The sequence below is a fragment of the Pontibacter sp. MBLB2868 genome, assembly GCF_051904785.1.
In the GTDB taxonomy this organism is placed as follows: domain Bacteria; phylum Bacteroidota; class Bacteroidia; order Cytophagales; family Hymenobacteraceae; genus Pontibacter.
Genome location: NZ_CP196710.1, coordinates 288,358 through 346,028 on the forward strand (window position 1 = coordinate 288,358; position 57,671 = coordinate 346,028).

Consider the following 57,671-nt stretch of genomic DNA (forward strand, 5'->3'; position numbering starts at 1 on the left):
CGAACGCGGCCACCATGTTACGTTCTATGAACCTGATGCCTATGAGCGCCAGCAGAACCGTGACATGGAGGACCCGGACTGGGCAAAAGTGGTGGTGTATGAAGCAACAGAAGAAGCCGTTTACAAGTGTCTGGAGCAAGCCGCTGCAGCGGACATGGTAGTGAAAGCAAGTGGCGTAGGCGTGTTTGATGAACTACTGGAACGGGAAGTGTTGAAGCTGCAGACGGATGATCGGCTGGTGGTATTCTGGGATGTCGATGCCCCTGCAACGCTGGACAGAGTGCATCATGATCCGAATGACCAGTTCCTGAAACTGATCCCGCAGTATGATATGATCCTGACCTATGGCGGCGGCGACCCTGTTGTAAATGCCTATGAGGCGCTGGGAGCCAAGAAATGCGTGCCAATCTATAATGCCTTAGATACTGCTACACATTTCCCGGTTAAACCTGACCCACGCTTTGAAGCAGACCTTGCCTTTTTAGGCAATCGCCTGCCAGACCGGGAGGCCCGTGTAGAAGAGTTTTTCCTGAAACCGGCTGCACTGGAAATGAACAGGAAATTTATCATTGGCGGCAGTGGCTGGGGCGATAAACAGATTACTGACAACGTAACCTATGTAGGACACGTCTATACCAAAGACCACAATGCCTTTAACTGTACCCCGAAAGCTGTGCTGAATATCAGTCGTGAAAGTATGGCCCGGTATGGTTTCTCACCGGCTACACGGGTTTTTGAAGCTGCCGGAGCAGGTGCCTGTATCATTACAGATTTTTGGGAAGGAATTGATTTCTTTTTTGAGCCTGATAAAGAAATACTGGTAGCCAAAGATGGAGCTGAAGTAGCAGCCATACTTGCCGGACTTACAGAAGAAAACGCAAAAGCAATAGGAGAGGCAGCCTATAAAAAAGTGCTGTCGGCACACACGTACAGCCATCGTGCTGAGCAATTGGAGAAGTTACTGTACACTAAGATCGAAAGAAAAAACAAAGCATTGGCATGAACATCGTAATCCTTGGGCTATCTATCACCTCCAGTTGGGGCAACGGGCACGCCACCACTTTCCGGGGTTTAGTACGCGAACTGAATAACTTAGAACACCAGGTGCTATTCCTGGAACGGGATGTGCCCTGGTACGCCGGTAACCGCGATCTGCCAGATCCGGACTATTGCCAGACAGCGCTTTACACATCTCTGGATGACCTGAAGCAGCGCTTTACAGAGCAGGTACAGGAAGCAGACATGGTGATCGTGGGATCATATGTGCCGCAGGGGGTAGAAGTAGGCGATTGGGTTGTTAAAACAGCGCAGGGTATCAAAGCTTTCTATGATATCGATACGCCGGTAACATTGGCAAAACTGGAGCGCGAGGATTACGAATACCTGCATCCTGACCTGATCCCGAAGTATGATCTGTACTTGTCGTTTACAGGAGGGCCAACTTTAAGAGTGTTGGAGAAAGAGTATGGTTCACCTAAAGCCCGACCTCTTTACTGTTCTTTCGACCCGGGGTTATACTACCCGGAGCTCACAGAAATTAAGTGGGATCTTGGCTACCTCGGTACCTATTCCGATGATCGGCAGCCGCCCCTCGAAAAACTGATGCTGGATGCAGCGCGCCAATGGAAAGATGGGCGTTTTATAGTGGCTGGCCCACAGTACCCTGAAAGTATAGACTGGCCCCGGAATACGCAGCACATCCATCATTTACCACCTGCTGAGCATCGGCACTTTTATAACAGTCAGCGCTTTACACAGAATATCACCCGGGCTGATATGATAAAAACCGGGTATTCACCGAGTGTGCGCCTGTTTGAGGCTGCAGCCTGCTGTACGCCCATTATTTCAGATCATTGGGAGGGGCTGGAAAAGTTTTTCAAGATCGGTGAAGAAATACTGATCTCCTGCTCGGCAAAAGACACGCTGAAGTACCTGCGGGAGATCTGCAAATCAGAGCGTAAGATGATCGGGGAGCGTGCACGCAAAAAAGTGTTGGCAAACCACACGGCCGCCCACCGTGCGCAGGAACTGATCAGTTATGCCGAAGAATTGATGACGGTTAGTAATTAAACTCTAACTAACCAGTTGGTAGCTTCATATCATCCTGTACCCATTACCATTTAGCATTATGTCAGAAATAGAGCAGCTAGGGCCCTGGTTTCATAATTTACACCTGCCAAACGGAGAGCAAACCGCACCTGATCACAGGTTAGGCGACTTCCCGCGTTTCAAATGGCAGGACCTGGAACCACATATCCCAGCAGATCTAACAGGGTGGGAAGTGCTGGATATTGGCTGCAATGCAGGCTTTTATAGTATAGAGCTGGCAAAGCGAGGAGCAAATGTACTGGGCATAGATGTAGACCCGCATTACCTGCGCCAGGCGGAGTGGGCAGCAAAGCAGTTTGGCCTCGAAGATAAGATAGAACTAAAACAAATGCAGGTGTATGATGTGGCACGCCTTGACCGCCAGTTTGATTTGATCTGGTACATGGGTGTGCTGTATCACCTCCGCTACCCCTTACTGTCGCTTGATATTTTAGCGCAGAAGTGCCGGAAGCAAATGGTATTCCAGACTTTGTCTATGCCGGGTGATGAGGTGGCAGATACTCCTGATGATTTTGAGATAAATGACCGGAAACGGATGCTGGAAAGTGAGTGGCCTAAAATGGCTTTCATCGAAAAACGCATGGCCGGTGATCCTACTAACTGGTGGGCTCCAAACAGGGCCTGCATCGAAGCTATGATGCGCTCCTGTGGTTTCAGGGTAAAAGAGCGGCCCGGACACGAGCTGTATATACTTGAAGTGGATGAAAGCCTGAAGCAACAGCAGCAGTGGAATGAGTCGGAATACCTGTCTGCTACGGGTCAGGACTGGCAAAAAGCAGTAGACAGAAAAGTGGCTGATAAGAACCCATACATGGTAAGCCAGAACGGCAAAAAGTAAAATACAGTATTAACTATAGTAGCTGCCGCGTTTGCTGTTTTTGCAGGCGTGGCTTTTTTACGCTGATAAAATATAAATTGCAGCATGTCTGAAAATAAACACACGCCTACCCCAAAGCACTGGAGAGTGCTGAAATCTGAAATGGTATTCGATGAGAAGTGGTACAAGCTCCGCAGGGATGAAGTAGAATTACCGAATGGAATTGTGCTGGATGATTATTATGTAAGTGTGCGCCCTGATGTGGTGTTAACTTTCCCGCTTACAGAAGACAACGAAGTTATTTTTGTGCGTCAATACAAACATGCTGCAAGAGGCATTTTTACTGAATTGCCAGGCGGAGTGATTGATGACCATGAAAATGATCCGAAAGAAGCTGCCCGCCGCGAGATGCTGGAAGAAACCGGCTATGCTTCCGATGATATGGAACTGGTGCTGGAAGTCATTGACAATCCCACAAAAGACACGAACAAGATCTATTTCTTTATAGCCCGTAATGCACGAAAGGTAGCTGATCAGGACTTAGATGAAACAGAGAACATCGAAGTCCTGAAGGTGCCTTTAAAAGAGGTAGAGAACATGATCCTGAACCAGCAGGTGCATGTTTCCGGCTCTATTGCCTTATGCCTGCTTGCGCTGCGCAAACTGGGTGTTTAGTGAAGTATGTTAAGTCCAGAGTGTAGCTGCCACTACCGGTGTGTTTTTCCAGCACAACGTATAGCCCGCGCCATTTTCTTTCAGCGTAAAGTTCTCATGTAGGTCAAGTGCCTGTGCTAAATTTTCAGGGCTGATCTTTGAAACAGCCGGGGTAAATCCATTCCGGATCATGCGTTGTTGCCAGGCTTCATTCCGCTCGTGGCGCTCCACACGGTTTATACCCTCACAGGAAATTACGTTTATGATCTCTCTGCCAAAAAACTCCTGTTCAATTACCTGGCGTTCCGGTAACAGAGGAGGCAATAGCGTATCTAATACATCAAAAACTGTGTAGTAGTGGCGTAGCGATTCCCGTAGGCGAGGCAGAAAGTTTAGCCTGTTGTGCTCCGAGTCCGGTTCAGTAAGTGTAAGTAATGCAGGATTTAATGCTTTGATCTGCCGCAGTATCCTGTCCCGGTAGTCAATTTCGGTGGTAAGTTGGTCCGGCAGGTGGTGCAGCGTGAAAGCTGAATTTATAACCAGCGTTTCTGACGCGGAATAAGTAAGATCGAGCAGGTTTATTTCCTCCAGCTTCTGGGCTATACCTGTATAAGTGAAGCTTATACCTGATTTCCCGGCGGCTTCCTGCAGCATTTCGCCGGTCATGCGCAGCCGTATAGCAGGGTCGTCGCCTACCGCAGGTATATCCACACCCGTAATCTTTAGCGACACAGTGCCATTAGCGCGCGAGGCCAGCAACTCCATCAGGTGCAGCCATTGTAAGCCGCTGCCTATACCCAGGTCAAGTATATGTACTTCAGTGGTTCCCGCCACGCTATCAGCTATGGCCAGGTTAGCCAGGTGATGCCCGAAAGTGACCAGTGGCGTTGATTTCATCAGCACGTTGAAGGCAGAAATCATATCCGTTACGCCATAGGTACTGTTGTAAAGATTGCCTGTGTGGGCGTGGCCATGTTCAGACAAATGCGCTGAAAAAGCGCGTAGGTAAGCCAATGCTATCCGTTCAGCTGCATTGCCATCGCCATTTGCCAGCTGTGCCAGGGCTGCTACGGCAGGGGTAGGGGCTTCTTGTTCAGCTGCCGCTATCTGGTAACCAGTTCTAAGGATTTCGGCTAGTACATTGTCAGCCCAAATGTTCTCAGGAGCAAGTATGTTTTTGAGTTGTTCGTAGAGGTGTTGCTGATGTACTTTAGGTCCTACAGTTATGCGGGCTCCGAAGTTGCTGTCTGAATTGCTGCGTATCTGTATACCCTGTTCCTGTAGCTGCTCTGCCACGGGCAGGACTGGTATGCCTGCATCTGTATACAGGAAGTTCCCCTGCGAGGGCCACCACTGAACACCCAGCTTGTCCAGAATATCCTGTAAATGTAGCTTTCCTGCGGCGGTCTGGTCTAAGGTATACGTAAGATGAGCTGTATCATCAAGGGCGGCAAGAGCAGAAACCTGGGCTAAGTGGTTTACATTATACGGTTGCTTGACCTGCATAATGCGACCAAGAAGCGGTTGCTGTGCCACCATATAACCTACCCGCATAGAGGCAAGGCCATAGGCTTTGGAAAATGTGCGGAGCAATACCAGGTTTTCGCGCTGGTACAGATAAGGTAATCCTGATCCGTAATCCGGTGCATCTGCAAATTCTACATAAGCTTCATCCAGTGCCAGCACGACATGGGCAGGCGTCTCTTTTACTAACTGTTCAATCTGTGCCTGCGTTAGGTAAGTACCTGTCGGGTTATTAGGGTTTGAAATAAATAGCAGCCGGGTGGAGGCATCTACCTGCCTGAGTAGTGCTTCAATATCAAACTCGTAACCGCTATTCAGGGGGGCTGTATTATACTTTACACCCAGCGCTTCTGCCTCATGCTTGTAGAGTGGGTAAGTAGGTTCCGTAGAAAGTATAGCATTTGGCTGATTCGATTTGCATATAGCTCTGATCAGCAGAGATATCAGTTCAGCAGAACCGCTGCCTATCACCACTTCATCCTGACTTATGCTTAATTGTTGTGAAATAGCCAGACGTAGTGGGGCTGCGTGTGGATTTGGGTAGCTATTGATAAATTGTAAGGCTTCCTGTATTGCCTGTGTTACTTTCTCAGATATCCCAAAAAGATTTTCATTCGCGGCAGCACTATAAGTGGCCGTGCTGGTAGTTTTCATAATGCAGTACTAAAGCTGGTGTTGCTCAGATGAGCTTACGACAGTCAAATATAGACATATGTTAATTTATTACCCTTTGAACGATGTAAAAATTGTTAGTTATGTTATAAATGATAACGTTCAGATAATAAAAAAACGTAGATCGGAACAAAGTTGACTAGAGAGGTGTATAATTAATGTAGGTACATGTATTATTTATCTTTAAAGGATTTATACCTTGCAAAATAGTTGTCAGATAATCTTTTAAGGGTAGCAAAACAGGTACACTAAACGAAACGAGTTATACATGATTCAGCCCACACAGAGGGTTAATTTCGTTACACTTGATTTTAGGACATACACGATTAAAAAAAATAAAATGAGCAAGAAAGTAATTCACAAAGCAGATACGCGCGGCCATGCCAACCATGGCTGGCTAAATTCCTACCACAGTTTCAGTTTTGCCAGCTACTATAACCCCGAGCGCATGGGCTTTGGTTTGCTGCGTGTGCTGAACGACGATACGGTAGCACCGGGAATGGGCTTTGGCGCGCACCCACATGATAATATGGAGATCGTTTCCATTCCTTTGTCCGGGGAGTTGGCACATAAAGACAGCACCGGAAACGAGAAGACCATTCATACCAACGAAGTGCAGATCATGTCGGCTGGTACGGGTCTCACACATTCAGAGTATAATCACTCTAAAACAGAGCCTGTAAAGTTTTTGCAGATCTGGGTATTTCCGAAAGAGCGTGACATTAAGCCGCGCTATGAGCAGAAATCATTTAAGCCTGAGGACAGGCAGAACCAGTTACAGACAGTTGTGTCACCGGATAAGGATAGTGAGGCAATCTGGATAAACCAGGATGCCTGGTTTACGCTTGGTACTTTAAAACAAGGCTTTTCTGAAAACTACAAGCTGCACAACAAAGAGCACGGCGTCTATGCTTTTGTACTGGAAGGAGAAGTAGAGGTAGACGGCGAAAAGCTGAGTAAGCGCGATGCCGTGGGGATCTCAGAAGTAGATAGCATCCGTATCAAAGCGGATTCTGATGCAGAACTGCTGCTGATAGAAGTGCCGATGAAGTAACAATCTTTTTCTTAGCATAGGTTACGAGATGCATTTTCAGGAGGGGAGTAATACAAAAGTGGAAGAAAAACACCCCTTTTAGGAGGGGCTAGGGGTAGGTTACCGATAGCCATCTGTATGTTTTTTGTGCCACGTAACTTTAGCTAAAAAGTAAAACGAAAGCCCGGCAGTTTGACTACCGGGCTTTTATTTTACTATCAAATGCTATACTATCAAAGATAGGCTGGTGCTGTTTAACATTCGCTACTTTTTTGTAGATTGACCTGTAGATAACACATGCTATACCGATGCTAAAAAATACAGTTTTTGCTTTCCTGCTGGTCTTTGGTTTGGGCGCATGCCAGCAACAGGCTACGCAACCAACTTCTTCTGCACAAGCCTCCACGTCAGCAGCCAAATATTACTACCCTGGTGAAGGCGATAACTGGAAACATAAAAAACCGGAAGAGGTGGGACTGGATGCAGCACTTTTACAACAGGCCGTAGAGTGGGCCAAGACGCAGGAGACAACGCAGATCGAGAAAGACTTTTCTACTCAGAAAGATATTTTCGGGGAACCTCTGGGGCCTTTACCAGCGACCCGTGCCAACACCAACGGCATCATTCTAAAGGATGGTTACATTGTGGCGGAGTGGGGCGATACCAAAGCAGCAGACCCAACTTACAGCGTGGCCAAAAGCTTTCTGTCTACCATACTAGGGCTAACCATTGATAAAGGCATGATCGATGACATTCACGACCCGGTAGCAAAGTATGTGCACGACGGCGGCTATAATTCGGAGCACAACAGCAAAATAACCTGGGAGCACCATGCCCGCCAGACCAGCGAGTGGCAGGGCGAGATGTGGGGCAAAAAAGATGATTTTATTGGCAAGGAAGCCTTTGGGCGTGGCGAGCGAAAGCCACGTGAAATTCAGGAACCGGGTACTTTCTATGAGTACAATGATACCCGCATCAACCGGTTCGCGCTATCACTTTTGCGTCTCTGGGAGAAGCCTCTGCCGGAAGTGCTGGAAGATGAAATAATGGACCCTATTGACGCCTCTGAAACCTGGAAGTGGGTACCTTACAAAAATTCTGTGGTGGAGATAAACGGCAAGCAAATGCCATCGGTAAGCGGCGGTACGCGTTGGGGCGGCGGCCTCTGGATAAGTGCCCGCGACGAAGCCCGTTTCGGCTACCTGTTCCTGCGTAACGGCCGCTGGGAAGATAAACAACTAGTGTCGGAGCAATGGGTGAAGGACGCAACAACTTCCCGCGGTCCGGTTGGCCCAGACTACGGTTACCTCTGGTGGCTGAATACCGAAGGCAAAGCCTGGCCCGATGCCCCCACCACCAGCTACGCAGCCTTAGGTGCCGGCCAGAACACCGTTTGGGTAGATCCCAAGCACGACATCGTGATCGTTTGGCGCTGGCACGATGGCAAGCAGAATGAGTTGTTTAAAAGAGTGCTGGCTGCGGTGAAGGAGTAGATTGTTGCTTGTTAGTTGCAGTATCTATGCCAGTAGATTGTAACATTAGTTTGCATTAGGTAGGTATACTGCCAGTTTGAGCGCAGCGGTAACTGGTAGTTAATCATGATGCCAGTTTATAAAGGCGAAAGTATAGCTTTGAAAGATAGGCCTTTATAAACTGGCGCTATATTTGGCCACAAGTTACAAACTTGCGGCATGAGTAGTTGTTAGGTTGTATCATGGCGCGAGCGTCCACGCTCGTGACTAATTATAGAGGGGCCTCTGGCCCCTTTACTCTTTATACCTCAGCCAAAATCAACATGTTATCCGGATTTGCACTGCTAAAAGCATAATAAGTCGCATCTGTCACCAAACCCGCCATTACTGGGTTCTGTTCAATATAGTCTACCTTCTGCTGAAATATCTTTGCATTGGTCAAATCTATAGGATGGTTGTGCTGCTGCCAGAACTGATACTCTTTGTTGTGTCGAATCTTCTCTTTAAAGAACCTGAATAAGTATAATAGCCATTCTTTCCTGCTTTCAGTTGGACTACTTTCAACTAAACTGATGATTCTTTTTGCTGTGTAGCTTTTAAAATCACGAAGTATGTCACTCAAGCTACCTCTCTCAACAGAGCATATCATGTGCAGATGGCTGGGCATGATGCAATAGCTGTAAATTTGCAGCCCTTTTACTTTACTGCAGTAGTCTAGATTGGCAACTATTTCATCTGCATATTCTCTTCTGGTGAAAATATCGATCCACCCTACAACAGTTAGTGTGATGAAGAAAACACCTTCAGGGTGTATTTTATACTTTTCGGACATGCAGTAGCATACGAGAATATAGGAAACAAAGTATAAACAGTTAAGGGGCCAGAGGCCCCTGCTATAGTACGTCACGAGCGTGGACGCTCGCGCCATGATACGCTAAAAATAAAAAGCGGCTGCCCCTGGATGGAGCAGCCGCTTCTATTTTAATACTTCTATATCTTAATGACGGCAAACGCAATGCTCGCCGGCGATGCCCTCTAAGCGGGTATCGGTACCTTCGTGCCAATCGAAGGCGGTGGCGGTACGGTTGTTTTCCCACCAGAACTTACCTGGCTGTTTGTTATAGTTACCTGCCTCTGCCATAGTAGCGGCATCGTACAGGCGGCCATTCACCATTGTATACTTCACGGATTCGGTGTTCTGGATGTTTTCCAGCGGATTCTTATCCAGCACGATCAGGTCAGCCAGTTTGCCTGTTTCCAGGGAACCGATCTCGCTGCCCATGCCCAGGTACTCGGCTCCGTTCAGAGTAGCGGCGCGAAGTGCCTGGAGGTTGGTCATGCCGCCTTGCTGTAGCATCCATAGTTCCCAATGAGCACCTAAGCCCTGTAGCTGCCCGTGAGCACCCAGGTTTACTTTAACGCCGGCATCTGCCAGTTTCTTACAAGCTTCTGATGTCAGGATATGGCCGTTTTTATACTCCTCATCCGGTACCAAAGTCACTCTACGAGAACGACCATCAATAATGGAGCGTGGTGTGAACTTGAGCAGACGCTCTTTATCCCAGGCATTGGTTTTCTGGTACCAGTAGTACTCGCCGCTATTACCGGCATAATTTACGATCAGGGTAGGAGTATAGCCTGTCTGTGAAGCTTTCCATACTTCCACCACATCTTTATAAACAGGCGCAACAGGTATGTTGTGCTCAATGCCAGAGTGACCATCCAGGATCATGCTCATGTTGTGGAAGAAAGTAGAACCACCCTCCGGTACCACACTCATGTCCAGTTCGCGGGCAGCCTGAATGATCTGCTGGCGCTGCTCACGACGAGGCTGGTTATAGCTCTTTACCGAGAATCCACCTACAGCCTTCAGGCGGCGAAGGTGCGAACGGGCATCGTCCAGGCTGTTTACTACGGCTTTGAAGTTGCCATCGGCACCATAAAGTATCGTACCCGTTGAGAAGATGCGCGGACCAACCATCATACCTGATTTTACGGCTTCTGACTGGCTGAAAACCATCTCAGTGGTAGAAGACGGGTCGTGGGTGGTAGTTACACCGTAAGCCAGGTTAGCATAGTATGACCATTGCTTCTGCGGGCTCATACCCAAACGGAACGTACCCAGGTGGGCGTGCACATCCACAATGCCCGGCATAATGGTTTTACCGGCCGCATCGATCACTTTAGCGTCTTTTGGTATGGTTATGTTTTTGCCAATGGCCACAATGCGGTTGCCATCCACTACAATCGTTCCGCCCTCAATCACTTCGTCGCCTTTCATAGTAATGATGCGTGCGTTTGTAAAGGCTACTTTGCCCTCCGGAACGTCTGTATTTAGCACCAGGCCGATCTTAGTGCCGGTGGTGTCGATGGCAGGTAGTTTATCGGGAGCGCCTTCCACAAAAGTGAAGCGGTCTTTCAGGTCATTTGAGAAATACTCATCACCTAACACCCAGTTCACTTTCTTGCTGTCGGCTGACCAATGGATGCTGGTGCCGGCGTCGCGGGTGAAGCGGGCTACCGGAACTGCTTTTGTATCGGCACTCAGATCCAGGCCAGAGCCATTGGTGGTGAAAGGTGCTACATAACCATTGAACAACTCCACGAAAGCGATCCACTTGTTGTCGGGGCTTGGGTAGAACTGGTCGGTATACTTGGATGTATAGTGGGTCTGCTCTTCTTTGCCGTTCAGGTCTACGCTCTTGAATGCATACTTATCGCCGGCGCCTGCTGTGAAGAAAATGCGGTCAGATGTGGCGTTAAACAACGGTGAAGAACCCTGCTTCTGCACAAAATTAGGCTTGCCGCCATCTGCTGACATGTAGTAAATACCACGCTCATTGCCGTAAGCATAACCCATGTGGTTGTTGCCGCCCTCTTTGTTGTACACAATATACTTGCCGTTTGGCGAGAAAGAAGGATTAGAGTAGAAACCTTTTTCCGTTGTTAACTTAGTTGGTTTTGCGTTCTTCTTACGGATATCCAGCTTCATCAGGGCGCTGTAGTTGTCATCGTTCCAGGTAGAATACACGATATACTTGCCATCCGGAGAGAAAGTCGGGTAGAATTCAAAATCCGCATCCTTCGTAATGCGCTCCGGCTTGCCGTTTGGCAGTTCTTTTTTGTAGATGTGGCCAGCAGCATTAAATACCAATAGCTTACCATCCGGAGAAGTTATGGCATGGCGGATAGCTTTAGCTTCGAACTGCTTCGGCGCTACGCCACCGTTCTTGCTGAAATCGTGGCGCACGGCATCGGCAATATAATGTGTAGCGGTAGCCTCAAAAGGGATGTTGGTAATCTTCTGCGAGGCTACATCAACCTTATTGATCTTACCGTTAGCCCAGTACACGATGCTTTTGTTGTCCGGAGTCCAGGAGAAGGATGGGTATACACCGAAAATGGCCCAGGCTTCCTGCTGGTCTTTGCTCAGGTTATCGGCAATAGGCCACTGCTCACCCGTTTTCAGGTCCTGCACAAACAGCACCGATTTGGTACGAACACGGCGCACAAAGGCAATGTGTTTGCCATCGCGGGAGATAGTTGGACGAACAGAGCCGCCGTTACCGGTCACCGCGTTTTCGATCTCGCCGGTGTTACGGTCTACCCTACGGATCACGTAGATCTGACCGTTCGGGTCTTTGTTGTACTCAAAGTTAGAGCCGCCGCTCATGTCTTCAGAGTAGTAGACATACTTGCCGTCCGGCGATACGAATGGCTCGCCGGCATCCTGCTGGTCGTTTTTACGCTTGGTCAGCTGCACGCCCGCGCCGCCAGATCTGTGGTACATCCACATCTCACCGGCACCCAGCGAGCGGGTATTGGTAAAGTGCTTGCGCGCGATCAGGTATTGGCCGTCCGGTGTCCAGACAGCGTTGTTCAGCAATCTGAAATTCTCCTTGGTTACCTGCGTAGCTTCTGAGCCATCGCGCTTCATGATCCAGATGTTGTCGCCGCCAGCTTTATCCGAAGTATAGGAGATATACTTGCCGTCCGGGCTAAAGCGTGGCTGCACCTCATAGGCCCTTCCGCCCAAAAGTTGCTTCGCTTTACCACCTGTAACCGGCATAATATAGATATCGCCGAGCAGGTCGAACACGATCTCTTTGCCATCCGGGCTTACATCCAGGCTCATCCAGGTGCCTTCGTCGGTGGTAAAACTGATTTCTTTTTCGGTACCGTGGGCAGCATCCACGGTCCATTTTTTGTCATCTTTTTTGTCCTGGGCTGTTGCGATACCTAAAGGTAAAGCCAAAGCCGCCGCCAGAAACATACTCAGACAGGTACGTTTATTCATGGTAGGGTAAAAGTTTTAGATTAGTTTGATTCTCAAATATAAGCATTTAGATGCTGTTACAACAGTGTTCTGCTACTAACAATTGATAAGGAAAGGAAGTAAGCATATAAGAAATGTGTCAGCTGATAATTAGATGTTTTTCAACTGCTAATCAATTAAAGCGCATCCGGCCATACTTGTAGTAATCTGGACCCACACCAAGAATGATGAAGTCTTTGGGCGAGATCTGGTAAGCCGATTTTGGGCTTATGTAGAAGTCTTCCGCTTCTTGCTGGTGCGTGCCTTCAAGGGGCAATATCTCCTTAGATCCATCCGGGGCTACCGTAACTAATACAGTGGTTTTGGGTGTTGACCTTAGCTTGCCTGCAGGTGCTCCGCCTGCCGTGCCAGCATATTCAAAATACAAGTAAATGATCTTGAGGGTATCGTCTATTGATGTAGCAAAATAAGAGTGCATCAATTCATTTTCACTTGTGGTTGCCTGTAACTTATTGGTGCTGCAAATATATGCTTGGGAACCATCCTTGTGCAGGCGCACGATCACAACATCGTTATTATGCTGCAGGCGTGTATTTCCCTGATCCAACTTAAAGTTTACTTCCCCGATCAGAATAACGCCGCCATCGTCCATGGGTACTACTCTATCTAATTCAAGGTAACGCAGTCGCTGGCTACTGTCATAGTCAGGTTTAAAACTCTTATAACTCTGTATAAAGTCCTCTCTGAAAGGAGAAAATGCAACTACCGGGTCATCTAGTTTTCCGTTTTGAAAGCGGTAATAAAAGGTGCCGATGGGCTCCGGATTCTGACTGGCAACATAAGAACTTGGAATTATGTATCCTGTCACGATTGTCTCACCAGATGGGCTGGCAGTTATCTTAGCCTTCAAAGGCCGGTAATCACTGTCTCCCAGTGCTACTTCTCTGTACCGGCCACTCTTGGCTTTAAGCCTGTACAAGAAAAACGCAGAGGTAGAAGGGGCTGCAGGTAAAGATTTTGTGAGGAGATAGGCAGTGCCATCTGAGTTTACCAGTACCTCCTGCATGTCGCCACCGGAAGTTAGTGTCTGGGTCCAGCGCGGTTCAAGCTTGTTTGTTAAGAGGGCAGAGGTAATTGTTTGTTGATTGTCACCGGAAAGTACCACGATCAGGGCAGCTTCGTCCTGGGCGGTAGCAATATGAATTTTTTTGCCGTATTTCCCACGTGCCAGCGTAACGATTTCAGGATCATAATTACCGTTATGCCTTATCTCCTGTGCATACACCAAAGTCTGCCCGTCTTTCAACCCACTGGAGATCAGGTAAAGCTTACCTTTGATCATCTGTACGCTGTGAAACTTAGTGGCCGCCCCCTCGGGTGACCTTGGAAGTAAAACGGTGGTCCAGAGCCGGTCGTTCTGGGGGTTAAAGTGTTCTAATACTGTTTGATTGTCAGTGGCATGTGTTGCAAAAAAGCCGTCTTTATCCACCCCTACTACTTCCATGTGCTGCAACAGCCTGGGGTTTCTGTTTATTGGACTACCCCAGGTAAAATCAGGTTGTTGGGCGCTAGATGAAAAAAGTGCAAAAAATAATAATATAGTTAGACGTAAACTCATGGTTTTGTATCCACTTCTTTTACGAATTTGGCATACAATAAGTATATAAGCCTTAAAACATAAAAGCCCGACGTGCGGGCTTTTATAGTAAAAGTGTACAAAAATTTAGTTACTCCACCAATGCTTTGTCAATGCGAGTAGGTGTGTCTTCTCCATTTACTACTCCTTGGGCAGCCAGGGCAATGGCTCTGATCATGCTTGTCAGGTGAGGCATGTCAAGTTTATCAAACTCATCTTTTACGGTGTGATAAGTTGTATCCTGGTCTATCTGTACAGACGATAGGGTATGTGCAGGCACCCCCAGCCTTGCTAGTGTAGCATTATCGGATCGGTAAAAGAGATTTTGATCCGGGTAAGGGTCAGGGTGAATACTGTAAGGCGTTCCTGCCAGACGCTGCTGCAGCAGCTTGCCGAGGTCTGATCGATCGAAACCGGTAAGATAGGCGTTGTTCGGGCCAAATTTCGATGGCTTGCCTACCATCTCAATATTAAGCATCGCCACAATATTATCCGGGTTTAACTGTTTCGAGAAGAACTTAGAGCCAAAGCCTCCTATCTCTTCTGCCGCAAAGGCAACAAATACTAAAGTGCGTTCCGGTTGCGGCTGTTGCTTATAGTAGTTAGCAAGTATGATCATCGCCGTAGTGCCGGAAGCATCATCGTCGGCGCCATTGGCAATGCTGTCGCCGGCAAGGGGCTTGTGTATACCAATATGGTCGTAGTGGCCTGAGAACAACACAACTTCATCCTTCCGTTTGCCCTCTATCTTGCCTACAACATTTGTCAACTGAAGTTCTTCAACCTTTTGCTCAATCTCTATGTCATATTTTCGAAGGGCTCTTTCATCTGAAATTTCTGAAAGTATAAAAACTTTACTGCTGCCTTCATTTATTTTCTCCTTTACGCTACCTCGTGTAAAGTAGCGGCGCATACCGCTAAAGGCTTCTGCATGCTTGGGGTTTACCAGTACCAGCGCATCTTTGTCACTGCTGTAAATTTTCCCAAAAGCAGCTCTGAAATCATCTTGCTCCGTAATTGTGATGACAGGTATATTTTTCTTCTTTTTCCACTCTATCTCACGCTGGGAGGTAACTGCAAAGGCTTTCTCGGGTTGCAATTTATGGCCGTTAAGTTTTATCTCGGTTTCGGTGGGGGTTAGGCGGTAAACTTTAAAATTTTGTTTAAATCCATCGTTTCCAGGCATAGGTTGTAAACCTATTTGCTGAAACTCGTTTTTGATAAAATCAGCGGCTTTTTCTATACCGGGTGTAAAGGAAGCGCGGCCCTGCATATCATCGGCACTAAGCGTTTTAACAATACGGGTAACCTCAGCCTCTGAAATGGTGGAAGGAGCCTGGGCCGACAGTTCCTGGCTAAGGCAAAAGCCTGCAATGAAGAGCAGGGAGTACTTTATTTTTTTCATTTGATTTGATTAATATAGCGTAGTATAGTTAGCACATAAAATAATTCGGAACCTTAACGGTAGCTCTAATATACCTGAATTTTATGTATACCCAACCTAAAGTAGACTGGCTGAAACTGCTCCTTTATACCGTACTGCTTTCGATGCTTTTATACTTTGGGAAAGCGCTTTTTATTCCGCTCAGTTTTTCGCTGCTGATCAGTTTTATACTTTACCCTATTTGCAGGTGGCTGGAAGCCAGGAGAACGCCGCGATGGGTTGCAATTGTGCTTTGCCTGTTACTGGTTTTTGTTTTGTTCGGAGGAATGGTGTGGCTACTTGTAAGGCAAATGGTGCAGTTTACAAATGAGTGGCCGGTATTACAGGAAAAACTGTTTGAAACCTGGAGCAAACTGAGCGAATATCTGGAGCTCACTTATAAAATAGATACCGAGCGGCAGAAGGCGTGGCTGGAAGGTATTGCTACAGAAGTTGCCACAACTATATTTAATATGGCGCAGGAGATTATCTACTCTTCAGCGATCGGGGTTGTTTTGCTGGTGCTAATACCGTTATATACTGCCCTCATACTTTTGTACCGGGAGCAATTAGCCGCAGCACTTTACGTACTTTTCCCCAGAACCGAGCACAAGAATATTAAAAATATCCTGCACGAGACCATCATCACGTATTACAACTTTATTAAAGGCATGATCGTGGTTTATCTGGCAGTTGGCATACTGAATAGCATTGGTTTGCTGCTACTTGGTATTCCGCATGCCGTTTTCTTTGGAATCATTGCTTCTGTATTAACGTTTATTCCATACATCGGTATTGTGATTGGAGCCATTTTGCCAATTACCATCGCCTGGGTAACATATGATAGTGTGTGGTATCCGATTGGAGTGGTGGTGGTGTTTACGGTTGTACAGTACCTGGAGGCAAACCTTATTTTTCCGTGGGCAGTGAGTTATCGGCTGCAGGTAAACATGCTCTTTACATTATTGGCCATAATGGCAGGTGGTATACTTTGGGGTGCTTCCGGCATGATACTTTTTGTGCCCTTTATTGCCATACTCAAGCTTATAGCAGATAAACATGAAGATATGAGAGCCGTATCGTTATTGCTTAGTGCAGGAAATGAGGATCTGAAGGAATAGGGGGCTACTGCCATTCACGTTTCAGTAAGCTGTACACTTCCAGATCGTGGTATTCGCCGTTGCTGCTCAGTTCGCCGTCCCGTTCAATACCTTCTGTTTTAAAACCCAGTCTGAGAGGTATCTTTTTACTTTTCTGGTTATCTAAAGCAACTTTCAGTTGTACCCTGTTCATCTTCATCTGTTCAAAGGCATACCTGATCAAAGCCTTACAGCAACGGGTCACGATTCCCTTGCCTTGTTGCCTTTCAGCCAGCCAATAGCCAATTTCTAGTTTCTGATTTATCAGGTCAATGCCTTTATAACCGATCACACCCACATGTTTCTGCTGATAAATGATCACGAATACGAGATCAGAATAACTGGCCTGTGCAGATTTGATATAGGATTCAGTATCTGAAACTGCCAGGGTATAATCTACAAAAGGCAACCACTCCCGGAGGTAAGTTCTGTTACTATCGATCAGGTTAAAAATGGCGGGGGCATCTGTCACTGCTATCTCACGCAGCAGTAGATACTGAGCCACCTCAATCTTTATAACCTGATCTTTGGTTTTCATAGCGTTATTTTGCCAAAATGTGTCACCTGCTTTACTTTACGCATATCCTGATGTAGAACTTTATTAGCTAGTGCCCCGAAAGTGGTTAATTTATTTGTTTCCGGAAGCCGCTTTGGCCGCCTCGCTTACCTTTGCTGCTGTTTCCGATGCTTTTACTACGTATGTTGCCTTTCCCTCCGCCTTTGGGAGGTGTCGCTTTGGCTGCAAGGCCCTTTAATAAGGTTACTTCCTCCGTTGTCAGTTCACGGTACTCGCCGGGTTGCAGGTTGCCTATTGTAAGCGGCCCAATTGCCGGACGAATCAGGCGAAGTGTAGGGAAACCTACGGCGGCGGTCATGCGTCGCACCTGCCGGTTCATGCCCTGCGATATTTTTATCTCAACCCAGGCCGTTGGTATATTTTTTCTGAACCGAATGGGCTTGGACCGTTCCCATACCTGTGGCTCCTCCTCCAGTTCCCTTACTTTAGCTGGCGTAGTTTTAGTGCCTTTGATCTGAACCCCAACACGCAACCTGGTAAACGCTTCGTCAGTCGGCTGTCCTTCTACCTGCACCCAATATGTTTTTTCAACTTTAAAATGCGGGTCTGAGAGGCGATGTTGCAATTGCTTATCGTCGGTCAAGAGCACAAGCCCTTCGCTGTCGTAGTCCAGGCGGCCAACAGGATAAATGTTGGGCACGTCTACAAAGTCTTTTAGTGTAGAACGCCCCGCCTCATCAGTGAATTGTGTGAGAACTTCGAAAGGCTTATTCAGGATAAAATATTTCAAGTGAGTTTTAGTAATAGGTTTAAAAGCCAAAAGTATGCATTCCCTTAATAACTGCCATTATACTTCCGGATGAACCACTCGATACAGATCAGCCCCAATAGCAGGAAAAAGAGCCATTTCATGTCTACAATATCCTTCAGTTCTTCGGTACTGTAGATCTTTGCCTTGTGGTTATTGGTTAAAATATCCTGCTGCAGTTGCTGAAGCTGGTTCGGATAATAAAGTTTAGAACCTGTGTTGCTCGCTACCTGAAACAGCAGGTTGTGGTCGGCTACAGCGTTAAGCGCTTCCAATTGCAGGTCTTCAACTATAAATTCGCCTTTATCCTGTTGCGCTACCCCATTGATACGTGCGGAGGCTGAGTAGGTATAACGCCCCCCTTTCAGGGCTCCAATGTTCACACCTGTCTGGTTCTCACCGTTCACAAAGTTAAAAGTCCTCGGGTCACCCTGTTCATCAGTTATTGTTAGCGTGATATTTTGTCCGTAGATCGGCTCCAGCGCCTCGTTGTAGCCCTCAGCATTGAAAAGGATCTCGTCGGCACTGGTATACTCTGTCTGAACGGGGTACACGCTCAAGCGCTTTTTATTGCGCGGAGCGCTCAGGAGTTGTATCAGGTTTGTAATGAGTTTGTCGTAAACAACCGGCTCAGCGTTATCCGCTTTCTCTGAGAGGCGCCACTGCCAAATACCTGAGGCCAGCAAGGTAGCGTTTCGTTGGTTGCCAGTGGACTGTACTGCGAGCATCGGTTTATTTGTTTTTACTCTGCCCACTTGCTGGTATAATACCACTTCGGTATTCGGGCTGATGCGCACATCTCCGTAGGGAACCCTGGCCGGCGGGTACTGCTGCAACCGTTCCGAAGCTGCATCAGGCAACCGGAAGGTGGTAAAATTGGTATTGGCCACAGGTGTAACTTCGTCTACCTGGCCACTACTGTTAATGTTAAGCCCCACATTCAGGCGGTTATAGTTGTTGAAGTCGCTCTGTGGGCCTAAAATATACAGTGCAGGAATATTCTTTTTCCGAACCAGTTCCATCACCGCCTCACTGCCAGGTATGCGACCCGGTAACTGGTGCAGCACAGCTACATCATAATCCTGTTGCTTCAGCTGGGTAAGGCCGGGTATGTAGAGTACGGTTTTATAATTCTCGTTCGTCTCGATAGCGGCGCGGATAGAGCGGATATCCGGATGTGGGGCAGCGGCGGCTACTAAAACCTTTATTTTACCTTTCACCACATCTATGTAGGCATGTTTGGTATTGTTCAGGGTGGTGAACTCCTCCTGCAGGGGTTGTACCTCAACCACGTAGTGCCTTTTGCCTAGTCCGCTGGCCATTACCTGAAAAGGCACCTGTTGCACGGGTTTATTTGCCTGCAGCGTAACTGTTTTGCTGGCAATGGTTTTTCCGTTTTCCTGCAAAATTACTGTAGCCGTACGTCCTCCGAAACCTTCCTGCTGCAGTTCAACCTCTAGCGGGAAACGGTTTCCGCTGTAGTTAACTTTGTTATACCTAAGAGAGGCGACAAGTACATCTTTTTTAGGAATAGTGTCGCCCAGGGCGATAGGATAGATCGGAAAACTATAGTTGGCATATGTAGGGGAGGTGCCCTGGTTTACAATACCGTCAGACACCAGCACTACCCCCGCCAGGTTCTGTTCAGCGTACTCGTTCTGAACATCGGAGAGCAGCTGACCCAGGTTGGTGGTGTTGGATGTGAATTTCACGTTTGTAAGTCCCTGAGGTGTGGCATCGGGTTCCAGTGTTTTTACCTCCGTTTTATAACCTTGCTCTTTTAGTTCGGATAGCATACGCTGCAGCCCCTGGGTAGTCTGTTGCAGTTGTGCCGAATCAGAGAAGAGAGGCACAGACTGCGAGTTATCCAGCGCGAATACGATAGTGGGCGCGATGGTTGAATTTGCAACATACCTGACTAATGGCCCCAGCAACAAAAAGCAGAGGGTACTAACCACCAGAAAGCGCAAAGCTGCCAGCGCATAATTTATACTTTTCGGCCAGGGTGCGCGCTTACTATAAAGCAACCAGGCATAGAGCAATCCAACTGCCAGACAGGCCAGGATAAACCAGGGAGAAAGAGTCGTTATGAGCCGGAATGAAGACAATGTTGCAGGTACAGGGTTTAAGGTTAGGCAATCAAAAAGCTACTAATTAATTCAAGCCTTTCTCAGGTGTTAGCCAAAGGATCTGGCTTTGAAAGCTAATTTAAAACAAAAAGACCAATGCTACTAACGTAAACGTAACAGCATTGGTCTTTATTTAAGACTTACGAAGAATTAAATAATTAATAATCCGTAAGAATTAAGTCATAATATTTCTAGGTAAGCATACCGCCGTCTACCTGCAGTGTCTGCCCGGTAATATAAGCAGATTCGTCAGATGCCAGGAAAACAGCAGCTTTAGCCACATCTTCCGGAGAACCTCCACGTCGCAACGGAATTGCTTTGCGCCACTCTTCAACAACTTTCTGATCCAGTTCATCAGTCATCTCAGTTTCGATAAAACCTGGTGCAATGGCATTGCTACGGATATTACGTGAGCCAAGCTCCAGCGCTACCGACTTAGTAAAACCGATGATACCAGCCTTAGATGCGGCGTAGTTTGCCTGCCCTGCGTTGCCCTTGATACCTACCACCGACGTAATGTTGATGATAGAACCATACTTGGCCCGCATCATATGCTTGGTAGCAGACTTAGTCACGTTAAAAACCGACTTCAGGTTAGTATTGATCACGGCGTCCCACTGCTCCTCGTTCATGCGCATCAGCAAACCGTCGCGGGTAATACCGGCATTATTTACAACGATGTCGATCTTACCGAATTCTTTTACAACATCCTCAACTAATTGCTCAGCCTGTGCGGTATTTGAGGCATCAGAGCGGTAGCCCTTGGCTTTGCCGCCTTTGGCAGATAGCTCCTGCTCCAACTGCTGTCCTTTTTCAACGCTTGAAAGGTAGGTAAACGCTACCTCTGCACCAGCCTCCACAAACTTCTCTGCGATGGCGCGGCCTATTCCTTTGGATGCTCCGGTTACCAGAGCTACTTTTCCTTCTAATGCTTTCATAGAGGCCAAAGTTATAAAAAGAAATGTTTATTGTGAAAGTGCATTCATTTAGTAGTTGTTGGGAGTGCAAAAAATGCTGGTTAGAAGCTGCTTACAAAAAGTATAGTAAAGCTATTCTATAAAGTAGGGGAAGGGTAGTTAATGCTGGAATACTATATTGCGTTTTGGTAAATGTATTGTAACATATTTATAATCTGATTATTGTGTTTTAAAAGGTTTTTATTTCTAATGGTTAAAGCATATTTTCGTGTCAATTTTCCAACCAAAGGTATTTTTTGTGATGTTCAAACGCAGTAAAGGACTTGCCATCCTCATCGCTTTGTCGCTTCTTATTTGTATTACAGCGGCGCAAACCCTCAACTTTAATACAAGCAGGATGTCAGACCTGCAAAAACCAGCTAAACCTCACCCCGCACCTGAAAAGGTAGAGAAGCAGCCAGCTCCTATAGTCTACGGTATCGCTACCGATACAATGGAGATAGTGGAAGGAAAAGTAGCCAGAGGTGAGAACCTTTCAGAGATACTTTCTAAGTATAACATTACCCCCACACAGGTTTTTAACCTGGCCCGTAAGGCAAAGAAAATCTATAATGTTCGACGTATAGCAGCCAACAGGAATTACATTTTACTTCACTCCCTGGATTCAGCACAAACTGCACGTTACTTTATTTATGAGCCCAATAAGATTGAGTATGTTATTTACGACCTGCGCGACAGCCTGGCTGTAACACATGTAAAGCGTGAAATTGAAATTCATGAGCGTGTTTTGGCAGGAGAGATCAAAAGCTCCCTTTTTGAATCGTTGGTAGAGGCAGGAGGATCTCCGCAGCTGGTAAACAAGTTTGCCGATATTTATGCCTGGCGGCTGAACCTGAACCGCATCCAGCCCGGCGATAAGTTCAAGCTGATCTATGATGAGAAAGTAGTGAACGGAGAGACAATAGGGTTTGGAGATTTAAAGTCAGCCGTTTTTGAGCATGAAGGCAAATCAATTTATGCCATTGGATATGATCAGGGCAATGGAGTAGATTATTTTGATGAGAAAGGACAGAGCCTCCGTACCGCTTTTCTGAAAGAGCCACTGGAGTATACCCGTATTAGCTCCCGCTTTACCAAACGCCGTTTCCATCCAGTGCAAAAGCGTTACAAAGCTCATTTAGGAACAGACTTCGCAGCTCCCCGTGGCACCCCTATCCGTACTGTTGGCGATGGTATAGTACTGGATGCACGTTATACCAGGGGTAACGGATACTTTGTGAAGATCAAACACAACAAGACCTACACCACCCAATACCTGCACATGTCTAAATTTGCAAGAGGCATCAGAAAAGGTGCTCATGTAAAGCAAGGGCAAACCATTGGCTATGTTGGCAGCACTGGCCTTGCCACTGGTCCGCATCTTTGCTACCGCTTCTGGAAAAACGGTAGGCAAGTAGATGCCCTGCGGGTAAAACTACCGAACGGCAACCCGGTACGCAGAAAGAATATCAGCGAGTTCACGGCATTAAAAGAGGAAACGATCAAGCGTATGGAGTCAATTGATACCCACAGTGTAAAGCCTGAGTTGCTGGCGACGGGTGGAGCAAAACAGCCTAAAGACGCTTAACCAGTATCTTGGTAATAAAAACATAAAAGGCGCTTTACCAGCGCCTTTTATGTTTTAGTTCAGTGTTGAATCTGAATTTGGGATGAGCTTTCAGTCGGTTTTACCGCTACCACGGCTTCTACTTGCAGTATTTCTTCAGGTAAGGGTCAGCATCTTTAAGACCAAGTCCCTTCGCTTTGTTCCAGTCGCTGCAAGCGCCTTCTTTGTCACCGAGGTTAAACTTGGGGGCGCCACGGTTATAGTAGGCTTCCTTATACTTCGGGTTAAGAGTAATTGCTTTGGAGTAATCTGAAATGGCTCCGCTGTAATCTTTTAACCCGTAGCGCACAAGGCCCCGGTTTACATAGGCCTTGGCATCTTTAGGGGTAAGTTCGAGCCCTTTGTTATAATCCAGCAGTGAACTGCGGTAGTCTTTAAGGTTATACTTAGACATGCCCCGGCTAAAATATGCTTCAGCATATTTCGGGTCTAAGGCAATGGCTTTGGTAAAATCCTCGATGGCTGCGCGATAATCATGCAACCTGTCAAGGGAAATGCCTCGGTTGGTCAGGGTTACAACATGATCAGGTTCCTGCTTCAGTACCTCGTTGTAGTCTTTAATTGCTTCGGTATACTTACCTGCTTTAAATTTGTCGTTTCCGCTCAAAAAGTAATCCTTGGCAGGCTTTTGGGCCTGTACCGAAAGGGCAACCATTAAGAGTAGGAGTAGGGGTAAAAGTTTTGTCATGCAATACGGAATATAATTTTTTTATGGCTGTAAAGTTCAGCAGTTCAGGCCAACCCTAAAAGATATTTCTGGTTTTTATGTGGCTATAATAAAATCTTACCCGTACGTTCTTTGCTTTGTACTATAGGCAAGTAAGAAGCAAGCGGTTTTGCTAAGTTGGGATTATCGTTTAATTTTGCCCATCAACTTTAAGATAAAGAGACTATGGCATCAAAATACGATTTAGTAGTGCTTGGTAGCGGCCCAGGCGGTTATGTGGCGGCCATCCGCGCTTCGCAGCTGGGATTGAAAGTGGGTGTAATTGAGCGTGAGTCGCTTGGTGGCATCTGCCTGAACTGGGGCTGTATCCCTACCAAGGCATTGCTGAAGAGCGCAAATGTTTTTGAATATATTAACCATGCTTCTGACTACGGTATTAACGTAGGAGATGCATCTGTTGACTTTGACGCAGTTATCAAGCGCAGCCGTGGCGTTGCCGATGGTATGAGCAAAGGTATACAGTTCCTGTTCCGTAAGAACAAGATCGATGCTATTATGGGTACTGGTAAAGTAGTTGCCAAAGGAAAGATAGAGGTAACTGACAAAGACGGCAAGAAAGATACTGTTGAAGCTACGAACATCATCCTGGCTACTGGTGCCCGCTCCCGTGAGCTGCCTAACCTGCCGATCGATGGCAAGAAGATCATTGGTTACCGCCAGGCGATGGTGTTGGAAAAAATGCCTGAGTCTATGGTTGTAGTTGGTTCTGGTGCCATTGGTGTGGAGTTCGCATATTTCTACAATGCAATGGGTACGAAAGTGACCATCGTGGAGTACATGCCGAACATCGTGCCGGTTGAGGACGAAGAGGTATCACGCCAATTAGCTAAGTCATTCAAAAAAGCTGGCATCAACATCATGACAGATTCTTCTGTGGAGGCTGTTGATACAAGCGGTGCTATCTGCAAAGTGAAAGTGAAAACTGCCAAAGGCGAGGAGACACTTGAAGCGGAAGTAGTTCTTTCTGCTGTAGGCATCCAGACAAATCTTGAGAACATTGGTATCGAAGAGTTAGGTATCAAGGTAGAGAAAGGCCGTTTAGTAGTAGACGAGTTTTACAAGACTAATGTGGATGGCATCTATGCGATCGGTGACATTGTTCCTGGTCCTGCATTGGCACACGTTGCTTCTGCGGAGGGTATCATCTGTGTTGAAAAAATAGCAGGTCACAATCCTGAGCCATTGAACTATGGTAACATACCTGGCTGTACGTATTGCTCTCCTGAGATTGCTTCGGTAGGCTTAACAGAGAAAGCTGCCCGCGAACAAGGCCTGGACATAAAAGTAGGTAAATTCCCATTCTCAGCTTCTGGTAAGGCAAGTGCCGCTGGTGCAAAGGATGGTTTTATCAAAGTTATCTTTGATGCCAAGTATGGCGAGTTCCTGGGCGCGCACATGATCGGTGCCAATGTAACAGAAATGATTGCAGAGGTAGTTGTAGCCCGTAAACTGGAAACAACCGGCCACGAGATCATCAAATCGGTACACCCGCACCCAACCATGAGCGAAGCCATTATGGAGGCAGCAGCAGCTGCTTACGATGAAGTGATTCACTTGTAATTAATCCGGCTCTTCGGAGCATCGGGCAAGTATAACGAGGGGTTGGTCGAATATTCGGCCAACCCCTTCTGTTTTATAGCAATAGATTGCCTGATTATGCCTTTCTTTGTGTTTAAACAATGACTTTTAGTCATTATCTACAAACCATACAACCCTATAAAACTATGAAAAGGAGTATTTTACTACTCATGTGCCTCTTTGTGTACACACTTTCCAATGCGCAGGTAGACACTGTGCATATCGCTGCAAAAGACCTGAAAATTAAGCAGGTAAAACCCGGCACACGTCAATACCTGGTTACTATTCAGATGCCGGATGCACCTACGGTTTTACGTCAGTCACTTTGGAACCGCAACGTAAGCTTTGAAAATTACCAGGGCAAAGAGCGGATGGTTGTTCGGCAAAGTTGGATTGGCCCGGACACATTGTCTAATAGAAGTGTGTTTACGATATGCGAAAAGGATTTCACCCCAATTTTCCATACCAGTACCTCGTTTCGTGGAACAGCTGCCTTTAACTTCGAGAAAGACAGCGTTGTGGGGGCAGATTCAGTAAAAAATAACGGATTCAAAGGTTTTGCCATTGCAGCACCTCAACCCACTTTCGATTGGGAGCTGGATCTGGAGTTTTTTGAAAGCCTGCCACTTAAAGCCAACACTGTTTACCTGATCAACTTTTATCATCCAGGCAGCAAAGCAGGTCCCCAGGATTATCAATACAAAGTAACGGGATCAGAGAAGCTGGCAACCGTAAACAATACACAAACCGATTGCTGGATGCTCCGCATCAACTACAGTGAAACCAATTATGCTGTTTTCTGGATCAGTAAGAAGTCGCATGAGGTTCTGAAGATGGAAGAGTTGTTCAATGGTGTAAAACGGAACAAGATAAAACTCAGCACAGTGGTTGGGAATTACATTTAATTAGTACTTTAAGTTATAAATAAATAGCACCAACAGCCGCGGGAAGAGTCTGGTCTAATGCTCTCCCTGCGGCTGTTGGTGCTTTACTGCCTGAATTGCAACTTGCTGAATGGTACACATTTCGGGATAACTTGTCGGCGATAACTACTTATTTATCGTAATTAATACTTAAATTGTAAGCTTAAATGGCTGATACCTTACCTTTTCTTAGGTTAAGCAAGTTGTTGAGGAGCCATTTTGCAGTAAATTTTAGCACGACTGATAGAATTAGTTCAGGAGTTTAATACGGATACGGACGCTCACTTTTAAGTTTGCGCTTCTGATTAAGTGCATCAGTTATTATAGCAAGCAGCACCCATATGAAGTTACAAAGTAAAGTGAAGTTCGTTTCGAAGGACAGAAACCTCTTCTTCGCTACCTTACGCAAGCGTGTCGACGCTTATTTTGCAGAGAATAACATCTCCAAAAATGCGAATACAGAAATGGTGCTTAAGAGTGTGGTACTGATCGCTTGTTATGTGCTTCCATTTGTATACCTGCTATCCTTTCAGCCTACTTTCCCGCTTAGCCTTCTTTTATGGTTTATAATGGGAACAGGTGTGGCAGGTATAGGCATGAGCGTGATGCACGATGCTAATCACGGGGCATATTCTAAAAATAAAACGGTTAATTTTCTGATGGGCCATACCCTGAACCTGGTGGGTGGCTCTGCTTTTAACTGGAAACTGCAGCACAATATCCTGCATCATACTTACACCAATGTAGTAGAGATGGATGAGGACATTCAGGACAGGCTGGTGTTGCGCTTTTCGCCACACACCAAGGTGAAATTCTACCATAAGCTACAGTGGTTATATGCTTTTGTTTTTTATGGCTTACTGACTTTGTACTGGGTAATTGCGAAAGATTTTGTGCAGTATTTCCTTTTCATCAAAAATGGAGTAAACAATAATTCTGATGTAGAAAACCGGAAAATGCTGTTGAAAGTGATCGTAATGAAAGTGTTGTATTTCTTTGGGGTACTAGTGGTGCCGACACTGTTCTTTCACATCCCTTTTACAGAGGTGTTACTTGGTTTTCTGTTGATGCACTTTGTAGCGGGCATCATACTTACCGTTGTGTTTCAGCTGGCTCATACCGTAGAGGGCACTACCCATCCAAGACCAGATGCGAACGGTACCATTGAAAATGACTGGGCGATACACCAGATGAACACCACCGTTAATTTCTCCCGCGATAATAAATTTATTAACTGGTATGTAGGTGGGCTTAATTACCAGATCGAACATCACCTGTTTCCGCGTGTTTGCCATGTACATTACCCTGCCATTTCACATATTGTGAAAGAAACAGCCGAGGAGTATGGGATACCTTACATGGAAAACGAAACCTTCTGGCAGGCATTACGTTCTCACATCGCCACACTGCGCCGCTTTGGCAAATTGCCAGGTATAAACGAGGCAATTGCCTAAGAGTTTTTGAGCTGAGTAGGTTCCTGCTATCGTTGCTTCAGGTGCTGCTGAACCAACTGCTTCCAAATTAAAAATAGGAACTCACCATACTTACTTCTACCTTTGTGGCATTATTATTCCCGCTTAAAAGCATAAAAGAACCTTTGTTCATAATAAAGGGTTAAGAGGGGAAAGGATGAGCAAGAGCACACATGGTGCTGTACTTTCAGTTGAAAGCGCTTGTTCATCATAGCTTAAGTTGAGCCTGCGACAAATTAGATGTACGGCCAGCCTTTCATACTGTAAGATCAATTAATGACATTCGAGAATTTAAATCTGATAGAGCCAATCCTAAAAGCTCTCAAAACAGAAGGATATACAACACCAACTCCAATCCAGGCACAAGCAATCCCTTACGTACTGCAGCAACGCGACATCTTAGGATGCGCTCAGACAGGTACCGGAAAAACAGCAGCTTTCTCAATTCCAATTCTGCAATTGTTGCATCAGCAGCAATCAGAAGGTGGCCAGCGTAAGATCAAAGCGTTGGTGCTTACACCAACCCGCGAACTTGCAATTCAGATCGGCGATAGCCTGAAAGCTTATGGCAAGAACACAGGCCTGAAGTACACTGTAATTTTTGGTGGTGTGCCGCAGCGTCCGCAAACAGATGCGCTTAGAGCAGGTGTAGATATATTGGTTGCCACGCCAGGTCGTTTACTCGATCTGATGGCCCAGAAATACGTTCACTTGCAGCACATCCAGATGTTTGTGCTTGATGAGGCAGACCGTATGCTGGACATGGGATTTGTGCACGACGTGAAAAAGGTGCTGAAAGTATTGCCTGAGAAAAAACAATCGCTGTTCTTCTCAGCAACTATGGCACCGGAAATCATGAAACTGGCGGATACCATACTTGTAAATCCGGCGAAAGTGGAGGTAACTCCGGTTTCATCTACTGCCAACACAATCAAGCAGGCAGTATACTATGTTAAGAAATCTGATAAGAAGAATCTTTTGATCCACCTTTTAAAAGATGGTGAGATTGACCGTGCACTTGTATTTACACGCACCAAACATGGTGCTGACCGTGTCGCCCGCGACATGACAAAAGCTGGTGTACAGGCAGAGGCCATACACGGCAACAAATCGCAGAATGCAAGGGTACGTGCCCTGGATAACTTTAAGAAGAGCCAGACCCGCGTATTAGTAGCAACTGATATTGCAGCCCGTGGTATTGATGTGGACGATCTGAGCCATGTGATCAACTATGAGCTGCCGAACGAGCCAGAAACTTACGTTCACCGCATTGGCCGTACTGGCCGTGCCGGAGCAAGCGGAGTGGCGCTGTCGTTTTGCGATGCCGAAGAAACAGCTTACCTGGTAGGTATTCAGAAGCTTATCTCAAAGTCAGTACCGGTGATAGATAATCACCCGTACCCGATGACAGCCAAAGACTTTGCAGAAGCAGCCAGCACCGTTGCGCAGAAGAAGCGTAGCGGCGGCAATGGTGGCAGAAGCCGCTGGGGCAACAAACCAGCCGGCAGTGCTACTACCGGTGGCGCAGGAGCAACAAGACCAGCTGGCGGCCCCCGTAACGGAGGCGGTAACAGCAGCCAGGGCAATAGAAGCACCAGCAACAGAAGCTGGGGAAATAAGTCCAGAACGAGTAACGTTTAAGTTACCGTAAGTTACTATAGAAAAGCTCCTGCTGATGAAATTCGGCAGGAGCTTTTTCATTTAGAGTCTAATCCAGACCTCACTGCGTCTCTCAGTCCTGTGAGTGTCTTATGTGCTACAAGGCAAAAGCTACTGGCACAGACACTCACAGGTTTGTTAAACACTGAGAGGTCTTTTTGAGATGGGTGATTGCGTTAGTTACGCTGCTTTTATTTCAGTAAATTTACAGTGTCAATTACAACCAGCCTATGCCTACTCTCCAAATTACGCCCTGCACCGCCAAAGACCTCTATACTTTACAGGATATAGCCCTTAATTCTTACGGGGATCATTACCTGTACCTGTGGCACGATGGCGGCATGTGGTACATCGACAAATGCTTTAGCGATGCTGCCCTGAAAAAAGAACTGGAAGACCCGAATGCAGCCCTTTTTCTGGTGTATGCAGACGATGAACTGGTAGGTTTCCTGAAGTTTAATATTGACAAGGGGTTTGAAGCGTATTCAGAAAAGGAGGCGCTGGAGCTTGAGCGGATCTACCTGCTAAAGCGTGCCTCGGGCAAGGGCATCGGAAAAGCGCTGGTTGATTTTACGAAACAATTTGCCCGTGAAAGGAATAAGAAAGTAATCTGGCTAAAAGCAATGGACAGTAGCAAGTCCGTTGATTTTTACGAGCAGAACGGCTTTGAAAAGTGTGGCACCCATACCTTAGATTTTGAGGCAATGAAAGAAGAATATAGAGGAATGTACGTAATGAAGTTGGAGCTATAAGCAGCAGCACCAGAAACAAAGCAACACCGTAAACTGTTATTCAACCTGGTCCATTTTCCCTTCGGAAGAAGATGTGATTTTTGAAGGTGGAATTACATAAACGATATTAAAGTTTACGAACTACATGGAGGCAGACCTGGAAACTTCTTCTGGTCTGCTTTTTAATTTTTGAATGCCTTGAGGGGCTATAGGTAAAATGAGTAAGAAACAACAAAACCAGATCATACTTATTCTTGGTGCGCTGGCCGCTTTGGGGCCTTTTGCCATTGATATGTACCTGCCCGGTTTCCCGGCTATTACCAAAGACCTGAACACTGATATTTCTCATGTGGCGCTTTCCCTTACCAGTTACTTTATTGGTATATCGGTAGGGCAGCTTATCTATGGGCCGCTGGTTGACAGGTTTGGCCGTAAAAAGCCTCTGATAATTGGTCTGATCATCTTCGTGACAGCCTCCATTGGTTGCGCCATGGCCCCGACCGTTGAGTGGCTGATCGGGCTTCGCCTGCTACTGGCTTTAGGTGGTTGTGCAGGTATGGTGGCTAGCAGGGCCGTGGTGCGCGATGTATTTCCGGTAAGTGAAATACCTCGTGTATTCTCTATGCTGATGCTGGTGATGGGCGTAGCACCGATCATTGCTCCTACGTTGGGTGGTTTTGTAACAGCAAATCTAGGGTGGCGGTATATCTTCATTTTGCTTTCCGGTATTGGTCTTGCAGTTCTGTTGCTCGTTAGTTTTCGGTTACCTGAGAGTAGGGGAGCTGATAAAACGCTCTCATTAAAACCGAAGCGCGTGATCGGGGATTTTATTAGTGTATTGAAGAACCCGGCATTCCTGACCTATGCCCTTGCGGCCAGCACGGCACAGGCAGGCTTATTTGCATACATTACTGGCTCTCCCTTTGTGTTTATGGAGAAGTTCGGATTGTCTGAAACCCATTATGGCTGGGCCTTTGGTCTAAACGCCTTTGGGTTTATAGCAGGTAGCCAGGTAAATAACTTAGCCATGAAGCGCAGAACATCAGCACAGATCACCCTCAGAGCAGGCATTGTTCAGTTCGTCGCCGGTGTTTTGCTGCTTACCGGCAACTACTTCGGATTTATTGGTGCTACAGGCTCCCTGATGCTGATTTTTTGCTATTTGTTTTCCTTAGGGTTTATCAGCCCTAATGCATCTGCATTGGCTTTGGCACCGTTTGCTCGTAATGCAGGTAGTGCTTCTGCCCTAATGGGTAGTGCCCAGATGGCTATGGGGGCTGTTGCATCTGCTTTGGTGAGTACATTTCACAACGGCACTTCCTTACCCATGACTAGTGTGATGGCCAGTGCTACAGTGGTCAGCCTGACACTTTTATTAGGTTTCAGGAAGTACTCTAACAGAGCCCTCGCAACATCTCCGGCGTAATTATTTTATAGGCGAACCTATACTTCAATTAAGGTTTGCCTGCTGTATTTAAAGTTTAGGAATTTGGAAAATATTATAGATATCATAATTGTAGGTGGCGGCCCTATTGGGTTAGCGTGTGGCATAGAAGCCAGGAATGCAGGTCTAAGTCACCTCATCCTGGAGAAGGGGTGCATTGTGAACTCACTGTTCAACTACCCGCTGCACATGACCTTTTTCTCCACCTCTGACAGGTTGGAGATTGGGGGTTATCCATTTCCATCCATCCACCCGAAGCCTAACCGTATGGAGGCACTGGAGTACTATCGGAGGGTGGCAGATGTTAGTGATATCAATATCAGGTTATTTGAGGAGGTACGTAATATAGAGCCGGCCGATAAAGACGTGTATACCATAAACACCAGCAAAGGCCAGTATCATGCCCGGCACGTGGTAATCGCGACAGGCTTTTACGACATACCAAACCTGCTCGGTATTCCAGGGGAGGAACTGCCAAAGGTAAAACACTATTATTATGACCCACACTTTTTCTATAAGCAAAAACTGGTAGTGGTAGGGGCAAATAACTCGGCAGCCGATGTTGCCCTGGAGACTTGGAGAAGAGGGGCGGAGGTAACTATGGTTGTCCGGCAGGCAGAGCTGCAAAGTATAAAATACTGGGTGAAACCAGATCTGCAGAACCGGATTGACGAGGGATCTATAAAAGCTTATTTCAGTTCTACGTTAGCTGCTGTCAGAGAAAATGAAGTAGATATTCAGACTCCGGAAGGAAATGTTACCATCGCCAATGATTATGTAATGGCCATGACTGGCTACAAGCCTAACTTTAGCTTTCTGCAGAACATAGGAATCCGGTTATCAGACGATGAGCACAAACATCCGGCATATAACCCTGAGACAATGGAAACGAACATGCCACACATGTACCTGGCAGGCGTAGTATGTGGTGGCATGGATACAAGGGTATGGTTTATTGAAAACTCCCGGGAGCATGCTGTAAAAATTGTGAAGCACATCCTTGAAAAAGAACGCGTGGCAAGCTGATCTGTCATTACTGGAGTTAAAAAAGCTAGATTAAAATAAGAAAAGCACCTGCCTCAGGTGCTTTTCTTATTTTAATCGATTTAGTAGCAGATGGCCCTGCTACTCCGGTTCAGCCTTTGACTAAATTTATTTTACTATTCAAGCAATTTCTATAATAATATCTTTCTTGTTCTTCTGGAAATCGTAAAAAAAATGGGAGGCAATTAAATGTCAGGTCATTTACAGAAAATACAAACCAGCTTCTTTTGCCAGAGAGTTTTTATGGATTAGCGTGCTTTTTATTTTACACAATCTTTAAATATAGGCGTATGAAGCATATCCTACCTCAAACCAGCCCCCTTTGGTTTATAGTTGTAATTGTATTTCTATTTGCCGGGTTCCCGCTTCAGGGCCAGGAACTGCTCTCTTCTCATGAGGTTCCTAAATTTGTTAACCCACTTCCTATACCTTCAGAGATCGATGCCAGAGCAGGTGGTATATTTCATGTCACCATTACTCAGTTTGAGCAGGATCTAGGGCTTGGCTTACAGGATATGTACGGAAAGCCGGTTCGCACCACTGTCTGGGGATATAATGGACAATATCCGGGGCCAACTTTTTTAGCTAAGAAAGATGTACCGGTACAGGTATTTTGGCACAACTACTTAACAACTGGTGCAGAAGGTACAGGAAGTTTCCTGCCTCATTTACTGCCAGTGGATGGAAGTAACCATTGGGCGCTTGGGCAAGTAATCAAAAAAAATGGAGTTACCGATTGGGAGGCAACATATGGGGTGCCGATCGTAACTCACCTGCATGGGGGCCATACCGAATCGGAAAGCGATGGCTTACCTGAAGCATGGTATACACCCCGCTTTGAAGAAATTGGTGCAAACTTCAGAAAGGGAGATACTGCACCTTACTATTATCATAACGACCAGGAAGCGGCAACACTTTGGTACCATGACCACACTTTGGGAATTACACGCCTGAATGTATATGCAGGCTTGGCTGGATTCTACCTGCTTACAGATGAGAACGAACAGCGCCTGCGGGTAAATAATATATTACCTGCCACTGCCTATGATATAGAGGTGGTAATACAAGACCGTATGTTTACAAAAGACGGTCAGTTATAGTATCCTTCCGAACCAGATGGGGAAATGAACGGTGGAAATGGGGGCGTAGCGGAGAACGTTCCAAACCCAAGCATTTTGCCGGAGTTCTTCGGTAACATCATTCTTGTAAACGGGAAAGCGTGGCCTAAGCTAGATGTTGAGCCCAGGCAGTACCGCTTCCGGTTACTTAATGGCTCGGATTCCAGGTTTTATAATTTAACACTGACGGAAGGGGTGAAAATGTGGCAGATCGGTTCTGACAACGGCCTTCTGAAGGTGCCTGTTCTGCAGAAAAAGCTTCTTATAGCACCAGGTGAACGAAAAGATATAGTGATTGACTTTTCTACTTTGAAAGGTAAAACAATTATTGTCAGAAATGATGCAAACACACCTTATCCTAACGGAGATGATGTAGATGCCGGCGACGGGGCCTCTCTGATATTGGCTTTTGAGGTAAGTAAAGACTTAAACAAAGAGATTCCACTTTCAAGAGTGAATGGGCTGCTCACGCATGGCCGGATATATGGCGCTGATGTAAATCCACCGGCCGATATGAAGGTCAGAAAGCTTATTCTGTTTGAAGGAGTTGACGAATACGGAAGGCTACAACCAATGCTTGGTACCTTTGAGGCGGGTGCGCTTGACTGGGATGAAGAAATAACGGAGAATCCTGATCTGAATGCCACTGAAATGTGGGAGGTTTATAACCTGACGCCTGATGCCCACCCTGTACACTTGCACTTGGTACAGTTTCAGGTGCTGAATTCACAAAAGTTTGAGCCGGTTTATGCGAGTCAGGAGGACGAAGCGAAAGGCAAAGTTTCTGAAGTAAAGTGGTTGGGGCCGCCAATGCTTCCGGAGCGGGGGCAACAGGGAAAAAAAGACACTTATCCGGTTGCACCTGGTGAGGTTACTCGCCTGATCGCTACCTTCGACAGGCTTGGCCGTTATGTCTGGCACTGCCACATTCTATCGCACGAAGATCATGAAATGATGCGGCCATATTATGTTGGAGAATTACCGGGCGCTATGGTGGCACAACAGTCTCATGACCAGAAAAGTGACGAACCGGCAGGCGAGAATGCTTTTGACGGCGGCATGTACAGCGTTTTTCCTAACCCGTTCTCCACCTCAGCAACGCTACAATTTAAAGTGGAGCAGCCGGCTGCCGTAGCTGTTCGCCTGATCGACCTGAGCGGACGCATTGTAAGGGAGGTGCCTGTGCAGCAGCTGCATGCGGGACAGCACAAGCTTGAAATAAGTGCCTCAGATATGAAAACAGGCATGTACATCTGTGAAGTAGAAGTAAACCGTAAGCTCTATCGAAGCAGGTTGGTACTTGCCAGGTAAACTAAGGTATAAGCAAAACCTTTTACAGAATTGGCTTCTGGTTTATACTGCTATACTTCGACCTCTGCCTCCGTTTTGCTTAGCACATGCTGTTTTGTTCTGCTCACCAGGTAAACCCCTATAAAGATCATCAGGGCGTAAAGTGCTTTTTGTAAGTTAAACACATCACTTCCAAGGCCAACAGCTATAACGATGGCCATAACCGGTTGCAGGTAAATATAGGCTCCTACTAAAGATGGATTGGCAAAGCGTAGGGCCCAGGTATTAAGGAGGTAAGCCACAATGGTAACAGCAAACACCATGAAAAGTATAGCCAGCCAGATAGAAACCGGGAAGGCGCTGTAATCAGGCGTTTTCAGCTGATTGAAGCCGAACGGAACCACCAGCACTGCCCCAACCGTAAAAATACGGCTCACGATGGTAATGGCTTTATACCGCTGCATTAATGGCTTTACCAGTACCAGGTACATGCCAAAAGAAGTAGCATTGAGTATAATAAGTATATCACCCCAGATGTTGCCTGTTGCGCTCTCGCTGCGGGAACTGTAGATCAGAAGCAAGGCCCCGGTGCAGGCAATTAAAATACCGGATATTTTCCGCTTCCCGACACGCTCTTTCAAAAGTATGGCCGAGAAGATGAGCACCACTACCGGCACGATCACCATCAGCAGGGCAGCATTTATCGGTGCTGTTAAGTTGAGACCAGCAAAGAAGCAAAGCTGGTTTACTGCAATACCTGTGATGCCGCAAAGTATAACGCGCAGGTTGTCTGCCCGCCCCACAATCTTTTCTTTTGTTACCATCCTGGAAAGTATCCCGAAAAAAATGGCAGCAGAAACAACCCTGATCACGATCAATCCAAACGGGCCAACATAAGTTGGCATAACTTCTTTGGCTATACTGTAGTTACTTCCGTAGATCAGGGCTACCAGAAACAATGCCAGATGCACCTGCACTTGCTTACTCATGGTGCAAAGGTACGTGCTTATTCTTTTTACTCCGTATAAGGATGAAAACAAAAAAAGACTTTCTAAAAATGGATTTTATACGCAATACACCTACTACTGTAAGAAGAGCAATTGAAATAATGGGGCTTTTTTTCCTGGGGTGGATAGTCGTGCTGGGGAATGGGATACTGGCTCCGTTGCTGATGGCTTTTTTTATAAGTATCATGCTTTTGCCACTTTTCAGGTTCTTCCGGAAGTATAAACTTCCCGAGATGCTGGCTATATCTGTTAGTTTGCTGGCTGTGATCGTGGTGGTGGGGTTGGCTATTTGGTTTTTCTCTATCCAGATCAGCAATCTTGTTTCAGATTTCCCTACCATTCAGAAAAATGTTATGGGCCACTTAAGTGCGCTGAGTGCCTGGGTGGGAGAGCATTCGCCGTACTCTACAGCGGAGCAGATGGATTTTATCCGGACCAGGAGTAGTAGTCTGCTTAGCTATGCCGGCAACCTGCTTAGTGGCGCAGCCCTGTCCCTGACCTCCATCTTCGTTTTTGTCGGCCTGCTGCCTATCTACATTTTCCTGATGCTATTTTACCGTAATCTGTTACTCCGCTTTGTGTTCCTGTGGTTCCCGAAAGAAATGGATAGCAAAGTGGCAGATGTGCTGCACGAAATGCAAGTTATCATCAAAAGCTATCTTTTTGGCCTGCTTATTCAGGTAAGCTACATGACCGTGTTGTTAGGCGGGATATTAATGATCATCGGAATAAAACATGCTTTGCTGATCGGGGTGATCTTTGCGTTCCTGAACCTGATACCTTACGTTGGAGCCCTTATCGGCAACATAATAGGGGTATTGCTTACGCTGGCCTCATCATCTGAACTGTGGCCAATTTTTGCAGTTCTTGGCACCATTGCAGCAGTACAGTTTTTGGATAATAATATCCTGATGCCCCGTATTGTTGGCTCAAAGGTTAAAATAAATGCGCTGGCTACCATTGTGGGAGTATTGGTCGGGGGTGAGATCGCGGGTATTGCAGGCATGTTCCTTTCTTTGCCCATCATAGCTGTTCTGAAAATAATTTTTGACAGAAGCAGGCCATTTAAGCAGTGGGGAGTGCTATTTGGAGACGAAAGACCTGGCCAAAATCCGTTGGAGGTGCCAGCGCTCCGAAATAAAAGCGAGCGGGTGCAGGACCCATTGCCCCCATTAAATGAAGAGGCGACGCCAGGCGTGCCTGACCGGGAGAAGGGAAAGCAATAATTTCGTAGCTTTGTTTATAACCGAATCCGGAGAAAGTTTTTATAGCAGATGATTCACCCGAATATACCATTGGCCGAACGTATGCGGCCGCATAATCTTGATCAATATTACGGACAAAAGCACCTGGTAGGGGCTGATGGCATCTTGCGCCGCTACATTGAAGGCGGAGTGATACCAAGTATGATTTTGTGGGGGCCTCCGGGCGTGGGCAAAACCACATTAGCCAATATCATCGCTAACCAGATGAAAGTGCCTTTTGTAGCTTTAAGTGCTATTAATTCGGGTGTAAAAGACATTCGGGAGGTAATTGACCAGGCTAAGAAGCGGCAGGGGACAGTATTATTTATTGATGAGATTCACCGCTTTAACAAGTCGCAGCAAGATGCTTTGCTTGGCGCTGTTGAGAAAGGTACTGTTACCTTAGTAGGAGCCACCACAGAGAATCCTTCTTTCGAAGTAATATCGGCGTTGCTGTCGCGCTGCCAGGTATATATCCTAAAGCACCTGACCAAAGATGAGCTGATAGAGCTTGTGGATAAAGCACTGGCGAAGGACGAGTGGCTGCAGTTCCGAAACGTAAAGGTGCAGGAATATGAGGCGCTTCTGACTATTTCGGGTGGTGATGCCCGTAAGCTGCTTAACCTGCTTGAGATTGTAGCTGAAGGCGTTAAAGGCGAAGAGGTGGTCGTGACGAACGAACTGGTAAAGCAGGTCGCACAGCAAAATATTGTGATGTACGACAAGTCAGGGGAGATGCATTATGACCTGGTTTCTGCTTATATTAAATCCATCAGAGGTTCTGATCCGAATGCGGCCGTGTACTGGTTGGCGCGCATGATCGAGGGTGGCGAAGACCCCAAATTTATTGCTCGCAGGCTATTGATCGCCGCCTCCGAAGATATTGGCCTGGCCAATTCAAATGCGCTGTTAATGGCCACTTCATGTTTTCAGGCAGTGCAGATGATCGGATACCCTGAGGCAGAGATCATACTTTCACAGTGTACTGTTTACCTGGCTACGTCTCCTAAAAGCAATGCCTCTTACAAGGCCATTAAAACGGCGCGTGCTTTGGTGCAGCAAACCGGTAACCTGCCAGTGCCGCTCCATATCCGTAATGCTCCTACCAAACTAATGAAGGAGATCGGCTATGGTAATAACTACAAATATGCCCACGACTACGAAGGTAATTTTGTGCAACAGGAGTTTATGCCGCAGGAGCTGAGCAGCAACGCCTTATATCAGCCTGGCAATAATGCCCGCGAACGTGACCTGTTAAAGCAACTTCAGGCACAGTGGGGGAAAAAGTACAGGTATTAACTTGTAGGGTTTGTCTATGAAAACGAATGGTTTGTCGAGAAGGACAAAAGCATTTGAACTATAAGCACTAAATTTGTTTAATTAAGGAAGGAGCCATAGGGGCTTCAATTAAAAGTGTAACACACCAAGAAACTATATGTTAAATTTTCTGAAGTATGTGCTGGCTACCATTGTGGGTTTGCTCATATTCTCCTTCATCAGTATCCTGCTGCTTTTCGGCATTGCCGCCAGTACAGCATCCCGTGATGAAGTGACAGTTGATGATGGCTCTGTGCTGGAGCTTAGGCTGGATAAACCGATTTTGGAGCGAGATCCAAAGAATCCTCTGAATGAACTTGGTTTCTCTTTCGGTTCCTTATCGAGTTCTGACGGACTGGACCAGATAAAAGCCGCTATTCGCCGGGCGAAGATGGATGACAACATCGAAGGCATCTTCCTTAATATGTCCTTTGTTGATGCTGGTATGGGTAAACTGGAGGAGATACGCAACGAACTGATCGACTTTAAGAGATCTGGAAAGTTTGTTATTTCCTATTCCGATATCTCTACAGAGAAGGCCTATTATCTGGCTTCGGTAGCCGATAAGATCTATCTGAACCCAATGGGTACGATTGAATTTAATGGATTGAGTTCTGAGATGTTCTTTTTCAAGCGCATGCTGGACAAACTTAATATCGAGGCTCAGATTTTTAAAGTAGGAACATATAAGAGTGCTGTAGAGCCTTTCTTTTTAGAAAAAGCAAGCGATGCAAACCGTGAACAGCTGAACTCCTTCCTGAACTCTATCAATAATTACCAGCTACAACATATTGCAAAGGCGCGTGGGATGAGTGTTGCGGAGTTAAAAGACGTTCAGGACAACCTGTTGGTGCGCGATCCGGAAGATGCCAAAAAGTTTAAGCTGATCACGGATATCGGGTACTATGATGAGGCGATAACCGCTATGAAGAAGCGAATAGGTATCGACGAAGATGAAAAGCTTAAGTTGGTACAGCTTTCGAAGTATAAGAAAGTAAAAGATAAGGACATCAGTACCTCTAAAAACAGGATCGCGGTAATTTATGCCGAAGGTGATATTGTGGACGGTGACGGTGCAGAGGATAATATAGGCAGTAGAAATTATGCCGATGCTATTCGTAAAGCCAGGCTGGATGATGATGTAAAAGCTGTTGTGTTGCGCATCAGCTCGCCAGGTGGCAGTGCGCTTGCCTCAGATATTATCTGGCGCGAAGTGCAGCTTACCAAAAAGGTGAAACCTATTATAGCGTCTATGTCTGACGTGGCTGCATCCGGCGGTTACTACATTGCAATGGGTTGCGATACCATAGTGGCACACCCTAACACAATTACAGGTAGTATCGGAGTATTTGGCGTTATTCCTAACATTCAAGGTTTCCTTAATGAGAAACTAGGTATAACAGTGGACCATGTGAGCACTGGCAAATTTTCGGATGTACCAACTATCACCCGCCCTATGACGGAGCAGGAGAAGGAGATTGTGCAGAACCAGATCAACCAGATTTATGAAACATTTACAGCTAAAGCAGCGCAGGGCCGTAACATGCCGCAGGATAAGCTGAAAGAATATGCATCAGGCCGCGTTTGGTCTGGTATTGAGGCTAAGCAGCGCGGACTTGTTGATGAATATGGCGGACTGGAGAAAGCAATTGCTATTGCTGCTGCAAAAGCGGGTGTTGAAGATGATTATCGTATCAAAGAACTTCCGGAACGCAAGTCGTTCTTCGAAGAATTGTTTGGAGGCATTGGAGCACAGGCAAAGGCACAGTCGATGAAGGCTGAGCTGGGCGAGTTGTACCCTTACTACCAGATGTACAAGAAAGTGGAGTCGCTTAAAGGTGTGCAGGCACGCATGCCATATGAGTTGCATGTGCAATAGCCCTGAAACGTTGACACGATAGTTAAGCATATTCAGGATGCTGAAAAGTATAAACCGCCTCCGGGAGATAGCCCGGAGGCAGTTTTGTTTTTAGAGCACTCTATTTTTTTGCAACTTGCCACTGTGTTTGTGACCGGTGAAGTATAGGAGCCATTACAAACAGGTCATATTTATTGAAGGCAATGCGCAGGGCTTGATAAAAGTCATTTTATTTAAAGTATACTTCAGGCTACTTTGCACTTACAAATTTACTTAGTCAGATTTTAAAATTTTACTCATAAACTTATGATGCAGCTATTACAGGAGTCTTCCAACTATTTACAACATCGCACTGGTGGTTTCGCACCGGAATTTGGGATTATACTTGGCACCGGTTTGGGAGCACTTGTAAACGATGTGGAGGTGGAGCACAGTATTTCTTATGCCGAGATACCGAATTTCCCTGTTTCAACAGTGGAAAGCCATTCTGGCAAGTTGATCTTCGGTAAACTGGCAGGCCGTTCCGTTGTTGTAATGCAGGGGCGCTTCCATTACTACGAAGGGTATAACATGGATCAGGTTGTGTTTCCGGTGCGTGTGATGAAGTTGCTGGGAGTGAAGAAGCTTTTTGTATCTAACGCATCAGGCGGCCTGAACCCATCTTTCAATACCAGCGATCTGATGGTGATCACAGATCATATCAACCTGCAGCCAAGTAACCCGCTCTTAGGCAAAAACCTGGATGAGCTTGGGCCACGCTTTCCTGACATGAGTGACGCATATGATGAGGATCTTGTACGCCAGGCAATGGTCATAGCGGAAGATGCCGGATTTGAGTTACGTGAAGGTGTGTATGCAAGTGTACCGGGGCCAATGCTGGAAACACCCGCAGAGTACAAGTATATCAGTATAATAGGAGCAGATGCTGTGGGGATGTCTACGGTGCCTGAGGTAATTGCCGCACGCCACATGGGCATGCCTGTTTTTGCAGTGTCTGTGATCACAGACATGGGTACACCAGATAGGATCAAGAAAGTAATACTGGCAGACATTCTGGAAGCTGCAGCCATTGCAGAACCCCGCATGACGAAGCTGATAAAGGAGTTGGTAAGGCAGCAGTAATTTAAAACTTGCGTAGCAGCTAACAGGAGAACCTCTTCTGTTAGCTGCTACGCAGTTACAAGCTATCGCTATCTTAGCGCATCTTTTTCCCAGAAGCGGTATACAATGCCCCAACTACCGCGAAAAAGGGCAGAGCTGGTAAAATCAGATATGACAGCTACTTCTGCCTGAAATCCCATCTTCTTTTTATCAAACGGAAAGGCTTTGAACCCGAGTGGTACCACAAGTCCACTAAAACTGTTTGTCCTGTAACCTGCCCCAAAACCAACATAATAATCTTCTTTTGAAATGACCTTGAAGGGCAATACAAATTCAGTGCTGATATCGTCCGCGAAAACATTGGTTGATACCCTTATTTCAGGGGCAAATCGCCATACTTCATAGCCAACCCCTGTAAAGGGAGTACTGGTTTGATGGTAAGACGCAAAAACCTGGCAGTGGGCAAAATGAACTGACAGGAAAAATAATGTGAGGGTGAGTAGGGCTTTTAATTTCATAGCGTATCAGAGTTAAGCTGCTTCATTACCAAATACTGTAAAAGCTATAGAATACCAGTAACAATAGTGTTTTATTGAAAATGTGCTGTGCCATGCTCCACTTAAAACCCAAGTACAGCCTGGTGTATCCCAGAAAAAGCCCTTCTATCCACTGAAGCAGGACCAGTACAGGCAGCATAAACAGTGGCAGGTTAATATAAGGGTAATTTACCAGGTACTGTAGCGCAAATACAAAAGAGATGATATGAAACAGGCCGGTATAATCTGTTTTCCAGGGTTGCCGGATATAGGCATGTAGCCGAGGGGAAAGCAAGACAAAAGTTGCCAGCAAGCAGCAAACGAATGCTGCCGCTGCATAGTGTGTTAAGCTAAGTCCGGCTTCCTGCATGACCAACGGGGCAGATCCAACCAGGAATACAGCAAGTGCAATCAGCACAAACCGCCGGGAGTACACCAGAGGGAGCCTGAAGATCAGCTCATCTTTTAAGGGCCCATACACTACCACCAGCAATAGCACAAAATAGACCGAACGCTGCCCGAAAATAATATGGAGATTACTTTGGCGTAAGTTTATATCTAACAGGCTATAAAGCAATACAACCACTGCAACTACAAATCCCTTAACAAGTATTTCTGTTAGTAGTAAATGCAGCAATATCCTAGCTTTACTGTTAGCAGATACTAAAGGCGCTGCGTTAGAAGTGGGTTTTTTTAGGAATCCCAGGAACTGTTTAAAAGTTTTAAGTAAGGAGGGGTGTGTTACCCACAGCGGAATGTTTGGAATGGATAAGATGTCTTTCATTGTCAGGGCAAAATCATTGCAGATATGAAACTTGCATTAGCCCTAGCTTACTTATATTATATTAAATTTGTTATATTTATTTATGTAATTTTTATTTTATAGTAAAACTATTCTATAATGACTTTCCTTCTGTCATAAGCCAGATTCGTGAAAATACCGATGCCACCCTGTACCGAAGACTTAATAGAAGATGGTTGGGCGAACGGGTTTCCGTTGGCATTTTTTGCATCCGCAGTAGAACTTAAAAAGTCATAGTACTGCTTTTCAATATGATACAGGGTTATCAGTAACGTATCGCCACGCTCATAGTCATAGGCAGAGCCAAAGGATGTGCGTTTTCCATTCGTTAGATTATCTGATGTAACAAATGCCCGTTCCGGGTCGGTGTGCAGGCTGTCGCGGTGTGTTACATACCTGTAAAAGTCTTTCGTTGCAGCATTGTCCTGGAACGTAGTGAGCAGGTAAGCTTTGTTTTTTTCGTTGAATTTCCACTCGATGGTGTCGATAGGCACAGCAGGCAGAATTGTTGTGAAGCCCGTTACCTTTCGTCCTTTTTTGTCAGTTATTTCCAGCCCGAAAATGTCTCCGGGTTTGCCCTGCATTTTTTCAGTGGAGGAATGCGTGTGGAAAAGGTTCGACGTTTTCGAAAGCATAGGCTTATACGATAGCTTTATGCGTCTGCCATTGTGGGTTATGTACACATCTGCATCAGACACCAGCGCAGGCTGTGGCGTCTCGAAGTAGCCGGAGCTTTCCATCAGCGTTAGCCTGAAGGGCTTGCCGGGTTGCAGGTAACACTCTACCACCAACTGTGGCTCATATTCCGGTAAATTTACCTCAATGTCTTTCTCAAGATCGCAGGAAGCGAGCAAAAGTAAAAGTGGTATAAACAGGTATGAGAGGGTTTTCAGCTTCATCAGAATTTGAAATTATAGGTAACAGAAGGGATGGTAGGGAAAAGGGAAACCTGCTTAGCCTGGAAGCCCGTGGTTTGCCCACTCTGTTCATCTTTTAACTGCTCAAAATACACAAAGTACGGATTGCGTCTGTTATAGGCATTATAGACACTAAAGGTAAGGTCTGCAGCACCACGCTTTGGCCGGAGCTTCAGCACGAGCCCCAGATCAAGGCGGTGATACGGAGCCAGCCTGAAACCATTTCTTTCAGTAAAAATTGGTACTACTGATGGCTCCTGCCCCTCTACATCCTGAAATGCGAATCTGGCTACCGGCAAAGAAAAAGCATTGCCGGTACCATAGGTAAAGGCACCGGTTATATTTATGCGTTTGCTTAGCTGGTGCAGCAGCACAATGCTAAGGTCATGGCGGCGGTCGTAACGGGTCGTAAACCTGTTGCCTCCATTTATGCCGTCAAACTGCCTGTAGGTCCAGGAGAGCGTATAACCAATCCAGCCTGTGGTTCTGCCTTTAATCTTTTCGATGTATAATTCATTGCCATAGCTGTCGCCTTTCCCAAAAAGGAATTCATTTTCAAGACTGTCATTAACAAATAAATTAGCCCCATCGCGGAAATCGATCTGCCGGCGCATCCACTTGTAATAGAGTTCATTGGTTAATAAATATTTGCCATCGCCAAAAAGGTGGCTAATGCCGGTAGCTATCTGCTGAGAACGCTGCGGCTTTACATAATCTGTGGACGGGTACCAGATGTCGGTAGGCAGTGAGGCCCCCGAATTGGATACCAGGTGCACGTACTGCATCATGCTGGCATAACTTCCTTTCAGAGCAGTGTTTTCGGTAAGGTTATACTTAGCAGCCACACGTGGCTCCAGCGCCACATAGGTTTTTCCTTTACTGTTAAAGCCCGATAGCCTTAAGCCGTAATTCAGGGATAACAATGAATTTACCTGGAAATCATCTGAGACGTAGGTTCCGAACTCGGTGGCTTTATAGTTATTGCCAGCACCAAAAGATAAACTATTGTCGTCGGAGTCAAAGTTTAGCCGGCCTACCGTAAAATTATGATGCGTGGCAGAGGCCCCGAATTTCAAACTATGGCCACCATCCAGGAACAAGTCAAAATCAGTTTTAAACGTATAATCTTCAATATCTGAAGTCAGTTTAAAAGTAAAGATATCTATCTCGTTTTTGATGGTGTACTGGTAACTGGTGGTGCTGAGGCTTGTGTTGGAATACAGCTTCGGATTATACTTATGCCTCCAGTTAAGTGTTCCCATCTTATTGCCCCAGTCAAAGCCAAAGCGGAAATCGGTATCTTCGAAGGCAAAAAAGTCGCGGCCATAGTAGCCACTGAAGCTGATTTCATCGTTATCGCCAAGCTTATAGTTCAGCTTCCCATTAAGGTCGTAAAAGTAGTAATCCGGTATCCGGTTATAATCTTCCTTGTCTTCATTCAGGTTGTTTAGCTGCCTTGTAAAGATATCTACATAGGTGCGCCTGCCGGATAGAACAAAGTTTACCTTATCCTTTACCAAGGGGCCATCAATGGTAAGCCGGGAAGAGATCAGGCCAAGGCCGCCGGTGGCATGTATACCCTCATTATTTCCTTCCTGCATTTCCACATCCACCACCGATGACAACCTGCCTCCGAACTGAGCCGGGAAGCCTCCTTTGTACAATTCTACACTTTTCACGGCATCGGAGTTAAATACCGAGAAAAAGCCGAACAGGTGAGAAGGATTATAGATCACTGCATCATCAAGCAAGACCAGGTTTTGATCCGGACCACCACCACGTACATAGAGGCCCGATGCCCCTTCGCCACCAGATTGAACGCCCGGCTTTAGCTGCAATGTTTTTATCAGGTCTACTTCACCAAGCAAGGCTGGCAATAGCTTTGCTTCTTTGCTGGTCAGTTTTTCTACGCTCATCCGGGTATCGTTCAGCTTCTGCCGCAGTGTAGTGGCTTCTACCTCCACTACTTTCAGCTCGTTAGCGGAGGGCTCCACGTTAAAGTTTACAGTTTGCCCGGCACCTGATACCATGATGCTTTGGCTAGTAGTATTATAACCTACATAAGTTACCTGTAGCGTGTGAGGGCCTTGCGGCAACGACAAAGTATAGAATCCACGCTCGTTAGTGATAGTGCCTGTTCTTAAGGCTGGCACCGCAACTGTAGCACCTACCAAGCCCTCTCCGGTGGAGGCAGAACGAACAAAACCACTGATACTGTAATTCTGCGCTATAGCAGGCACGGCAATCAAAAGGAGCAGTGATAAAAGGGGAAGGAGGAGGGCTGAAAAGCGCATTTAGGGTAATAAATCTCTTAATGGGGTGAAGTTATGGAAACTTAAAATCATAATAAAGCTAATTAGAAACTGTTTTCATGCTTAACTAATTCATAATATGAATGTTTCCCCTGACTTCAATAATTGTCTGTAAACAACTAAAAAACCCGCCGCCTTTAAAGACAGCGGGTTTAAAAGTAGATAGGTAGTAGGTAAGAATAATGTTTTATCCTTGGTAAAGTTCCAGAATCCGCAGTTTGAAGTAGAACTCACATTTGCTCTGTAGAAGTTCCGTTTGCGCCTTGTTTTTATTATTCAAAGATTCCAGGTACGAGAAAAAGTCTGTTGTACCAGCTTCATAACGCCTTTTAGCTGACACAAATGCCTTTTCGGTATACTCCAGGTTTGCCATCACAGTATTATATTTTTCCTGTGCCGCTAACACATCCAGGTAAGCCTGCTGTATAGTTTGCTTCAGTGAATTTTGGGCAGCGTTCAGATCCAGTTCAGCATTGCGCAGATCCATTCGGGCTGCCTGTGCCTCAAAATGGCGGCTAAACCCGTTGAAAACCGGGATGCTCAGACTAAGCTCTACTATTTTCTGCTGGTTCTGGTCTACCTGGTCAAAGTAAGGCACCCTGGAGAAATCACCATTTTCGGGGTTCAGAACCCGGTAGTTACTAGAGTAGTTTGAGCCCACAATTCCTCTTAAAGAAAGAGTAGGGGATAGGCTACTGCGTGCTATGCTATGGCTGTAGCGCGAAACCTGAACGCTGGCCTCGGCGGCTTTCAGCTGAGGAGAGTATCCAATCGCACGTTCCAGTACTGCATCCAGGGCCGGAAGCTCAGCGGTAATATCAATTGGAGTTTGCGGTACCTGCAGCTCATAATCCGTACTGCCCTGCACGTTCATCTCCTGCACCAAGGCTGCCGTAGACTGGCGGTAATTATTCTTATGTGTGATAAGGTTCAGCTTCTCCGTTGCTAGCTGGGCTTTTAGCTGGTACACATCGTCCTGGGTTCTTACGCCGGCACGCTCCAGCGTTTCCATTTTGCTTATCTGCTGCTCTAGCAGGCTGATGCGTTCATGGGCGATCTGCATATTCTCCCGGTCCAGTACTGCCTGCAGGTAGTAGCCTGTTATCAAAGCCTCCATATCTATGTCGGCCTGTACCTGTCCGTATTTGTTAGCCTCTGACTGTTGCTTTGCCCGTTTTAGTTCATAAAGCTTTGAAAAACCATCGAACAGCACTAACTGGCCGACCATGTAAGGGCTGGAAGTGTTGGTATTACCACGCTTCAACTGGCCCGACACGTTATCAAAGGTTAAACCATTTACCCGCCGCACATTGGTTTCAGCGGAAAGAGTAGGCAGGTAACTGAGTTTGGTTTTCCGTAAGATGATATCGGCTTTGTTGGAGCTATACCTTGCCTGGCGCAGACTTACGTTGTTCTGGCGTGCCATTTCGATGCTCTGCTCAAGTGTTAGGACTTCCTGCGCAAAGACAGAGGATGAAATACTTAGGCAAACCGCTAGCCCTCCCAGCTTTTTAAGCAGGGCTTTCGATGTGAAATTTTTCATAGTTTTATTTTATACTAGTGGCTGTGTATTTATTGCGTGTTCAGCCATGCAGCACGCAACTGTAGTTGCTGTGGCGTGGCGTTAGGGTCCGGAGCCAGTACGTGCACTGCCTGTCGCTCCACGGGTGTTACTTCCCCTCTCAGTTTCTTTTCCTTCAGTTTTCCCCGGCCGTTCTTACGCCCTACAGTTATGGTGATCTTCTCACCGGGCTGCATTTGCTGCAGGGTGTCAGCTATCAGGGCGCGTACATTTGTAGGTGTTATCTTAGTTCCGTTCAGTTCCAGTAGCTGATCGCCTTCCTGAAAGCCCATCTGTCTTCCGAAGGCATCCATATTGCTGCTCTCCTCTACAATTATTTTCCCGGTTTCACTGTCAAAGCCAGGCACAAAACCACCGTAGCTGTTCATTTTTTCGGTCGCAACCGGGTCGTAAATGATGCCTACTTTCTGCAGGGTCTCCTCCAGTGGCAGCGGCTCGTTGCCCTCAACATACCGTGTGAAAAACTCACGGATCTCCGGATAGGTCAGTTCTGCGATCTTATCAAAAAGCTCTTCATCCTGAAAGGAGTTCTGCTTTCCGTATGTTTTAGAGAGGTCCAGCATCAGATCGCGCAAGCCATACTTGCCGTTGCTATGCTCCCGTAGTTTTATATCCAGCACCAGGCCAATAAGAGCACCTTTCTGGTAAACATTGCCATACTCTTTTTCATACTTGTCCAGTACTTCAGCGCTCATCTCTGTAAACGGCAGCGTGTCGTTGTAAAAGGTTCTAGAGGTTGCAATGTACTCACGTAATTTGGCCAGGTATTCGTCCAGGTTCAGCAGGCCTTCATAAGCCTGTACATGCGATGCAAAATATTCTGTTACTCCTTCATATAACCAGAGGTGCTTCGACATTTTTGGATTGATGTAATCGAAGTTTCCGATTTCTTCGGAATGTATGTTTAAGGGTGTTACGATATGGAAGAATTCGTGCGCGGCCACATCCCGGATGGTGCTGCTGAATTGCGCTTCAGGCATCTCGGGCAGGAAGTATACCGATGAGTAAGAATGTTCCAGTGCCCCGTAAGAACCTGATTTCCCTACACGCTCCGGTACATAGATCAGGAAGGCATATTTATCAACGGGCAGGTTGCCGCCCAGGTAGCTGCGCTGTGCTTCCAGAATATTTTTTACGTTTGCTGCAATGGGCTTTGATGTAACGTTACCGGAAGGGGAATATACAGATACCAGTACCTCTGTTTTGCCCAGGTGAAGTACTGTTGTATCCGGTTTGTTATACATCAGGGGTGAGTCGGCCAGGTCCACATAGTTTGGTACCAGGTACTTGTCTGATGTTGCAGTAGTAGCTACTGTTTTAAGTGGTGTAGAGCCGTAAAAACCTTCCGGCTTGGTTATGTTAAGCTCGTACGGCACCTGCTTCATACCGTCAAAATAACCGATGAAACCGAACGTATTAAGCAGGAAGTTTTTGTTGTCTTCTATGTTGGTGCCGCCCGGTTCAAACAGTATATCCTCCCGGTTAGCCGCATCAAATGTATCGTCAACCCAATAAGTGATCTTATGAAGTGCTGACGCATTGCTGATCTTCCAACGGTTGGTATCAACTCTGGTAACGTTCAGCTCTCTGCCATTTTTATCGTAAGCCGTAAAATCATTTACAAATTTGCCAAAGTCTGATACCGAATAGGTTCCCGGTACTATTTTAGGCATATTATAGATGACCTCATTCTCCGTAATCTGGGGTGTTATTAATGTAACCTGTACCTTATCATTCTTTACCTGGGTCAGGTCAACAGTAAAGTTATACTTCTGCCTGTCCGCTTCCTGTCCGCCGGCAAAGCCTGGAAGGTTAAGGCATAAGCACAATCCCAAAAGAAGAAGTTTTTTATGTAGCATTTTATAAGTTTATAGAAGGTAATTGCAGTTATACTTTTGAGCCATTTAAGCGGCCTGTCTTGTTTATATTCTATTTACTCAATTTTTAACCTTCCGTAGCTTTTTATTTTAATTATTAGACTAGCAACCCTTTTTTGTAGACTAATCCTGCTGCTTTGCCAGAGCCCACAAACAAGATGCATGTAAGAGCGATAAAGTTGCCTCAGGAGCAGAGAAGATCCCTGCTCTTGCTGAAGCATCTCACTTTATACAAACAACTAATTATTATTCAGTTCTAATGGCTCGTGCAGGGTCCAGCATGGCAGCTTTTATTGCCTGGAAGCTTACTGTGAACAAGGCAATAGCCATGGCTGTTAAACCAGCTACTACAAATATCCACCAGCTCAGGTCAATCCTGTACGCAAAATCCTGAAGCCAATAATGCATGCCATACCAGGCAACCGGACTTGCCAATAAAATCGCTACTATCACCAGCAGGGCAAAGTCTTTGGTGAGCAGCATCACAATGGCGCCTGTTGAGGATCCCAGCACTTTGCGTATACCGATCTCTTTAGTGCGCTGCTCTGCCGTGAAAGAGGCCAGGCCAAACAGACCAAGGCAGGCAATAAGGATGGTAAGTCCGGCAAAGTATCCGAAAATAGTCAGCATCTTTTCTTCGGCGCGGTATTGCTTATCAAAGTGCTCATCCATGAAAAAGTAATCCATAGGGTGCCTTGGGTCAAAGGCCTGCCACCTGTTCTCAATAAAACCGATGGTAGCAGCGAGGTCCTGCCCTTTGATACGGGCCATCACGAAACCATCAGACTCCGGCGTAAGCACCAGTGCCAGTGGTTCTACCTCGCTATGCAACGACGTAACATGAAAGTCTTTGGTGACACCTATAACTTTAGCATCGATATCAAATAACTGTACGCGCTTGCCAATCGGGTCGCTCCAGCCCATTTGCCTCACTGCGGCTTCATTCAGGATTATGCCACCTTTTTCGTCGGTCTTATGATCTAGGGAGTAGTTCCGGCCACTGCTCAACTTGATGCCCATCACATCAATAAAATCGTAATCGGTGAACATCACATTCATAGTCCTTTCCACCATCTGTCCGTCTTTCTCAATAAAGGTCAAAAGTTTGGACATGCGGTCTGCGGGTATGTCGTTGGTGTTAGAGACCATCGCCACATTCGGGTTGCTTAGCAGTTCTTGCCTAAACCTTGGGTAACCTTTCACCAAGGCGGAGTCCCCTCTTGGTATATCGATGACAATGATCTGGTCTTTGTTAAAGCCCAGGTCTTTGTTTTTAAGAAAGTGCATCTGCGTCATGACCACAATGGTGCCAATGATCATGATCAGCGATATAGAGAACTGTAGCACAACCAGGGCCTTACGCAGCGTGGCACTTCCACCTTTAGGAGACTTGTCTGACTTAAGTACTTCAGCTGGTTTGAAGTGGGAGAGGAAGAAGGCCGGATAGCTGCCAGCCACCACGCCCACAAACACAACTATTGCCAGCATGATTGCGAGGAACTCCCACTGCCAGAAGAAACCAGAGGTAAAGACCTTATCTGTAAGCGAATTAAAAGTAGGGATCAATATCTGCACCAGCGCCAGTGCCAGGATAACTGCCACCATCGTCATCAGCAGGGACTCTCCCAGGAACTGAAGTATGATCTGGCTACGATAAGCTCCGACAACTTTACGTAAGCCCACCTCTTTGGCCCGCTTGGCAGAACGGGCAGTAGCCAGGTTCATGTAGTTGATGCAGGCGATGAGCAGCAGGAAAACAGCGACTGCTGCAAAAATATACACATAAGAGATGTTGCCTGCCGGGCTTAAGTCAGCCGCGTAATTCGTGTCGAAATGGATAGTCTTAAGGGGCTGCACTACAAAGCGCATTTCACCGGTCAGTTTGTTCTCCTTTATCCAGGGGTTCACATGCTTCTCAGCAAAAGCATCCATTTTATCCTGGAACTGCGAAAACTCTTGCGGGCTGTGCAGCAGCACATAGGTAAACCGATTTAAGGCAAACCATTGATTGGTGCGTGAATCGTTATCAAGTCTGGCATCCAGTGTGCTCCTGGAAATGAAGGCGTTTGCTTTGATATGGGAATGGCCGGGGTTACGAAATACACCTGTTACCTGGTAAGGCTCATTGCTGAATGTAAGCACCTGGCCAACAGCTTCGGAAGGAGTGCTAAAATACCGCTTAGCCATTTCCTCGCTTAACACCACCTTGTTAGGTGCATCCAGTGCAGTGGCTGGGTTACCTGCAAGCATCTCATAGTCAAAAACCTGGAAGAAGGCGGAATCCGCAAATAGCAGGTCGTCTTCGTTAAAGCTTTTTTCCTGGTACCACACTGTCTGTTTTCCGGCCCGGGCTAGCTGGGTTATGTGTTCAGTATCCGGAAAATCCTTTAGCAGGGCAGGCGCCAGAGCAGCCGGTGACAGCGCAAACTTTTCATGGCCGGATTCAGAATTTATCTCACCAACCAGGCGCACAATGCGATCAGCTTTGCTGAAGTGGTTCTCGTAGCTCAGTTCATCCTGCACGTACAGGAAAATGAGTATACAAGAGGCAACCCCAATCGCCAGCCCTACTATATTGATGGCTGAGTATACCTTATTCCGGTAAAGGTTGCGGAGCGTGATTTTAAAGTAGTTATTAAACATGCGATTTACTTTATTACTTTATCTCTGTTTTTTTCATAAATCAGTATTGACTACCCGCGCATTATTCTGAGCGGAGTGCTTTTACTGGATCAGCCACAGCAGCTTTTACAGCCTGAAAGCTCACTGTCAGGATTGCAATCATCAGGGCTGTTATACCAGTCACAAAAAAGGTCCACCAGCTAATTTCTATTCTATAGGCAAAGTCCTGTAACCACAAGTTCATGATATACCAAGCAATGGGTGCCGCCAGGGCAAAAGCGATTAAAACCAGCACAGCAAAGTTGCCGGAAAGCAGTACTACAATGTCAGAAACGGTACCACCTAACACCCTCCGGATGCCAATTTCTTTGGTTCGTTGCTCAGCCATGTAGGATGCTAACCCAAAAAGACCCAAGCAGGCAATTATGATGGTGAGTATGGCAAAAAAGGTAAAGATGGTAAGCATCTTTTCTTCGGCCTGGTACTGCTGGTGAAAGCTCTCATCCAGAAACTGATAATCCATTGGGTAGCTCGGGAAGTGCTTTTTCCAGACGTTGTTCATGTCGTCCAGCGTTGATGCCAAAGGGGCATTGGCATTTAAACGAACTAGTAATTTCCCGAAGTTAGGGTCAAGTTTTATAACCAAAGGTTCTATTTTACTGTGCAGCGATTTGTAGTTAAAATCTTTTACTACACCTATCACGCTGCCCTTTGCGGTATCGGCCCAAGCTGGTTTGAGCTGTTTATCTATAGCATCTGTCCAACCTAATGCCTTTGCTGCGGCTTCGTTTATAATATATTTAAAGTTTGCGTCGGTACGGATCTCTTTAGAGAAGTTTCTCCCGGAAAGAAGCTGTATCTCCATGAGGTCCAGGTATTCATAGCCTACACTAATAGCATTGATATTTCTTTTAACAAGGTGTTTGTTTTCTTCAACTATAAACTCTCCTGCAGCCGCTCCTTCTCCGGGCAGTTGCTGAGCGTTTGTTGTTTGATTAACCTGAGGCAGGGTAAGAAGCTCTTCTTTTATGGCAGCCAGTTTTTCCTTTTGCTTTACCCACCCGACAGAAGGAATGTTTATGGCAACAACCTGTGACTGGTTAAAGCCCAGATTTGTGTTTCTCACGTGCTCCATTTGGTTGTAAACAACTGTGGTAGCAATGATCAGCACCAGTGAGATCGTAAATTGAAGTATAACCAATCCTTTTCGGAGAATGGCAATGCTGCTACTAGGTGTCTGATTGGATTTAAGGACTTTTGCCGGGCTGAAATGTGACAGGAACAAAGCAGGGTAACTACCCGCCACAATTCCAATGAAAAGTATGATGGCTAGTATGGCAAGGGCTAGTTCCAGGTTCAGGTGAAAGATAGTGGAGACTTGTTTGCCGGTAACATGGTTGAAAAGAGGCAGCGTAAGTTCTACCAGCATGAGGGCAAGCAAAGTAGCTACAAATGCCATTAACAACGACTCACTTAAAAACTGCTGTATTACCTGAGAGCGGCTTGCACCCATTACCTTGCGTATACTAACTTCCCGGGCTCGTTTTGTAGACCGTGCGGTGGCCAAGTTAACATAGTTAAAGCAGGCGACAAGTAGCATAAACACCGCTATTACCGCAAAAATATAAACATAGGTAATATTGCCCACCTCGCCAACAGGGTATTCACGCACATTGTCCAGGTAAGCGTCTGTTATGTGTTGTAGGTTGTATTGAGCGCTTGTAATGCCTGCCAAAGACTCTCCTGACGTAGCTTTTTGCTGGTACAAGTCCGATAGCTTGTCCTGGAGTGCTGAAGCCTGTTCCTTCTTTCGTAGCTTCACATAGTTATAGCCACCCATGCCATTCCAATCGGTTACATAATATTGGGTCTGTTCATCCCAATGCAGCGGAAGTATGGCGTCGGGCTTAAGGTGGGACGGAGACTGCTGAGAAATTACCCCGGTTACCATTAAGGTGTGGGAAATGTACTTAACGGTTTTTCCCATGGCTGCTTCTGCGCTTCCGAACAGCTTATGAGCCATTTCCTGTGTCAGAACAATTGAGTTCGTGTTTTTTAGTGCCGTAACAGGGTTACCTGCCACAAACGGGAAATCCAACACAGAGAACAAATTACTATCTGCGTAAATAATGTTGTCAGCGTAAAATGCTTCCTCCTCTGTGCTGATTGCATTCTTACCCATGTTTACCAACACAGTGGCATTTTCTACTTCTGGATACTCTTCCCTCAAAAGTTTGGCAATAGGCCCAACAGCTACGGCCACTTTCACGTCCTGGTCACCTTTTCTTACATCGCTGGTGACCCTGAAGATCCTGTCAGCATTTGAAAAGCCTTTGTCATAGCTTAGCTCGTGTTGCAGATACAGGAAAATAAGTATACAAGATGCTATGCCAATAGCCAGCCCTACTAAGTTGATAAAGGTGTAACCTTTGTTGCGAGCAAGATTACGCCAGGTAATAGTAAAGTAGTTCTTTAGCATAGTCAGAGAAAGTTAAAGGTAAGTTGTGGTGGGTATTAACCGTAGAGATGCAATGTGAACTTCTCTACGGCAGTAAGTTACAGCAGCTCTGCAGCATGTCTCTTCACATTAATGTTCTCGGTCACGATCTGTCCGTCGAAGAGGTTAACAATGCGGTGCGCATACTCGGCATCAGACGGGGAGTGCGTTACCATCACTACTGTTGTGCCGGCATCGTTCAATTCAGAAAGCAGCGACATTACTTCACGGCCATGCACAGAGTCCAGGTTACCTGTTGGCTCATCGGCAAGTATAAGGGCAGGGTCAGAGACAGTGGCACGGGCAATTGCCACACGCTGCTGCTGACCACCGGAAAGCTGCTGCGGGAAATGGCTGCGGCGGTGGGCAATACCCATGCGCTCCATGGCTTCCTGTACGCGTTTGGTTGTCTCGGATTTTGAAACCCCCAGGTAGGCAAGCGGCAGGGCAATGTTCTCTTCCACGGTAAGCTCATCGATCAGGTTAAAGCTCTGGAAAATAAAGCCCAGGTTCTCTTTGCGAAGTTTTGCACGCTGGCGCTCAGTGGCGCGGCTGATGTCTTCGCCAAGAAACATGAAAGTACCATCGCTAGGCGAGTCCAGCATGCCCAGAATGTTCAGAAGCGTTGACTTTCCACAACCGGATGGGCCCATTATAGCCACAAACTCACCTCTTTTAATGTTTAGGTCTACTCCGGCCAGTGCGGTTGTTTCAACTGTGTCCGTAACGTATTTCTTCTGTAGGTTTCGGGTTTCAATAACTAGTTCTTCCATGTCTTATTTAACGCTTTAGTTCTTATTGATTAATTCTTTGTTTATTCTTAATTGCTGTTGATCCAGAAGCTTCAGTTGTGGTTTTACTTTAACTCAAGTCTGTCAATATCGCCGTAATTGTCATAGGATGAGAGTACCACTTTTTCGCCTGGTTTCAGTCCGGAAAGTACTTCATAGTGGTTCGGGTTCTGACGGCCTAATTTGATGTTTCTCTTTTCCGCGTACTGGCCTGATTTGTCAACTACAAATATCCAGTTACCGCCAGTGCTCTGGTAAAATCCTCCACGTGGAACCAGTATGGCATTCCCACCATCATTCAGGTTGAGCTTTATCTGAAGTGTCTGTCCGCGTCGTATACCCTCAGGAGTTCCGTCAGCAAACTCCATATCTACCTGGAATGTGTTGTTCTGTACCTCCGGAATTACTTTGGTAATAGTTACTTTATAAGTTTTGCCGTTAAAGTCGAAGCTGCCGTTCAGGCCAGGGTATACTTTTGAGATGTAGTGCTCGTCTATTCTTGATCTGACTTTGTAACCGTTTGTGTCATCTATCTGGCCAATGTTCTCTCCCGGAGACTTAGACTCACCTACTTCAGCTTTTAGCGTGGATAGCTGACCTGTAAAAGGCGCCACAACATACAGGTTGTTCAGCGTGTTGCGGGCCATGTTAATGTTAGCCTCCATGCGCCTGATAGATTCATCTAACTGCTTCAGGCGGTCATCCATCAGTTTGGCATCTTGCTTTACAGAACGATCTGCAAGTGATTTGCGCTTGCTCAGGTAATTATACTCATCTTTAGAAGCCTCATATTCTTCCTGAGGGATTACCTTTTCTGCAATCAGCATCTTGTTGCGCTCATACTTCCGTTTGGCAAGTGCCAGGTTATAATCAATTTCTGCTAATTCGTTCTCCTTCCGGATAAGGTCCTGCTTCATCGTTATCTCAGAGTTCTGACGCTCGTTCATGAGGTCATAGAGCTGAGTTTCACGCGTCATAAAGTCGATCTGGAGCGTGGTGTTGGATAACTTCAGGATCGTGTCACCTTTTTGCACCATTCGGCCGTCATCGGTATAGATCTTGTCCACTCGTCCGCCCTCTGTAATGTCAAGAAAAAAAGTATTCAAAGGCTCAACGGAACCATCCACAGCTATGAACTCCTGGAAAGTTCCTTCCTGTACATTACCAGTGGTAATGCGCTCGCTATCTACATTCAACTTAGAGGTATGTTCTGCAAACAACAAGCTGTAAATAGCAAAAACCAAAACCAGAGCACCTGCAGCAATAATGGCTATTCGTTTTGGAGTATACTTTTTCTTTTCAATTACTCGGTCCATAGTGTTTTTAGAGATTGTAGGTGTAGCGTTTTTCATAGTCTTGTCTGGCAATTTCCAATAAGTGTGCCATTAAAGTTAATTATATGATAATCAAATAGTTAAAATGGTTCTGTTCTGATTCAACTGGTGAGGCCTGTTCACTTTCGGACACTTTAGTGTCTGCTAGCGAACAGTGTTGACCGGAGAGAACGTTAACATGTTAAACAGGCGTAGAGCTTCATAATTTCCTGCTCTGCGGAATCTGGGATATTGAAATAAAAAAATTACTTTTACACATAAAACCCTATTAAATACCCCATTAAATACTATGAGCAAGATTCCGTGCAAGATATTGATAGTCGATGATGAGGATGATATTTTACTGGCAGGCAAACTGTTGCTTAAGCAGCATTTTGCTACGGTAATGACAACATCTGATCCTAACAGGATTCCTGCCTTGCTTCAGGAAAACAGCTTCGATATTGTGCTGCTGGATATGAATTATAGTAAAGGGGCGACCTCCAGCAAAGAAGGTATCCATTGGCTGAAGCAAATCCTGCAGCTATCTTCTAAAACCATGGTTATCCTGATGACAGCCTATGGAGACATTGAGCTGGCGGTACGGGCTCTGAAAGAAGGTGCAACAGACTTTGTGTTGAAGCCCTGGCAGAATGAAAAACTGGTTGCTATCTTGAAAACCGCCTGCCAGAATAAGCTAAGTGAAAAGGAAAACAACACCAGAACGGTAGAGCACTCCAAGACCGTGTTCCATTACGATGGATTTATTGGTGTTTCTCCGGCTATGCAGCGGGTGTATCAAACAATAGATAAAGTAGCAGGCACAGAAGCAAATGTACTTATACTTGGTGAGAACGGTACAGGCAAAGAAGTGGCTGCGCGTGCAATCCACGGAAAATCTAAAAGGGCGAACAGCGCTTTTGAGAAAGTGGATCTGGGTGCGGTAAGTGAGACGCTATTTGAAAGTGAGTTGTTCGGCCATGCCAAGGGAGCCTTTACCGATGCCAAAGAAGACAGAGCCGGCCGACTGGAGGCTGCCTCCGGCGGAACCCTTTTTCTGGACGAGATCGGCAACCTTTCACTCTCTTTACAGGCCAAGCTGCTTACAGTATTGCAA

43 protein-coding genes (2 of these 43 only partly in view) are annotated in these 57,671 nt (G+C 46.2%); 22 read left to right on the forward strand and 21 right to left on the reverse strand.

The annotated features are described in order from the left end of the window. From ACSX1A_RS01285 to ACSX1A_RS01300, 4 genes are all read left to right on the forward strand, one after another. On the forward strand, nucleotides 1-1,003 hold the 3' portion of the coding sequence (locus ACSX1A_RS01285) for a CgeB family protein (RefSeq protein WP_439881795.1). 104 nt of this gene lie to the left of the window's left edge; the window shows 1,003 of its 1,107 coding nt (coding positions 105-1,107); the start codon falls outside the window, past its left edge; it ends in the stop codon at nucleotides 1,001-1,003. Beyond that, nucleotides 1,000-2,070: a CgeB family protein gene (locus ACSX1A_RS01290; RefSeq protein WP_439881796.1), complete on the forward strand. Its 1,071-nt coding sequence runs from the start codon at nucleotides 1,000-1,002 to the stop codon at nucleotides 2,068-2,070. The genes ACSX1A_RS01285 and ACSX1A_RS01290 overlap by 4 nt, the downstream gene beginning before the upstream one ends. Nucleotides 2,071-2,128: 58 nt before the next feature. Next, a complete protein-coding gene (locus ACSX1A_RS01295) occupies nucleotides 2,129-2,947 on the forward strand; it encodes a TIGR04290 family methyltransferase (RefSeq protein ID WP_439881797.1) in 819 nt (272 codons plus the stop codon). Between the two features lie 84 nt (nucleotides 2,948-3,031). After that, a complete protein-coding gene (locus ACSX1A_RS01300) occupies nucleotides 3,032-3,601 on the forward strand; it encodes an NUDIX hydrolase (RefSeq protein WP_439881798.1) in 570 nt (189 codons plus the stop codon). A 9-nt stretch (nucleotides 3,602-3,610) separates the two neighbouring features. Here ACSX1A_RS01300 and ACSX1A_RS01305 read toward each other — a convergent pair whose 3' ends face one another. Further along, nucleotides 3,611-5,758 carry an aminotransferase class I/II-fold pyridoxal phosphate-dependent enzyme gene (locus ACSX1A_RS01305; protein WP_439881799.1) on the reverse strand — a complete coding sequence of 716 codons (2,148 nt, stop codon included), beginning with the start codon at nucleotides 5,756-5,758 and terminating at the stop codon, nucleotides 3,611-3,613. A gap of 358 nt (nucleotides 5,759-6,116) precedes the next feature. Here ACSX1A_RS01305 and ACSX1A_RS01310 point away from each other — a divergent pair, with 358 nt between their 5' ends. Both ACSX1A_RS01310 and ACSX1A_RS01315 read left to right on the forward strand, forming a co-directional pair. After that, complete coding sequence (locus ACSX1A_RS01310; RefSeq protein WP_439881800.1) at nucleotides 6,117-6,830, forward strand: pirin family protein; 714 nt, start codon at nucleotides 6,117-6,119, stop codon at nucleotides 6,828-6,830. A gap of 287 nt (nucleotides 6,831-7,117) precedes the next feature. Next, nucleotides 7,118-8,302, forward strand: coding sequence for a serine hydrolase domain-containing protein (locus ACSX1A_RS01315; protein ID WP_439881801.1), 1,185 nt, complete (start codon nucleotides 7,118-7,120; stop codon nucleotides 8,300-8,302). A 280-nt stretch (nucleotides 8,303-8,582) separates the two neighbouring features. Here the strand turns inward: ACSX1A_RS01315 and ACSX1A_RS01320 are convergent, their stop codons facing one another. The 4 genes from ACSX1A_RS01320 to ACSX1A_RS01335 form a co-directional block, all read right to left on the reverse strand. After that, entirely contained in the window at nucleotides 8,583-9,113 is a 531-nt protein-coding gene (locus ACSX1A_RS01320) for an REP-associated tyrosine transposase (protein ID WP_439881802.1), read from the reverse strand. Nucleotides 9,114-9,278: 165 nt separating this feature from the next. After that, nucleotides 9,279-12,554 carry an amidohydrolase family protein gene (locus ACSX1A_RS01325; protein WP_439883577.1) on the reverse strand — a complete coding sequence of 1,092 codons (3,276 nt, stop codon included), beginning with the start codon at nucleotides 12,552-12,554 and terminating at the stop codon, nucleotides 9,279-9,281. A 175-nt stretch (nucleotides 12,555-12,729) separates the two neighbouring features. Next, on the reverse strand, nucleotides 12,730-14,175 hold the full coding sequence (locus ACSX1A_RS01330; protein ID WP_439881803.1) for a hypothetical protein: 1,446 nt from the start codon (nucleotides 14,173-14,175) through the stop codon (nucleotides 12,730-12,732). 109 nt (nucleotides 14,176-14,284) lie between these two features. Continuing rightward, nucleotides 14,285-15,598 carry a M20/M25/M40 family metallo-hydrolase gene (locus ACSX1A_RS01335; RefSeq protein WP_439881804.1) on the reverse strand — a complete coding sequence of 438 codons (1,314 nt, stop codon included), beginning with the start codon at nucleotides 15,596-15,598 and terminating at the stop codon, nucleotides 14,285-14,287. A gap of 83 nt (nucleotides 15,599-15,681) precedes the next feature. On the opposite strand from ACSX1A_RS01335, the gene ACSX1A_RS01340 reads away from it, so the two are divergent. Then, complete coding sequence (locus tag ACSX1A_RS01340) at nucleotides 15,682-16,737, forward strand: AI-2E family transporter (RefSeq protein WP_439881805.1); 1,056 nt, start codon at nucleotides 15,682-15,684, stop codon at nucleotides 16,735-16,737. A 4-nt stretch (nucleotides 16,738-16,741) separates the two neighbouring features. Here the strand turns inward: ACSX1A_RS01340 and ACSX1A_RS01345 are convergent, their stop codons facing one another. The 4 genes from ACSX1A_RS01345 to fabG all read right to left on the reverse strand — a co-directional run bounded on the left by ACSX1A_RS01345 (nucleotide 16,742) and on the right by fabG (nucleotide 21,147). Beyond that, nucleotides 16,742-17,293 (reverse strand): GNAT family N-acetyltransferase, encoded by a 552-nt coding sequence (locus ACSX1A_RS01345; RefSeq protein WP_439881806.1) that lies wholly within the window; start codon nucleotides 17,291-17,293, stop codon nucleotides 16,742-16,744. Nucleotides 17,294-17,378: 85 nt separating this feature from the next. Further along, nucleotides 17,379-18,062 carry a pseudouridine synthase gene (locus tag ACSX1A_RS01350; RefSeq protein WP_439881807.1) on the reverse strand — a complete coding sequence of 228 codons (684 nt, stop codon included), beginning with the start codon at nucleotides 18,060-18,062 and terminating at the stop codon, nucleotides 17,379-17,381. Between the two features lie 44 nt (nucleotides 18,063-18,106). Then, entirely contained in the window at nucleotides 18,107-20,188 is a 2,082-nt protein-coding gene (locus tag ACSX1A_RS01355) for a VWA domain-containing protein (RefSeq protein WP_439881808.1), read from the reverse strand. 212 nt (nucleotides 20,189-20,400) lie between these two features. Further along, the gene (gene fabG, locus ACSX1A_RS01360) at nucleotides 20,401-21,147 is read right to left on the reverse strand and encodes a 3-oxoacyl-[acyl-carrier-protein] reductase (RefSeq protein ID WP_439881809.1); all 747 of its coding nucleotides are present in this window, start codon (nucleotides 21,145-21,147) and stop codon (nucleotides 20,401-20,403) included. Nucleotides 21,148-21,394: 247 nt separating this feature from the next. On the opposite strand from fabG, the gene ACSX1A_RS01365 reads away from it, so the two are divergent. Further along, nucleotides 21,395-22,753, forward strand: coding sequence for a peptidoglycan DD-metalloendopeptidase family protein (locus tag ACSX1A_RS01365; RefSeq protein WP_439881810.1), 1,359 nt, complete (start codon nucleotides 21,395-21,397; stop codon nucleotides 22,751-22,753). Between the two features lie 118 nt (nucleotides 22,754-22,871). Here ACSX1A_RS01365 and ACSX1A_RS01370 read toward each other — a convergent pair whose 3' ends face one another. Further along, nucleotides 22,872-23,480, reverse strand: a complete 609-nt coding sequence (locus tag ACSX1A_RS01370) for a tetratricopeptide repeat protein (RefSeq protein ID WP_439881811.1) — start codon at nucleotides 23,478-23,480, stop codon at nucleotides 22,872-22,874. Nucleotides 23,481-23,684: 204 nt separating this feature from the next. Here ACSX1A_RS01370 and lpdA point away from each other — a divergent pair, with 204 nt between their 5' ends. The 9 genes from lpdA (at nucleotide 23,685) to ACSX1A_RS01415 (ending at nucleotide 34,799) form a co-directional block, all read left to right on the forward strand. Then, nucleotides 23,685-25,079: a dihydrolipoyl dehydrogenase gene (gene lpdA / locus ACSX1A_RS01375; RefSeq protein WP_439881812.1), complete on the forward strand. Its 1,395-nt coding sequence runs from the start codon at nucleotides 23,685-23,687 to the stop codon at nucleotides 25,077-25,079. Between the two features lie 164 nt (nucleotides 25,080-25,243). Beyond that, nucleotides 25,244-26,002, forward strand: a complete 759-nt coding sequence (locus tag ACSX1A_RS01380) for a DUF3108 domain-containing protein (protein ID WP_439881813.1) — start codon at nucleotides 25,244-25,246, stop codon at nucleotides 26,000-26,002. A 359-nt stretch (nucleotides 26,003-26,361) separates the two neighbouring features. Next, a complete protein-coding gene (locus ACSX1A_RS01385; RefSeq protein ID WP_439881814.1) occupies nucleotides 26,362-27,474 on the forward strand; it encodes a fatty acid desaturase family protein in 1,113 nt (370 codons plus the stop codon). A gap of 294 nt (nucleotides 27,475-27,768) precedes the next feature. Beyond that, nucleotides 27,769-29,133 carry a DEAD/DEAH box helicase gene (locus ACSX1A_RS01390; RefSeq protein ID WP_439881815.1) on the forward strand — a complete coding sequence of 455 codons (1,365 nt, stop codon included), beginning with the start codon at nucleotides 27,769-27,771 and terminating at the stop codon, nucleotides 29,131-29,133. 248 nt (nucleotides 29,134-29,381) lie between these two features. Beyond that, on the forward strand, nucleotides 29,382-29,903 hold the full coding sequence (locus ACSX1A_RS01395; RefSeq protein WP_439881816.1) for a GNAT family N-acetyltransferase: 522 nt from the start codon (nucleotides 29,382-29,384) through the stop codon (nucleotides 29,901-29,903). A 196-nt stretch (nucleotides 29,904-30,099) separates the two neighbouring features. Next, a complete protein-coding gene (locus ACSX1A_RS01400; protein ID WP_439881817.1) occupies nucleotides 30,100-31,308 on the forward strand; it encodes a multidrug effflux MFS transporter in 1,209 nt (402 codons plus the stop codon). 63 nt (nucleotides 31,309-31,371) lie between these two features. Continuing rightward, nucleotides 31,372-32,352, forward strand: coding sequence for a YpdA family putative bacillithiol disulfide reductase (locus ACSX1A_RS01405; protein ID WP_439881818.1), 981 nt, complete (start codon nucleotides 31,372-31,374; stop codon nucleotides 32,350-32,352). A 308-nt stretch (nucleotides 32,353-32,660) separates the two neighbouring features. After that, nucleotides 32,661-33,470, forward strand: coding sequence for a multicopper oxidase domain-containing protein (locus ACSX1A_RS01410; RefSeq protein ID WP_439881819.1), 810 nt, complete (start codon nucleotides 32,661-32,663; stop codon nucleotides 33,468-33,470). A gap of 24 nt (nucleotides 33,471-33,494) precedes the next feature. Next, entirely contained in the window at nucleotides 33,495-34,799 is a 1,305-nt protein-coding gene (locus tag ACSX1A_RS01415) for a multicopper oxidase domain-containing protein (protein ID WP_439881820.1), read from the forward strand. Nucleotides 34,800-34,849: 50 nt separating this feature from the next. On the opposite strand, the gene ACSX1A_RS01420 is transcribed toward ACSX1A_RS01415, so the two are convergent. Beyond that, complete coding sequence (locus ACSX1A_RS01420; protein WP_439881821.1) at nucleotides 34,850-35,767, reverse strand: DMT family transporter; 918 nt, start codon at nucleotides 35,765-35,767, stop codon at nucleotides 34,850-34,852. A 41-nt stretch (nucleotides 35,768-35,808) separates the two neighbouring features. Here ACSX1A_RS01420 and ACSX1A_RS01425 point away from each other — a divergent pair, with 41 nt between their 5' ends. From ACSX1A_RS01425 to ACSX1A_RS01440, 4 genes are all read left to right on the forward strand, one after another. Beyond that, entirely contained in the window at nucleotides 35,809-37,011 is a 1,203-nt protein-coding gene (locus ACSX1A_RS01425; RefSeq protein ID WP_439881822.1) for an AI-2E family transporter, read from the forward strand. Nucleotides 37,012-37,059: 48 nt separating this feature from the next. Next, on the forward strand, nucleotides 37,060-38,328 hold the full coding sequence (locus ACSX1A_RS01430) for a replication-associated recombination protein A (protein WP_439881823.1): 1,269 nt from the start codon (nucleotides 37,060-37,062) through the stop codon (nucleotides 38,326-38,328). 136 nt (nucleotides 38,329-38,464) lie between these two features. Next, nucleotides 38,465-40,225 carry a signal peptide peptidase SppA gene (gene sppA / locus ACSX1A_RS01435; RefSeq protein WP_439881824.1) on the forward strand — a complete coding sequence of 587 codons (1,761 nt, stop codon included), beginning with the start codon at nucleotides 38,465-38,467 and terminating at the stop codon, nucleotides 40,223-40,225. Nucleotides 40,226-40,510: 285 nt separating this feature from the next. Next, entirely contained in the window at nucleotides 40,511-41,326 is an 816-nt protein-coding gene (locus tag ACSX1A_RS01440; protein WP_439881825.1) for a purine-nucleoside phosphorylase, read from the forward strand. A 68-nt stretch (nucleotides 41,327-41,394) separates the two neighbouring features. Here the strand turns inward: ACSX1A_RS01440 and ACSX1A_RS01445 are convergent, their stop codons facing one another. From ACSX1A_RS01445 to ACSX1A_RS01490, 10 genes are all read right to left on the reverse strand, one after another. Next, nucleotides 41,395-41,823 (reverse strand): hypothetical protein, encoded by a 429-nt coding sequence (locus ACSX1A_RS01445; protein ID WP_439881826.1) that lies wholly within the window; start codon nucleotides 41,821-41,823, stop codon nucleotides 41,395-41,397. Between the two features lie 25 nt (nucleotides 41,824-41,848). Beyond that, on the reverse strand, nucleotides 41,849-42,625 hold the full coding sequence (locus ACSX1A_RS01450; protein WP_439881827.1) for a hypothetical protein: 777 nt from the start codon (nucleotides 42,623-42,625) through the stop codon (nucleotides 41,849-41,851). A 107-nt stretch (nucleotides 42,626-42,732) separates the two neighbouring features. Then, complete coding sequence (locus ACSX1A_RS01455; RefSeq protein WP_439881828.1) at nucleotides 42,733-43,542, reverse strand: DUF4249 domain-containing protein; 810 nt, start codon at nucleotides 43,540-43,542, stop codon at nucleotides 42,733-42,735. After that, nucleotides 43,542-45,854 carry a TonB-dependent receptor gene (locus tag ACSX1A_RS01460; protein WP_439881829.1) on the reverse strand — a complete coding sequence of 771 codons (2,313 nt, stop codon included), beginning with the start codon at nucleotides 45,852-45,854 and terminating at the stop codon, nucleotides 43,542-43,544. Before ACSX1A_RS01460 ends, ACSX1A_RS01455 begins: the two co-directional genes overlap by 1 nt. A 205-nt stretch (nucleotides 45,855-46,059) precedes the next feature. Beyond that, the gene (locus tag ACSX1A_RS01465; protein WP_439881830.1) at nucleotides 46,060-47,415 is read right to left on the reverse strand and encodes a TolC family protein; all 1,356 of its coding nucleotides are present in this window, start codon (nucleotides 47,413-47,415) and stop codon (nucleotides 46,060-46,062) included. Nucleotides 47,416-47,444: 29 nt separating this feature from the next. Next, nucleotides 47,445-49,313 (reverse strand): M61 family metallopeptidase, encoded by a 1,869-nt coding sequence (locus ACSX1A_RS01470; RefSeq protein ID WP_439881831.1) that lies wholly within the window; start codon nucleotides 49,311-49,313, stop codon nucleotides 47,445-47,447. 264 nt (nucleotides 49,314-49,577) lie between these two features. Next, a complete protein-coding gene (locus ACSX1A_RS01475; protein ID WP_439881832.1) occupies nucleotides 49,578-51,974 on the reverse strand; it encodes an ABC transporter permease in 2,397 nt (798 codons plus the stop codon). Between the two features lie 61 nt (nucleotides 51,975-52,035). Next, nucleotides 52,036-54,432: an ABC transporter permease gene (locus tag ACSX1A_RS01480; RefSeq protein ID WP_439881833.1), complete on the reverse strand. Its 2,397-nt coding sequence runs from the start codon at nucleotides 54,430-54,432 to the stop codon at nucleotides 52,036-52,038. A gap of 77 nt (nucleotides 54,433-54,509) precedes the next feature. Then, nucleotides 54,510-55,223, reverse strand: coding sequence for an ABC transporter ATP-binding protein (locus ACSX1A_RS01485; RefSeq protein ID WP_439881834.1), 714 nt, complete (start codon nucleotides 55,221-55,223; stop codon nucleotides 54,510-54,512). An 83-nt stretch (nucleotides 55,224-55,306) separates the two neighbouring features. After that, nucleotides 55,307-56,557: an efflux RND transporter periplasmic adaptor subunit gene (locus ACSX1A_RS01490; RefSeq protein WP_439881835.1), complete on the reverse strand. Its 1,251-nt coding sequence runs from the start codon at nucleotides 56,555-56,557 to the stop codon at nucleotides 55,307-55,309. Between the two features lie 307 nt (nucleotides 56,558-56,864). On the opposite strand from ACSX1A_RS01490, the gene ACSX1A_RS01495 reads away from it, so the two are divergent. Further along, on the forward strand, nucleotides 56,865-57,671 hold the 5' portion of the coding sequence (locus tag ACSX1A_RS01495; protein WP_439881836.1) for a sigma-54-dependent transcriptional regulator. 573 nt of this gene lie beyond the right edge of the window; only the first 807 of its 1,380 coding nucleotides appear in the window; it begins with the start codon at nucleotides 56,865-56,867; the stop codon falls past the right edge of the window.

What these genes read in the sequence shown, in the direction of transcription:
- ACSX1A_RS01300 (WP_439881798.1), top strand. Translation starts at nt 3,032, where the DNA reads ATGTCTGAAAATAAACACACGCCTACCCCAAAGCACTGGAGAGTGCTG.
- ACSX1A_RS01380 (WP_439881813.1), top strand. Translation starts at nt 25,244, where the DNA reads ATGAAAAGGAGTATTTTACTACTCATGTGCCTCTTTGTGTACACACTT.
- ACSX1A_RS01465 (WP_439881830.1), bottom strand. Translation starts at nt 47,415, where the DNA reads ATGAAAAATTTCACATCGAAAGCCCTGCTTAAAAAGCTGGGAGGGCTA.
- ACSX1A_RS01420 (WP_439881821.1), bottom strand. Translation starts at nt 35,767, where the DNA reads ATGAGTAAGCAAGTGCAGGTGCATCTGGCATTGTTTCTGGTAGCCCTG.
- ACSX1A_RS01450 (WP_439881827.1), bottom strand. Translation starts at nt 42,625, where the DNA reads ATGAAAGACATCTTATCCATTCCAAACATTCCGCTGTGGGTAACACAC.
- fabG (WP_439881809.1), bottom strand. Translation starts at nt 21,147, where the DNA reads ATGAAAGCATTAGAAGGAAAAGTAGCTCTGGTAACCGGAGCATCCAAA.
- ACSX1A_RS01410 (WP_439881819.1), top strand. Translation starts at nt 32,661, where the DNA reads ATGAAGCATATCCTACCTCAAACCAGCCCCCTTTGGTTTATAGTTGTA.
- ACSX1A_RS01475 (WP_439881832.1), bottom strand. Translation starts at nt 51,974, where the DNA reads ATGTTTAATAACTACTTTAAAATCACGCTCCGCAACCTTTACCGGAAT.
- ACSX1A_RS01305 (WP_439881799.1), bottom strand. Translation starts at nt 5,758, where the DNA reads ATGAAAACTACCAGCACGGCCACTTATAGTGCTGCCGCGAATGAAAAT.
- ACSX1A_RS01335 (WP_439881804.1), bottom strand. Translation starts at nt 15,598, where the DNA reads ATGAAAAAAATAAAGTACTCCCTGCTCTTCATTGCAGGCTTTTGCCTT.
- ACSX1A_RS01490 (WP_439881835.1), bottom strand. Translation starts at nt 56,557, where the DNA reads ATGGACCGAGTAATTGAAAAGAAAAAGTATACTCCAAAACGAATAGCC.
- ACSX1A_RS01310 (WP_439881800.1), top strand. Translation starts at nt 6,117, where the DNA reads ATGAGCAAGAAAGTAATTCACAAAGCAGATACGCGCGGCCATGCCAAC.
- lpdA (WP_439881812.1), top strand. Translation starts at nt 23,685, where the DNA reads ATGGCATCAAAATACGATTTAGTAGTGCTTGGTAGCGGCCCAGGCGGT.
- ACSX1A_RS01440 (WP_439881825.1), top strand. Translation starts at nt 40,511, where the DNA reads ATGATGCAGCTATTACAGGAGTCTTCCAACTATTTACAACATCGCACT.
- ACSX1A_RS01370 (WP_439881811.1), bottom strand. Translation starts at nt 23,480, where the DNA reads ATGACAAAACTTTTACCCCTACTCCTACTCTTAATGGTTGCCCTTTCG.
- sppA (WP_439881824.1), top strand. Translation starts at nt 38,465, where the DNA reads ATGTTAAATTTTCTGAAGTATGTGCTGGCTACCATTGTGGGTTTGCTC.
- ACSX1A_RS01425 (WP_439881822.1), top strand. Translation starts at nt 35,809, where the DNA reads ATGAAAACAAAAAAAGACTTTCTAAAAATGGATTTTATACGCAATACA.
- ACSX1A_RS01415 (WP_439881820.1), top strand. Translation starts at nt 33,495, where the DNA reads ATGAACGGTGGAAATGGGGGCGTAGCGGAGAACGTTCCAAACCCAAGC.
- ACSX1A_RS01320 (WP_439881802.1), bottom strand. Translation starts at nt 9,113, where the DNA reads ATGTCCGAAAAGTATAAAATACACCCTGAAGGTGTTTTCTTCATCACA.
- ACSX1A_RS01315 (WP_439881801.1), top strand. Translation starts at nt 7,118, where the DNA reads ATGCTAAAAAATACAGTTTTTGCTTTCCTGCTGGTCTTTGGTTTGGGC.
- ACSX1A_RS01395 (WP_439881816.1), top strand. Translation starts at nt 29,382, where the DNA reads ATGCCTACTCTCCAAATTACGCCCTGCACCGCCAAAGACCTCTATACT.
- ACSX1A_RS01460 (WP_439881829.1), bottom strand. Translation starts at nt 45,854, where the DNA reads ATGCGCTTTTCAGCCCTCCTCCTTCCCCTTTTATCACTGCTCCTTTTG.
- ACSX1A_RS01330 (WP_439881803.1), bottom strand. Translation starts at nt 14,175, where the DNA reads ATGAGTTTACGTCTAACTATATTATTATTTTTTGCACTTTTTTCATCT.
- ACSX1A_RS01295 (WP_439881797.1), top strand. Translation starts at nt 2,129, where the DNA reads ATGTCAGAAATAGAGCAGCTAGGGCCCTGGTTTCATAATTTACACCTG.
- ACSX1A_RS01325 (WP_439883577.1), bottom strand. Translation starts at nt 12,554, where the DNA reads ATGTTTCTGGCGGCGGCTTTGGCTTTACCTTTAGGTATCGCAACAGCC.
- ACSX1A_RS01485 (WP_439881834.1), bottom strand. Translation starts at nt 55,223, where the DNA reads ATGGAAGAACTAGTTATTGAAACCCGAAACCTACAGAAGAAATACGTT.
- ACSX1A_RS01455 (WP_439881828.1), bottom strand. Translation starts at nt 43,542, where the DNA reads ATGAAGCTGAAAACCCTCTCATACCTGTTTATACCACTTTTACTTTTG.
- ACSX1A_RS01340 (WP_439881805.1), top strand. Translation starts at nt 15,682, where the DNA reads ATGTATACCCAACCTAAAGTAGACTGGCTGAAACTGCTCCTTTATACC.
- ACSX1A_RS01445 (WP_439881826.1), bottom strand. Translation starts at nt 41,823, where the DNA reads ATGAAATTAAAAGCCCTACTCACCCTCACATTATTTTTCCTGTCAGTT.
- ACSX1A_RS01390 (WP_439881815.1), top strand. Translation starts at nt 27,769, where the DNA reads ATGACATTCGAGAATTTAAATCTGATAGAGCCAATCCTAAAAGCTCTC.
- ACSX1A_RS01290 (WP_439881796.1), top strand. Translation starts at nt 1,000, where the DNA reads ATGAACATCGTAATCCTTGGGCTATCTATCACCTCCAGTTGGGGCAAC.
- ACSX1A_RS01430 (WP_439881823.1), top strand. Translation starts at nt 37,060, where the DNA reads ATGATTCACCCGAATATACCATTGGCCGAACGTATGCGGCCGCATAAT.
- ACSX1A_RS01400 (WP_439881817.1), top strand. Translation starts at nt 30,100, where the DNA reads ATGAGTAAGAAACAACAAAACCAGATCATACTTATTCTTGGTGCGCTG.
- ACSX1A_RS01470 (WP_439881831.1), bottom strand. Translation starts at nt 49,313, where the DNA reads ATGCTACATAAAAAACTTCTTCTTTTGGGATTGTGCTTATGCCTTAAC.
- ACSX1A_RS01385 (WP_439881814.1), top strand. Translation starts at nt 26,362, where the DNA reads ATGAAGTTACAAAGTAAAGTGAAGTTCGTTTCGAAGGACAGAAACCTC.
- ACSX1A_RS01345 (WP_439881806.1), bottom strand. Translation starts at nt 17,293, where the DNA reads ATGAAAACCAAAGATCAGGTTATAAAGATTGAGGTGGCTCAGTATCTA.
- ACSX1A_RS01480 (WP_439881833.1), bottom strand. Translation starts at nt 54,432, where the DNA reads ATGCTAAAGAACTACTTTACTATTACCTGGCGTAATCTTGCTCGCAAC.